At 71.6% G+C, this 41,802-nt stretch carries 35 protein-coding genes and 1 pseudogene (1 of these 36 running past the window's edge); 12 read left to right on the top strand and 24 right to left on the bottom strand.

The window, feature by feature from the left end; genetic code table 11:
- From ACWEEU_RS18465 to uvrC, 12 genes and pseudogenes are all read right to left on the bottom strand, one after another.
- Positions 1-486, bottom strand: a pseudogene (locus ACWEEU_RS18465) (glucose-6-phosphate isomerase); the annotation flags it as partial.
- Between the two features lie 73 nt (positions 487-559).
- Positions 560-1,828, bottom strand: coding sequence for an MFS transporter (locus ACWEEU_RS18460; RefSeq protein ID WP_451733514.1), 1,269 nt, complete (start codon positions 1,826-1,828; stop codon positions 560-562).
- Between the two features lie 138 nt (positions 1,829-1,966).
- A complete protein-coding gene (locus ACWEEU_RS18455; RefSeq protein WP_003957010.1) occupies positions 1,967-2,302 on the bottom strand; it encodes an RNA polymerase-binding protein RbpA in 336 nt (111 codons plus the stop codon).
- 216 nt (positions 2,303-2,518) lie between these two features.
- Positions 2,519-2,755, bottom strand: a complete 237-nt coding sequence (gene secG / locus ACWEEU_RS18450) for a preprotein translocase subunit SecG (protein WP_161178236.1) — start codon at positions 2,753-2,755, stop codon at positions 2,519-2,521.
- Positions 2,756-2,899: 144 nt separating this feature from the next.
- On the bottom strand, positions 2,900-3,676 hold the full coding sequence (gene tpiA / locus ACWEEU_RS18445; RefSeq protein ID WP_385748019.1) for a triose-phosphate isomerase: 777 nt from the start codon (positions 3,674-3,676) through the stop codon (positions 2,900-2,902).
- Between the two features lie 6 nt (positions 3,677-3,682).
- A complete protein-coding gene (locus tag ACWEEU_RS18440; RefSeq protein ID WP_385748017.1) occupies positions 3,683-4,894 on the bottom strand; it encodes a phosphoglycerate kinase in 1,212 nt (403 codons plus the stop codon).
- A gap of 135 nt (positions 4,895-5,029) precedes the next feature.
- Positions 5,030-6,040: a type I glyceraldehyde-3-phosphate dehydrogenase gene (gap, locus tag ACWEEU_RS18435; protein WP_199587434.1), complete on the bottom strand. Its 1,011-nt coding sequence runs from the start codon at positions 6,038-6,040 to the stop codon at positions 5,030-5,032.
- Between the two features lie 321 nt (positions 6,041-6,361).
- Complete coding sequence (locus ACWEEU_RS18430; RefSeq protein ID WP_451733508.1) at positions 6,362-9,322, bottom strand: M14 family zinc carboxypeptidase; 2,961 nt, start codon at positions 9,320-9,322, stop codon at positions 6,362-6,364.
- A gap of 203 nt (positions 9,323-9,525) precedes the next feature.
- Positions 9,526-10,515: a DNA-binding protein WhiA gene (gene whiA / locus ACWEEU_RS18425; protein ID WP_366803938.1), complete on the bottom strand. Its 990-nt coding sequence runs from the start codon at positions 10,513-10,515 to the stop codon at positions 9,526-9,528.
- Positions 10,506-11,597, bottom strand: a complete 1,092-nt coding sequence (locus tag ACWEEU_RS18420; RefSeq protein ID WP_199587432.1) for a gluconeogenesis factor YvcK family protein — start codon at positions 11,595-11,597, stop codon at positions 10,506-10,508. Before ACWEEU_RS18420 ends, whiA begins: the two co-directional genes overlap by 10 nt.
- The gene (gene rapZ / locus ACWEEU_RS18415; RefSeq protein WP_385748013.1) at positions 11,594-12,592 is read right to left on the bottom strand and encodes an RNase adapter RapZ; all 999 of its coding nucleotides are present in this window, start codon (positions 12,590-12,592) and stop codon (positions 11,594-11,596) included. Before rapZ ends, ACWEEU_RS18420 begins: the two co-directional genes overlap by 4 nt.
- Entirely contained in the window at positions 12,589-14,862 is a 2,274-nt protein-coding gene (gene uvrC, locus ACWEEU_RS18410) for an excinuclease ABC subunit UvrC (RefSeq protein WP_451733503.1), read from the bottom strand. Before uvrC ends, rapZ begins: the two co-directional genes overlap by 4 nt.
- A 386-nt stretch (positions 14,863-15,248) precedes the next feature.
- Between uvrC and ACWEEU_RS18405 the strand changes: the two genes are divergently transcribed.
- A complete protein-coding gene (locus ACWEEU_RS18405) occupies positions 15,249-16,247 on the top strand; it encodes a hypothetical protein (RefSeq protein ID WP_451733500.1) in 999 nt (332 codons plus the stop codon).
- A 24-nt stretch (positions 16,248-16,271) separates the two neighbouring features.
- Here the strand turns inward: ACWEEU_RS18405 and ACWEEU_RS18400 are convergent, their stop codons facing one another.
- Entirely contained in the window at positions 16,272-16,694 is a 423-nt protein-coding gene (locus tag ACWEEU_RS18400) for a Rieske (2Fe-2S) protein (protein ID WP_385748007.1), read from the bottom strand.
- A 496-nt stretch (positions 16,695-17,190) separates the two neighbouring features.
- Between ACWEEU_RS18400 and ACWEEU_RS18395 the strand changes: the two genes are divergently transcribed.
- Together ACWEEU_RS18395 and ACWEEU_RS18390 are read left to right on the top strand one after the other, a co-directional pair.
- Positions 17,191-18,420, top strand: coding sequence for a LacI family DNA-binding transcriptional regulator (locus ACWEEU_RS18395; protein ID WP_451733497.1), 1,230 nt, complete (start codon positions 17,191-17,193; stop codon positions 18,418-18,420).
- Positions 18,417-19,328 carry a carbohydrate kinase family protein gene (locus ACWEEU_RS18390; protein WP_451733494.1) on the top strand — a complete coding sequence of 304 codons (912 nt, stop codon included), beginning with the start codon at positions 18,417-18,419 and terminating at the stop codon, positions 19,326-19,328. The genes ACWEEU_RS18395 and ACWEEU_RS18390 overlap by 4 nt, the downstream gene beginning before the upstream one ends.
- Positions 19,329-19,434: 106 nt before the next feature.
- Here ACWEEU_RS18390 and uvrA read toward each other — a convergent pair whose 3' ends face one another.
- Complete coding sequence (gene uvrA / locus ACWEEU_RS18385; protein WP_451733491.1) at positions 19,435-22,482, bottom strand: excinuclease ABC subunit UvrA; 3,048 nt, start codon at positions 22,480-22,482, stop codon at positions 19,435-19,437.
- A 224-nt stretch (positions 22,483-22,706) separates the two neighbouring features.
- On the opposite strand from uvrA, the gene ACWEEU_RS18380 reads away from it, so the two are divergent.
- Both ACWEEU_RS18380 and ACWEEU_RS18375 read left to right on the top strand, forming a co-directional pair.
- Entirely contained in the window at positions 22,707-23,396 is a 690-nt protein-coding gene (locus tag ACWEEU_RS18380; protein WP_385744787.1) for a maleylpyruvate isomerase family mycothiol-dependent enzyme, read from the top strand.
- A gap of 58 nt (positions 23,397-23,454) precedes the next feature.
- Complete coding sequence (locus ACWEEU_RS18375; protein WP_451733488.1) at positions 23,455-24,111, top strand: MBL fold metallo-hydrolase; 657 nt, start codon at positions 23,455-23,457, stop codon at positions 24,109-24,111.
- Between the two features lie 90 nt (positions 24,112-24,201).
- Here the strand turns inward: ACWEEU_RS18375 and aroQ are convergent, their stop codons facing one another.
- The 6 genes from aroQ to ACWEEU_RS18345 all read right to left on the bottom strand — a co-directional run bounded on the left by aroQ (position 24,202) and on the right by ACWEEU_RS18345 (position 31,008).
- Positions 24,202-24,675 (bottom strand): type II 3-dehydroquinate dehydratase, encoded by a 474-nt coding sequence (gene aroQ, locus ACWEEU_RS18370; RefSeq protein ID WP_451733485.1) that lies wholly within the window; start codon positions 24,673-24,675, stop codon positions 24,202-24,204.
- An 86-nt stretch (positions 24,676-24,761) separates the two neighbouring features.
- Positions 24,762-25,862 carry a calcium:proton antiporter gene (locus tag ACWEEU_RS18365; protein ID WP_451733482.1) on the bottom strand — a complete coding sequence of 367 codons (1,101 nt, stop codon included), beginning with the start codon at positions 25,860-25,862 and terminating at the stop codon, positions 24,762-24,764.
- Between the two features lie 76 nt (positions 25,863-25,938).
- Positions 25,939-26,943: a TerC family protein gene (locus tag ACWEEU_RS18360; protein WP_451733479.1), complete on the bottom strand. Its 1,005-nt coding sequence runs from the start codon at positions 26,941-26,943 to the stop codon at positions 25,939-25,941.
- Between the two features lie 251 nt (positions 26,944-27,194).
- Positions 27,195-27,773 (bottom strand): TerD family protein, encoded by a 579-nt coding sequence (locus ACWEEU_RS18355; RefSeq protein WP_385744797.1) that lies wholly within the window; start codon positions 27,771-27,773, stop codon positions 27,195-27,197.
- A 154-nt stretch (positions 27,774-27,927) separates the two neighbouring features.
- Complete coding sequence (gene uvrB, locus ACWEEU_RS18350; RefSeq protein ID WP_385744799.1) at positions 27,928-30,090, bottom strand: excinuclease ABC subunit UvrB; 2,163 nt, start codon at positions 30,088-30,090, stop codon at positions 27,928-27,930.
- A gap of 39 nt (positions 30,091-30,129) precedes the next feature.
- Positions 30,130-31,008, bottom strand: a complete 879-nt coding sequence (locus tag ACWEEU_RS18345; protein WP_385744801.1) for an MHYT domain-containing protein — start codon at positions 31,006-31,008, stop codon at positions 30,130-30,132.
- Positions 31,009-31,289: 281 nt separating this feature from the next.
- On the opposite strand from ACWEEU_RS18345, the gene ACWEEU_RS18340 reads away from it, so the two are divergent.
- From ACWEEU_RS18340 to ACWEEU_RS18325, 4 genes are all read left to right on the top strand, one after another.
- Positions 31,290-32,162, top strand: coding sequence for a glycerophosphodiester phosphodiesterase (locus ACWEEU_RS18340; RefSeq protein WP_451733474.1), 873 nt, complete (start codon positions 31,290-31,292; stop codon positions 32,160-32,162).
- A gap of 95 nt (positions 32,163-32,257) precedes the next feature.
- Positions 32,258-32,812, top strand: coding sequence for a methylated-DNA--[protein]-cysteine S-methyltransferase (locus ACWEEU_RS18335; protein WP_451733471.1), 555 nt, complete (start codon positions 32,258-32,260; stop codon positions 32,810-32,812).
- A gap of 106 nt (positions 32,813-32,918) precedes the next feature.
- Positions 32,919-33,827 (top strand): pseudouridine-5'-phosphate glycosidase, encoded by a 909-nt coding sequence (locus tag ACWEEU_RS18330; RefSeq protein ID WP_385744807.1) that lies wholly within the window; start codon positions 32,919-32,921, stop codon positions 33,825-33,827.
- A complete protein-coding gene (locus tag ACWEEU_RS18325; RefSeq protein ID WP_385744809.1) occupies positions 33,812-34,813 on the top strand; it encodes a carbohydrate kinase family protein in 1,002 nt (333 codons plus the stop codon). The genes ACWEEU_RS18330 and ACWEEU_RS18325 overlap by 16 nt, the downstream gene beginning before the upstream one ends.
- 5 nt (positions 34,814-34,818) lie before the next feature.
- Here the strand turns inward: ACWEEU_RS18325 and ACWEEU_RS18320 are convergent, their stop codons facing one another.
- Positions 34,819-35,613, bottom strand: a complete 795-nt coding sequence (locus ACWEEU_RS18320) for a methyltransferase domain-containing protein (protein WP_451733467.1) — start codon at positions 35,611-35,613, stop codon at positions 34,819-34,821.
- 179 nt (positions 35,614-35,792) lie between these two features.
- On the opposite strand from ACWEEU_RS18320, the gene ACWEEU_RS18315 reads away from it, so the two are divergent.
- Positions 35,793-36,920 carry a magnesium and cobalt transport protein CorA gene (locus ACWEEU_RS18315; RefSeq protein WP_385744813.1) on the top strand — a complete coding sequence of 376 codons (1,128 nt, stop codon included), beginning with the start codon at positions 35,793-35,795 and terminating at the stop codon, positions 36,918-36,920.
- 30 nt (positions 36,921-36,950) lie between these two features.
- Here the strand turns inward: ACWEEU_RS18315 and ACWEEU_RS18310 are convergent, their stop codons facing one another.
- The gene (locus tag ACWEEU_RS18310) at positions 36,951-37,583 is read right to left on the bottom strand and encodes a uridine kinase (protein ID WP_451733464.1); all 633 of its coding nucleotides are present in this window, start codon (positions 37,581-37,583) and stop codon (positions 36,951-36,953) included.
- Positions 37,584-38,219: 636 nt separating this feature from the next.
- Between ACWEEU_RS18310 and ACWEEU_RS18305 the strand changes: the two genes are divergently transcribed.
- A complete protein-coding gene (locus ACWEEU_RS18305) occupies positions 38,220-38,918 on the top strand; it encodes a DUF2293 domain-containing protein (RefSeq protein ID WP_385744871.1) in 699 nt (232 codons plus the stop codon).
- A 228-nt stretch (positions 38,919-39,146) separates the two neighbouring features.
- Entirely contained in the window at positions 39,147-40,634 is a 1,488-nt protein-coding gene (locus tag ACWEEU_RS18300; RefSeq protein ID WP_385744817.1) for a glutamate synthase subunit beta, read from the top strand.
- Between the two features lie 105 nt (positions 40,635-40,739).
- Here the strand turns inward: ACWEEU_RS18300 and ACWEEU_RS18295 are convergent, their stop codons facing one another.
- Both ACWEEU_RS18295 and ACWEEU_RS18290 read right to left on the bottom strand, forming a co-directional pair.
- Positions 40,740-40,994 carry a DUF397 domain-containing protein gene (locus ACWEEU_RS18295; protein ID WP_385744818.1) on the bottom strand — a complete coding sequence of 85 codons (255 nt, stop codon included), beginning with the start codon at positions 40,992-40,994 and terminating at the stop codon, positions 40,740-40,742.
- Positions 40,995-41,802: the 3' portion of a helix-turn-helix domain-containing protein gene (locus ACWEEU_RS18290; protein ID WP_385744820.1), read on the bottom strand. 53 nt of this gene lie beyond the right edge of the window; 808 of the gene's 861 nt are visible here — the last part of the coding sequence; the start codon falls outside the window, past its right edge — the gene reads right to left on this strand; it ends in the stop codon at positions 40,995-40,997.

Raw genomic sequence — 41,802 nt, 5'->3', positions numbered from 1 at the left:
CAGGTCCGAGCCGCCGATGCCGATGTTCACGACATTCCTGATCCGCCTGCCCGTGTGACCGGTCCACTCGCCCGAGCGCACCCGGTCGGCGAAAGCGGCCATCTTGTCCAGCACGGCGTGCACGGCGGGGACGACGTTCTCGCCGTCCACCTCGATCACCGCATCACGCGGCGCCCGCAGCGCGGTGTGCAGGACCGCACGGTCCTCGGTCACGTTGATCCGCTCACCACGGAACATCGCGTCCCGCAGCCCGAACACGTCCGTGGCCGTCGCCAGCTCCTGGAGCAGCGCGAGCGTCTCGTCCGTCACCAGATGCTTGCTGTAGTCGATGTAGAGGTCACCGGCCTGGACGGTGTATCCGGTGCCGCGTCCGGGATCGGCGGCGAACAACTCCCGCAGGCTGGTGCCGGCGACGTCCTCGCGGTGCCGGGCGAGGGCGTTCCACTCGGGCAACTGGTTGAGCCTGGTACGGCCGTCTGCGTTCATCTCCGACTTCAGCCTTCCTTCCTGGGCCTGTCCTGCCGCGTACCTTGCCCGGCGGCGGAACCAACCTAGTTGATCAGCGGGCGGAAGGGACGGTGGCCGCGTCCCCCCGCGTCGTGACCACTGGTACGTCCGCGCGCCGCGCCGGTATCAGCGAGACGACGGCCAGGGCGAAGAGGGCTCCCGCGAGCAGGGCCGGGGCCTGGAGTCCGAGGAGCCGTGCGGCGCCCCCGGCGAGCAGCGCGCCGAGCGGCGCCCCGGCGACGGAGGCGGTACGGAACGCGGCCGAGACCCGGCCGGTCATGGACGCGGGGGCCCGCTGCTGCATCAGCGTCCTCTGGTTCACGTTCCACACCATGCCCATGGCGCCGAGCACGGCCATCGCGGCGAGGAGCGCGGACAGGTGGCGTACCGAGCCCATGACGAGGAGCGCGGCGGTCTGCGCGGTGCCGCCGAGGAGCAGGGCCCGCACGCGCCCGGTGCGGCGGGCGATCCACTGCGCCAGGAAGCCTCCGGCGATGCTTCCGGCGGCGTACACCGACATGGCGGCCGCGTAGCCGGAGTTGCCCGCGTGCAGCCAGCCGGTGACGTGCAGGACGAGGGTGGCGATGAGGCCGCCCATGCCGACGTTGCACAGCAGGGTCGCCACGCAGCAGGCGCGCAGCGCGGGATCGCGCCACAGCGTGCGCAGCCCCTCGGCGGTCTCGGCACGCAGGGTGCTCCCCTGCGGCCGGGGCGCGCGGTCCGGGGGCGCCGTGCGCAGGGAGGCCACGAGCGCGGCGGCGGCCAGGAAGGTGCCCGCGTCGGCCGCGAAGGGCATCGAGGCCCCGGCCGCGAACAGCAGGGGCACGAACGGCCCGGTGAGCAGCCCCCCGGCCAGCTGCTGACCGGTCATCAGCCGGGCGTTGGCGGCGCCCAGCTCGGCCGGCCGGACCAAGGAGGGCAGCAGGGCCGTGGCGGCGTTGTCGAAGAGCGTCTGAAGGGCGGTCAGACAGAAGGCCAGGGCGATCAGCAGCGGGAGCGAGGTGTGCCCCAGGCCGACGGCGAGGGCGAAGGCGGCGACCAGCAGGGCGCGTAAGAGGTCGACCGACCACATGGCCCGGCGCTGGTCGACCCGGTCGGCGATCGCCCCGCCGAGCAGTCCGAAGAGCAGCCAGGGCACATAGCCGCAGGCGCTGACGGCGGCGACCGCGAGCGGATCGTCCGTCAGGCGCACGGCGAGCAGGGGCAGTGCGACCGTGCGCAGCGCGTCACCGACGCGGGAGACGATCGCGGCCGTCCACAGCCGCCCGAACCCCCCGCGCCACGCGGGCGCCCGCTCCTCCGTTGCCGCGGCCCCGGTCATCCGTCCCCCCTCGTGGTCCCCGTCGACGCACGTTCCATCGACGCGTGAACCGTAGCGGGCACCACTGACAACGGGTCCTGACCGCCGGGTGGTACGGCTCCGGCCGGGTGCCCCAGGGCGCCCGGCCGGTGTGAACTGCTAGATCTCGCCCCGCAGTTTGGCGAGCGCCTCGGCGAGGATCGCCTCGCCGTCCGCGTCGCTGCGCCGCTCCCGGACATAGGCCAGGTGCGTCTTGTAGGGCTCGGTGCGCGGCGGGTCCGGCGGGTTGTCCCGGTCCTGACCGGCCGGGAAGCCGCAGCGCGGGCAGTCCCAGGTGTCGGGGACCTGCGCGTCGCTGGCGAAGCTCGGCTGGGTCTCGTGCCCGTTGGAGCACCAGAAGGAGATGCGCAGCCGCGGAGCGGACTCCCCGCGCTCTGCCTCGCCCATCGGCCCCGCCCCGACCCGGCTTCCTCGGATCGCGTTGCCACTTGCCACGGTCGTAACTCCCTGCGTGATGGTGCCGCGAAGCAGGTCGGCCTTTCGCTTCGCCGCGAGCGCCTCAGTCTACGTAAGGCCCAACGCACGTCCAGTGATGGGAGGTACGGTCCCCGCCCAGACGCAAGCCCCATGATAGGCCGCGCCGTGGAGCGCGTACCGAACATGGGGCTTTACGTACGGGATGTATCGAGTTGTACGGCGCGGACGTGCGCGTCAGGCGTTCGACTTCATCAGGATGCCGAGGACGATGATGCACGCGAACCACAGCAGACCGATCACGATGGTGATGCGGTCGAGGTTGCGCTCGGCGACCGAGGAGCCGCCGACGGAGGACTGCATGCCGCCACCGAACATGTCGGAGAGGCCGCCGCCCTTCCCCTTGTGCATCAGCACCAGCAGCATCAGCAGCAGGCTGAAGACGATCAGGGCGATCGAGAACCCCAAAACCACGGCTGGACCAACTTCCTCGGATTCGGATGGACGACGGGGCACGGCACCCTGGCCATGCCCCTCGCAAGGGTACGACGTATCGCCGCTACCGCCTACTCACGGCCTTGATCACGACCGATGATCACGGTCGTCGACCGCGACCGGTCACTGGTCGCGGAAGCGCACGATCCTGACGAACTCGTCCGCGTCCAGCGAGGCGCCGCCGACCAGGGCGCCGTCGATGTCCGGCTTCGCCATGATCTCGGCCACGTTGGCCGCCTTCACGGAGCCGCCGTACTGGATGCGGATCTTGTCGGCGACCTCCTGGGAGTACAGCTCGGCGAGCTTGCCCCGGATCGCGCCGCAGACCTCCTGCGCGTCGTCGGAGCCGCAGACCTTGCCGGTGCCGATGGCCCACACGGGCTCGTAGGCGATCACGACGTTCTCGGCCTGGTCGGCCGGGACGTCCTTCAGGCCGCCCTCGACCTGGCGGAGGGTGTGGGCGACGTGGTCGCCCGCCTCGCGGACGTCCAGCTCCTCGCCGACGCACAGGATCGGGGTGAGACCGTGCCGGAAGGCGGCCTTGACCTTGCCGTTGACGATCTCGTCGGTCTCGTGGTGGTACTGGCGGCGCTCGGAGTGGCCGGCGAGCACGTAGGAGCACTTGAGCTTGGCCAGCATCGAGCCGGAGATCTCGCCGGTGTAGGCACCGGAGTCGTGCTCGGAGACGTCCTGGGCGCCGTACCTGATCTTCAGCTTGTCGCCGTCGACCAGGGTCTGCACCGAGCGCAGGTCGGTGAAGGGCGGCAGCACGGCCACCTCGACCGCGTCGTAGTCCTTGTCGGCCAGGGCGAAGGCGAGCTTCTGGACGTGCGCGATGGCCTCGAGGTGGTTGAGGTTCATCTTCCAGTTGCCCGCCATGATCGGCGTGCGAGTGGTCATGCGGGGTCAGTCCTCCAGTGCGGCGAGGCCGGGGAGCGTCTTGCCCTCGAGGTACTCGAGGGAGGCGCCGCCACCGGTCGAGATGTGGCCGAATGCGTTCTCGTCGAAACCGAGCGTACGCACCGCGGCGGCGGAGTCACCGCCACCGACGACGGTGAAGCCGTCGGAGTCTACGAGGGCCTGGGCGACCGCCTTGGTGCCCTCGGCGTAGTCGGGGTGCTCGAAGACGCCCATCGGACCGTTCCAGAAGACGGTCTCGGCGTCGGCGAGCTTCGAGGCGTACAGCTCGCGGGTCTTCGGGCCGATGTCCAGGCCCTCCTGGTCGGCGGGGATCTTGTCCGCGTCGACCACGGTGTGCCGCGAGGGCGCCTTGGTCTTCAGGTCCGGGAACTCCGGGGAGACCAGGACGTCGACGGGCAGGACCAGCTCGACGCCGTTCTTCTCGGCGCGCTCCATGTACTCCCTGACCGCCGGGATCTGGTCCTCCTGGAGGAGGGAGATGCCGACCTCGTGGCCCTGCGCCTTGAGGAAGGTGTAGGCCATGCCGCCGCCGATGAGCAGCCGGTCGGCCTTGCCGAGGAGCTGGTCGATGACGGCCAGCTTGTCGGAGACCTTGGCGCCGCCGAGCACGACGACGTAGGGGCGCCTGACGTCGTCGGTGAGCTTCTTCAGGACGCCGACCTCGCGGGCGATCAGGTAACCGGCGTAGTGCGGCAGCCGGGCCGGGAGGTCGTAGACGGAGGCGTGCTTGCGGTGCACGGCGCCGAAGCCGTCGCCCACGTACACGTCAGCGAGCGCGGCGAGCCGGTCCGCGAACTCGGCGCGCTCCGCGTCGTCCTTGGAGGTCTCGCCGGGGTTGAAGCGCAGGTTCTCGATGACGGCGACCTGGCCGGGCTCCAGCCCGTCGACGGCGGCGTGGGCGGCGGGGCCGACGGTGTCCTGGGCGAAGGCGACCGGGGCGCCGAGGAGTTCACCGAGACGCTCGGCGGCGGGCAGCAGTGAGAAGGCCGGGTCCGGGGCGCCCTTGGGGCGGCCCAGGTGGGAGGCGACGACCACCTTGGCGCCCGCGTCCGCGAGGGCCTTGACGGTGGGCAGGACGGCGCGGATGCGGCCGTCGTCGGTGATGGTCCCGTCGGCCAGCGGCACGTTGAGGTCGGCGCGGACGAAGACCCGCTTGCCGCTCACGCCGTCGGCGAGAAGTTCGTCGATCGTCTTCATTGAGTGGACTCCTGAGGAGGGCTCGTGATGCCCCCGATCGTAAGAGGGCGTGGTCCATGCGTGAGACAGGGCCCGGTCAGCGCGGCCGTGCGCTGCCCGGGCCCTGCTCTCACTTCAAGGTCCTGCTGGGGTCGTTCAGAGCTGCTCGCCGACGAAGACCGTGAGGTCCACGAGGCGGTTGGAGTAACCCCACTCGTTGTCGTACCAGCCGAGGATCTTCACCGTGTTGCCGTCCTGCACCATGGTCAGGGAGGAGTCGAAGGTGCAGGAGGACGGGTCGCCGACGATGTCGGAGGAGACGATCTCGTCCTCGGTGTAGGACAGGTAGCCCTTGAGGGAGCCGTCCTCGGAGGCCTTCTTGAACGCGGCGTTGACCTCGTCCTTGGTGACCTCGCGCTGCAGCTCCACGACCAGGTCGGTGGCCGAGCCGGTCGGGACCGGGACGCGCATCGCGATGCCGTCGAGCTTGCCCTTGAGCTGCGGCAGGACCAGCGCGGTGGCCTTGGCGGCACCGGTGGTGGTCGGGATGATGTTCTCGGCGGCGGCGCGGGCGCGGCGCAGGTCCTTGTGCGGGAAGTCAAGGATGCGCTGGTCGTTGGTGTACGCGTGCACCGTCGTCATCAGGCCGCTGACGATGCCGAAGTTCTCGTCCAGGACCTTGGCCATCGGCGCCACGCAGTTGGTGGTACACGAGGCGTTGGAGATGACGTGGTCCGTCTCCGGGTTGTACTTGTCCTGGTTGACGCCCATGACGATGGTGATGTCCTCGTCCTTGGCCGGAGCCGAGATGAGGACCTTCTTGGCGCCGCCGGCGAGGTGCTTGGCGGCGTCGTCGCGCTTGGTGAAGATGCCGGTCGACTCGATGACGACGTCGACGCCCAACTCGCCCCACGGGATGTCGGCGGGGTTGCGCTCGGAGAGCACCTTGATGGTGTGGCCGTCGACCGTGATGGTGTCGGCGGTGTGCGTGACCTCGGCCTTGAGGCGGCCCAGGATGGTGTCGTACTTCAGCAGGTGCGCCGTGGTCGCGGTGTCACCCAGGTCGTTGACAGCCACAACCTCGATGTCCGCACCCTGCTCCAGCAGTGCGCGGAAGTAGTTACGCCCGATGCGGCCGAAGCCGTTGATGCCTACGCGGATCGTCACGAACCGATCTCCTCGTTGGTACGCCGGCTTATGCGGTGCCGGCGAGCTGTATTTGGGATGTCCCCGACCACCCCCGACCCTACCTCTCCGCGGCTCCCGGGGTGACATCGAGATGGCGCATACACGGGCAGGTCTTCCTTACCCGTCAGTAGGGTACGGACCAGCCCGGAACGGCGGTCGTTTCACTCCTTTTTGTCAGGGACTGACCGCCGTCGCGAGCGGGTATTTCACTCGTTCGTGAGGGTGTCGGCTCACCTGATGTCGGGTGCTTCCGCGCACCGTTGAGTAGGGGTCTCGCTCACCTGTGAGCGGCGGCCTCCCTCATCTGCCGAGCGCGGCCAGCGCCTTGCGCGTCAGCGCGGTCCGGTCGGCCGCCGAGGACACCTGGTCCAGGCCGAAACCGAGCAGCACCGTGTCGCGGGTGGTGACCGCTCCGTAGGTGCGGAAGAGGGCGCCCGTGCGCGTCCAGTCCTTCAGCACGCCGGGGCTGCCGGGCGGGGGTCCGGCCGCACGCCAGGGACCGAGGGAGGTCTCGAAGCCCTCGGTGTCCCGTGCCGTGCCGCCGACGACGAGCGAGGCGTCGTCCACGAGGACGCCGTGCCCGCCGGTGCCGGGGTCGGTGACGTAGGAGACGGACACCTCGATGTTCCGGCCCGCGTAGGCGCTCAGGTCGAACTGCGTGTGCTGCCAGCCCGCCGAGGCGCCGGTGAGGCTGTGCCAGGCGCCGGTGGTGCCGGTCGCGGCGCAGGTGCCGCCGGAGAGCGTCAGATAGTGCCGCAGCCAGGGGTGCTCGCCGATCAGGAACCCGGCTCCGCACTCCTCGGGCACGGCGGTGCCGGTCGCGCCGCCCGCCTCGGGCAGCGTCGTCCAGTCGTCGGCGCCCACGGTGTGGACCTCGACGATCGCGTGGTCGTAGCCGGGCTCGGTGTCCCACAGCAGCCGGGTGCTCAGCGCGGGCTTGTCGGCGGCGCTGACACCGGTGAGGTCGACGGTGCGGGTGAGGCGCTTGTAGGCGTCGTCGGTGTGGACGGCGGCGGCCATGTACGAGCCCGAGTACGGGCCGTACGGCGTGGGGGCTCCGGCGAAGGCACCCGCGCCCGCGCTCTTGAACTGCGGGTAAGCGGCGACGGGAAGCTCGTCGGAGGTGACCCCGTAGGCACCGGCCGCGTCGAGCGGGTCGCCGGGCACGTCGCCGAGAGCGGCGGAGACCCCGGAGAGGGCGCCGGAGCCGGTGAGGGCGCTGACGCCCTTGACGGAGGTGCGGCTGTAGGCGCCCAGCCAGTACTGGCTGAAGTCGTTCGAGCGGTTGCCGCCGCCGAGGTCGACGCTGCCTCCGGCGGTCTCCCCCGCCTCGATCAGCCGGCCGCCCTCGTTGAGGTAGGCGCGCAACTGGAGCTGGACGGCGTTGCCGGGTCCGCCGGGGCCCGCGTAGTGCACGACCGTGCGGAAGTGGCCGAGGACGCCGAGCGCGTCCGGGGTTCCCCGGCTCGCGGTGTCCCACACCAGGGCCTGGTGTCCGGCCGCCCGCAGCGCGTCCGTGTAGGCGGTGGCCCGCGCGGCCTTCGCGCCCTCCTCGGCGACGACGAGGGTGTCGGCGGCGGGGCGCTTCTCGACGGTGTACGTGAAGGGGGTGCTGGCGGTCTCGGCGCCGCTCTTCCCCTTGCCGCTGAACCACACCTGGACCCGGTCGCCGGGCCTGCCCTCCGGCACCTCGGCGCGGTACTCGTCGAAGTAGAGGTGGTCGGCGCCGCCGTACCGCTCGCCGCCCTTCCAGGCGCGCAGGGTCCGCTGGTGCGTACGGCCGCCGTTGACGCGGTACTCGAGCCGCTTGTCGCGAACCGCCTTGCGCGCGACGACGGAGACCTCCTGGCCGGTGCCGCGCGCGTACGAGGTGGTGAAGGGGGCCGGGGTGAAGTCGGCCGCGCTCAGGCCGACCGACGAGGAGGGGCGGTCGGGGTGCGCGGCGGTCTCGGCGACGGACAGCGCGAAGGGGACGTTCTTCTCGAACTCCCGCTGGATCAGCCGCTCGTCGTCGGGGAAGCTGAACACCGACCGGCAGTCGTCCGGGTTCCACGCGTCGTCCGGGTCGGACTCCGAGGCCGTCTGGCAGGTGGACATCTCGGGAGTGAACATCGCCATGCCGTTGACGTTCGCGGCGTGCCCGTCCGCCTCGCCGTTGGTGGTGTACAGCTCCGAGGAGATCTGCGGGCGGTAGCCGGGAATCGCGGAGTGCTCCGGGGTACCGGCCAGCGCCTTGTAGAGGACGTCGTCGGGGCTGGGCGTGGCCACCTGCCAGCCGATGCCGTAGAGGAGGAGTTCGGCGGCGGAGTGGTAGTTGACGGCGTATCTGAAGCCGATCCGCTTCTCGAACGCGTCGAGCGCCTTCGTCTCGGGCTCGGAGGCGGGGGCGGGGCCCCGGTAGGTCTCGGAGGCGGGGCTGGGGGACGAACCCTCGTCGTCGTAGCCCCACTTGTAGGGGAAGTTGCGGTTGAGGTCGACGCCGTCGCCCGCGCCGATCACGCCGTCGCCGTTGAGGTCGCGCAGGTTCTTGCGCCACAGGCGGGTGTCGTCGCCGCGGAAGGTGTAGTCGTAGCCGTCGGGGTTGGCGGAGAGGACGAACCACAGCTCGGTGGTGTCGACGATCTTTCTGATCCGTTTGTCCGAGCGGTAGTTGTCCAGGTAGTGGTGCATCAGGCGCCGGGTCATCTCAGGGGTGATCCACTCGCGCGCGTGCTGGTTGGACAGGTAGAGCACGGCGGGCCTGGCGCCGTCCTTCGAGCGCCTGGCGTCCTTGGTCAGCTTGAGCGCGAGGATGTCCTTGCCCTGGACGGTGCGGCCGATGGACTCGACCTTGGCGAGGTCCGGGTGCTCGCGCGCCGTGCGCAGCAGCTCCTCCCGGAGGCCGCCGCTGCCGCTGTAGGGGCGGAAGACGCCCTGTGCGGCGGCCGCGATCCGCTTGTCCGCGGCCTTCGGCAGTTCGTGCTCGGTGAGGCGGACGCCCTGGGCGCGCAGTTGCCCGGCCTGGCGGTCGGTGAGGTACACCTCGACGGTGCTGCGGCCCGCTCCGGCCGCCTGTGCCTCGAGTTCACGGCCGTCCTGGCCCGCCGCGACCAGCAGGGGCAACTGGGCCCGGGTCACCTCGGCGCGGAAGACCTTGACCTCGGCGGCGCGGTCCGTCTTCGCGGGGCTCGCGGCGTGGGCCTGGGCCGGTACGGGCCCGAGGGCCGCCGTGCCCGCCAGCAGGGCTCCGGCGGCGAGGATCGATCTCACTGGGTGTCTCATGAACCCCCCTCGTGGTGGTCCGCCACAGCGCGGACCAGGTTGCCAGGCTCATGTCACACCAGGGGGCCGTCAAGGGCGCCTCACGGACACGCGAAAGCCGGTGCCGACCACCCGAACGGGCGCCCGGCACCGGCTCTCACACGGTGGATCTGCCGCGCCTCTCGGCCGGCGAGGCCGTGCGGCCCGGCCGAGAGGCGCGTGACTCAGCCGACGAGGTTGTCCGCCAGGTCCTCCGAGAGGTTGGCCTCCGTGCCCGGGATGCCCAGGTCGGAGGCGCGCTTGTCGGCCATCGCCAGCAGGCGGCGGATACGGCCCGCGACCGCGTCCTTGGTCAGCGGCGGGTCCGCGAGCGCGCCCAGCTCCTCCAGGGACGCCTGCTTGTGCTCCATGCGCAGCCGGCCCGCGGCGGCGAGGTGCTCGGGCACCTCGTCGGCGAGGATCTCCAGCGCGCGCTGCACCCGGGCCCCGGCGGCCACGGCGGCACGGGCCGAGCGGCGCAGGTTGGCGTCGTCGAAGTTGGCGAGCCGGTTGGCGGTGGCCCGCACCTCGCGGCGCATCCGCCGCTCCTCCCAGGCCAGCACCGACTCGTGCGCGCCGAGCCGGGTGAGCAGGGCGCCGATCGCGTCGCCGTCGCGGACGACGACCCGGTCCACCCCGCGCACCTCGCGGGCCTTGGCGGCGATGGACAGTCTGCGGGCGGCGCCGACCAGCGCGAGCGCCGCCTCGGGACCGGGGCAGGTCACCTCCAGCGAGGAGGACCGGCCGGGCTCGGTGAGCGAGCCGTGCGCGAGGAACGCGCCGCGCCAGGCCGCCTCGGCGTCACAGGTCGCGCCGGAGACCACCTGCGGCGGCAGGCCGCGGATCGGGCGGCCCCGGCCGTCCACCAGACCCGTCTGCCGGGCGAGCTGATCGCCGCCGGCGACCACCCGCACCACGTAGCGCGAGCCCCGGCGCAAACCGCCGGGTGCCATCACGATCAGTTCGGAGCTGTGGCCGAAGATCTCCAGAATGTCCCGCTTGAGGCGGCGGGCCGCCATCGCGGTGTCCAGCTCCGCCTCGATCACGATGCGCCCGCTCACCAGGTGGAGGCCGCCGGCGAACCGCAGAAGGGCGGAGACCTCCGCCTTCCTGCAGCAGGTCCGGGTGACGGGGAGCCGGGAGATCTCGTCCTTCACCGCTGCCGTCATCGCCATGGGCCGATCCTTCCATGCATCCGAAAAATACGGTCGTACGCGGCGGCCAACAGCTCCGGATCGTGCCGGGGAGTTCCGTCGGTCCGGGCCACCGGCGCCAGCTCGACCGCGGCTCCCAGCCGCTTGGCGGCCTCGGTGAGCGAATCGCGGTCGGGCACGGCCGCCTCGTCGGCCAGCACCACGTCCAGGGCGAGTTTAGGGGCGTGTCGCCCCAAAACCTCCAAATGACGCTGCGGGGAGAAGCCCTCGGTTTCGCCCGGCTGCGGGGCCAGGTTCAGCGGGAGCACCTTGCGTGCCTTGGTGTCGGTGAGCGCGTCGAGCAGTTCGGGGACCAGGAGGTGCGGGATGACCGAGGAGAACCAGGAGCCGGGACCGAGCACCACCCAGTCCGCGTCCAGCACCGCCTCGACGGCCTCGGGCACCGCGGGCGGGTCCGACGGCACGACGTGCACCGACTGCACCTCGCCCGGGGTGAGGGCGACGGTCGCCTGGCCGCGCACCGTGTCCACGTCCTCGGGCCGCTCCGGGTCGTGCCCCTTGACCAGCGCCTGCAACTCCAGCGGCACCGCCGACATCGGCAGCACGCGCCCGTGCGCGCCGAGCAGCTTGCCGACCAGGTCCAGTGCCTGCACATGGTCGCCGAGCTGCTCCCACAGCGCGACGATCAGCAGATTGCCCACCGCGTGGTCGTGCAGATCGCCCTTGGAGTGGAAGCGGTGCTGGATGACCCGGGCCCAGGTCTGGCCCCAGTCGTCGTCGCCGCACAGGGCGGCCAGTGCCTTGCGCAGGTCGCCGGGGGGCAGCACCCCCAGTTCGTCGCGCAGCCGGCCGCTGGAGCCGCCGTCGTCGGCCACCGTGACCACGGCGGTGAGGTCGCCGGTGATCCGGCGCAGCGCGGCGAGCGAGGCGGACAGGCCCATGCCGCCGCCGAGGGCGACCACCTTGGGCTGCGCCCCCCGCCTGCGCGGGCGGCCGCCGCGCGCTTCGGCGCGGCCCGCGCGGGCCTCCGCCATGGCGCGGCCGGCGCGCCCCTCCGGCACCACCCGGCGCAGGCCGGCGAGCCGCCGTGTACGTCCTGTCATTCCCGTCCCATGTCCCGGTGTACGACCACCGTCTCCACGCCCTCTGCCGCCAGACGCGCGGCGAGCTTCTCCGACATCGCTACCGAGCGGTGCTTTCCGCCGGTACAGCCGATGGCGATGGTCACATACCGCTTGCCCTCGCGCCGATACCCGGCCGCGATCAGGCGCAGCAGCTCGGCGTAGCGGTCGAGGAACTCCTTGGCGCCGGGCTGGTTGAAGACGTAGGAGGCGACCTCCTCGTTGACCCCCGTGAAGGGGCGCAGCTCCGGCACCCAGTGCGGGTTGGGCAGGAAGCGCATGTCGGCGACGAGGTCGGCGTCGACCGGCAGCCCGTACTTGAAGCCGAAGGACATCACCGTGGCCCGCAGCTCCGGCTCCTCCTCACCGGCGAACTGGGCGTCCATCTTGGCGCGCAGTTCGTGCACGTTGAGGCTGGAGGTGTCTATCACCAGGTCGGCGTCGCCGCGCAGCTCGCGCAGCAGCTCACGCTCGGCGGCGATGCCGTCCACGATCCGGCCGTCGCCCTGGAGGGGGTGCGGGCGGCGCACGGACTCGAAGCGGCGGACCAGGGCCTCGTCGGAGGATTCCAGGAAGACGATCCGCCGGGTCACGCCGCGGCCGTCGAGGTCGGCGAGGGACTCGCGGAGGTTGTCGAAGAAGCGGCGGCCGCGCACGTCGACGACGACCGCGATCCGGGCCACGTTGCCCTGCGAGCGGGCGCCCAGCTCCACCATGGTGGGGATCAGCGCGGGCGGGAGGTTGTCCACGACGAACCAGCCGAGGTCCTCCAGGCACTTGGCCGCGGTGGACCGGCCCGCCCCGGACATCCCGGAGATGATCACCAGCTCGGGGATGGCCGCATCCGGGGCCCCGTTCGCCATGCCGTCCGTACTCACCTGTGCTCCGTTCTCGCCGGCCGCTTCCCCTGGCCGTACCTCGCCCGCCTTCCCCTGCGCGCGTTCGCTCCGCTCGGGTCCCGTGTCGTGCTCGGTCATCTCTCCTGCCCCCGTCGGTCGTCCGGGAGAACCGCGCTCACGGGCTCTCCGGGGGAATCCGGCGTCGTGCCGGGTTCCTCGTCATCGATGATCTCTCCGGTCGCCGTGTTCACGGCGGGTCCGGCCGGGACGGCGCGGGCGAGTGCCGCGGCGATGGTCTCGGCCGTCTTCCGGCCTATGCCGGGTACTTCCTGGATCTGCTCGATCGTGGCGGCGCGCAGCCGCTTGACCGAACCGAAGTGCTTGAGGAGGGCCTGCTTGCGGGTGTCGCCGAGGCCGGGCACGTCGTCCAGCGGGCCGGAGCGCAGGCGCTTGGCCCGCTTGGTCCGCTGGTAGGTGATGGCGAACCGGTGGGCCTCGTCGCGCACGCGCTGGAGCAGATAGAGCCCCTCGCTGGTGCGCGGCAGCACGACCGGGTCGTCCTCGCCGGGCACCCAGACCTCCTCCAGGCGCTTGGCGAGGCCGCACACGGCGATGTCGTCGATCCCCAGCTCGTCCAGCGCCCGCTGGGCCGCCGCGACCTGCGGCTGACCGCCGTCGACCACGACGAGCTGCGGCGGATAGGCGAACTTCCGGGGACGGCCGTCGTCGTCCTTGAGCGGATCGGTGAACAGGTCGCCGTCCTGACCGGGACCGGGCAGGGGTGCGGCGGCCTGGGCAGGGGCGGGGAGCGGGGCGCCCTCGGCACCGGTGGGAAGGGGGTGCGGGGTGCCTTCGGTGCCGGCGGGGAGGGTGCCGTCGCCGAGGGACGCGCCCTCGGTGAGGGTGTCGTCGGCGCCGGACGGGCCGTCGGAGACGGGCGCGCCGTCCGTGAGCGGGACCCCGCCGTCCGCCGGGGTCTCCTCCTGCGCCGTCCACTCCCCGGACCGCTCCTTCTCCGCGAGGTAGCGCCGGAAGCGGCGGGTGATGACCTCGTGCATGGAGCGGACGTCGTCCTGTCCCGCGAAGCCCTTGATCTGGAAGCGGCGGTACTCGTTCTTGCGCTGGAGGCCGTCCTCGAAGACAACCATGGAGGCGACCACGTCGTCGCCCTGGAGGTGGGAGACGTCGTAGCACTCGATGCGCAGCGGGGCACTGTCCAGGCCGAGGGCGTCGGCGATCTCCTCCAGGGCGCGCGAGCGCGTGGTCAGGTCGGAGGCGCGCCTGGTCTTGTGCAGGGCGAGGGCTTGCTGGGCGTTGCGCTGCACGGTCTCCATGAGCGCCTTCTTGTCGCCGCGCTGCGGGATGCGCAGCGAGACGTTCGCCCCACGCCTGCCGGTCAGCCACTCCTGGACCGGCTCCACCGGGTCGGGCAGTGCCGGGACCAGCACCTCCTTGGGCACCGAGTCCCCGCTCTCCTCGCCGTAGAGCTGCTGGAGGGCGTGTTCGACGAGGGCGCCGGTGGTGATCTCCTCGACCTTGTCGGTGACCCAGCCGCGCTGACCGCGCACCCGGCCGCCGCGCACGTGGAAGATCTGGACGGCCGCCTCCAGCTCGTCCTCAGCGACGGCGATCAGGTCGGCGTCGGTCGCGTCGGCGAGCACGACCGCGTTCTTCTCCATCGCCTTCTTCAGGGCGCCGATGTCGTCGCGCAGGCGGGCGGCCCGCTCGTACTCCATCTCGTCGGCCGCCTCCGCCATCTGCTTCTCCAGACGGCGCAGATAGGTGCCGGTGCGGCCCGCCATGAAGTCGCAGAACTCCTCGGCCAGCTCGTAGTGCTCCTCCGGCGAGATCCGGCCGACGCAGGGAGCCGAGCACTTGCCGATGTACCCGAGGAGACAGGGGCGGTCGGTACGGGCGGCGTTCTTGAAGACGCCGGCGGAGCAGGTACGCACCGGGAAGACGCGCAGCAGCAGGTCGACGGTGTCGCGGATGGCCCACGCGTGGGCGTACGGCCCGAAGTACCGCACGCCCTTCTTCTTGTGACCGCGCATCACCTGGACGCGAGGGAACTTCTCGTTCATGGTCACCGCGAGGTACGGGTAGCTCTTGTCGTCGCGGTACTTGACGTTGAACCGGGGGTCGTACTCCTTGATCCAGGAGTACTCGAGCTGGAGCGCCTCGACCTCCGTGGACACCACCGTCCACTCCACGGACGCGGCGGTGGTGACCATCGACCGGGTGCGGGGGTGGAGGTTCGCCAGGTCCTGGAAGTAGTTGGCCAGGCGCTGGCGCAGGCTTTTGGCCTTTCCGACGTAGATCACCCGGCGGTGCTCGTCGCGGAATCGGTACACCCCCGGGGAGTCCGGGATGTCTCCCGGCCTGGGGCGGTAGCTGGAGGGGTCGGCCATGTCTCACACCCTACTGGCGAGGACGGACACCGCGTCGGGCCTGTGGACAACGCCGGCACCCGTACGGCGCACCGGGGCGGCCGAAGGGTGGGCACGGGGTGACGGCGGGGTGTCGGGAGCGTTACGGAAGGCCGCTCCCGGCGGCCGCCGCGGGCCCCGCGCGGGGCGTCGTACAGGGGTGGCGTGTGGGCCACCGCACTGTCCGAGGTGTTGTCGGGTCCAAGTCAACACGCTTCAATGCGGGGGAACTCGGGGCAGCGCCCGCACGGCGCACGCGCACGGCGTGCCGCGTGCCGACGCGCCCCGGTGCCCCACGGGGTGGCAAGCAGAACCCCGCGCCTCGGTCTGACCAGCCGAGGTGACACCTCACAGAAAGGCTTCTGTGCATGTGGCATGTCACAGAGCACACGGACGCCGCCGCTCCCCCGGACGTGCCCGAGCTGGACACGGTCCTGCGGGGCGGCCCCTTCCACGTGGCGCTGCGCGCCGCCATCGCCGCGCGCGGGCTGCCGCTCCAGCGTGTGCAGCACCATCTGACCCGCCACGGGGTCAAGGTGGGCCTGACCAGCCTGAGTTACTGGCAGCAGGGGGCGCGCCGACCGCAGCGCCCCGAGTCGCTGCGGGCCGTACGCGCGCTGGAGGAGATACTGCGGCTGCCGGAGGAGTCGCTGATCCGTCTGCTCGCCGAGTCCGGTGACCGATCCGTGCACGGACGCCCGGCGACCCGCTCCTACCGCTCCCTGCTGGAGACCTCGGGGGTGCTGCGCCGCCTCCAGGCCGAGCTGGGCTGGATCTCCGACGGCGGCCTGCACGTCCTCGGCCACCACGAACGCGTCCGGATCGGCACCCGGCGCGAGCTGGCCGCCCGCGAGTCCGAGCACATCGTGCGCGCCCACCGCGACGGCGTGGACCGCTTCGTCGCCGTCCACCAGGGCGACCCCGGCTGCGACCCGCGCGGCATGGCCGTCCGCGCCCTGGAGAACTGCCGCACCGGGCGCGTCCTGTTCGACCGGGACACGGGGGTCCTGGCGGCGGAGCTGCTCTTCGGCACCCGGCTGCGCCGGGGCGACACCTTCCTGTTCCGCTACGGCGTCGCCGACGGCACGGCCGGGGTCTCGCACGAGTACGTGCACCGGTTCGGCGCGCTGGGCGGCCAGTACGCGCTCCAGGTCCGCTTCGACAGCCCCGCGCTGCCGGTGCGCTGCCACCGCTTCAGCCAGGTCTCCCCGGCGGCGCCGCGCGGCGGCCGCGTCGAGCTGCCGGTGACGCACCCGTACCGCAGCGTCCACGTGGTCGAGCCCCGGGTGCGGCCGGGCATGGTGGGGATCGCCTGGGAGTGGGAGGGCCCGGTGGAGGCGTTGCCGGAGGGAGCGGCGGAGGCTTAGCGGGTCCGGTCCCGGCTGACGGGGTCAGCCCTTGGGGCCCGCGACGATCCTGCCCTTCGACACCTTCACCGGCAGTTCGTTCAGCGGCTCGGTGGCCGGGGCGGCGAGCACCTTGCCGGTCGCCGCGTCGAACTCGCTGCCGTGGCAGGGGCAGGTCAGGGTCGTGCCCTGGAGCTTGTTGATCGCGCAGCCCGCGTGCGTGCAGATCGTGCTGTACGCCTTCAGGGTGCCGTCCGCGCCCTTGCTGACGACCACGTTGTGGTCCCGGTAGAGCCTGGTCCCGCCCTTGGCGACCTCGCTCTCCGCGCCGAGGTCGACGGGCGCGGTCGGGGTCGGCGCGGAGGAGCCGCCCGGCGCCGCGCAGGCGGCCAGGCCGAGCCCGGCGACCGGGGCGACGGCGGCCCCTCGAAGGACGGTACGGCGGCTCGCGGACGACTGGGCCGGCATCAGGCTCTCCACAGGTCAGACGGTGTGCAGCCCGACGATACCCGGGCAGAGCGGACGGCTCGGGGGCGGGTGCGCGGGTGGTCCCCGGGGGCGGGAGGACGGAGAGTTCCGGCACGGGGCGCGCAGGCGGGGCACCCGAGCGGCACCGGGGCCGGGAACGGTGCCGGGAGCACGGGCGGCTCCGGGGCGGAACATGCGGGTGACTCCGCGTCCGGTGGGACGAGCGGCACCGGGGCGGGTCGTGCGGGCACTTCCCAGCGGGGCGTGCCGCGGAACGGGGGCGTCGCGCCTCCCACGCGCCGGGCCGCCACGCCCTCCGGTCGCAAGCGCTTGCGCAAGCGTTTACGGCCGGGTGGTGGATGGGATACCTTCCCGCCCGGAGAACTCTCGGCGCGACAGGCCGGGGGTTCGCCACGGGTACGGGCCACCGACGGTCCGTCCTCAGCCAGGAGGGCTCACCCGTGCCCCCGGCGGACACCCCGGGGAGGGAACCGCGATGCCCACCATGGCCGACGTCGCCCGGCGCGCCGGAGTCTCCGTGGCGACCGTGTCCCATGTGCTCAACGACACGCGTCCGGTCCTGCCCCACACCCGCCAGGCCGTCCTGGACGCGGTGGACGCCCTCGGCTACACCCCGAACACCCTCGCCCGCTCCCTGGTCACCTCGCGTACCCGCTCGATCGGGCTCGCGGTGTCCGCGATCAGCAATCCGTACTTCACCGAGATCCTCCAGGGCGTCGAGACCGCCGCCCTCGCCGAGGGCTACAGCCTCCTCATCGCCGACCCGCACGACGACCCCGAGCACGAGCTGAAGGTCGTCCAGTTGCTGCGCGAGCGCCGGGTGGACGGCATGATCGTCGCCCCCTCGGCCCGGCCGCAGGAGCTGGTGGCCTATCTCCGCCGCCAGGCCGTGCCGACGGTGTTCCTGGACCGGGTGATCACGCGGGACGACGAGGGCGGGGAGGGGGATGGCAGCTGCGAGGCGACCGGAGACGGCGGAGCGGCCGGGAGTGTCGGACTCCATCCCGGTGATCAGTTCGCGTCACAGGCAGGCGGTTTCGATCAGGTCTGTGCCGAGAACAGCGAGCCGATGGCCCGTCTCGTCACCCATCTCGCCGACCTGGGGCACCGTCGCATCGGCCTGATCGCAGGACTGCCCGGCCTCAGCACCACCAGCGAGCGGATCACCGGCTACCGCCGGGGCCTGGACGGCGCCGGGCTCCCCTACGACGCCCACCTGGTCGTCTCCGGCAGCTCCGAGTCGGCCGCCGCCGAGCACGCGACGGCCGACCTGCTCTCCAGACCCGGCGCGCCCACGGCTCTTGTCACCGCCAACAACGCGATGACCATCGGCGCCCTGCGCGCCCTGCGCGAGCGCGGGCTGAGCGTGCCGGACGACATCGCCCTGTGCTCCTTCGACGACTTCGCCTGGGCCGACCTCTTCTCGCCCCGGCTCACCGCCATCGCGCAGCCGAGCCGCGAGATGGGCGCCCGGGCCGTACGGGTGCTGCTCGACCGGCTGGCCGCGCCGGACCGGCCGACCACGACCGTCCGGCTGCCCTGCGCCTTCGTCCACCGCACCTCCTGCGGATGCCCGGAGGAGGTGCGCGGAGTGCGCGGCGGGGCCGAGGGCGCCGACGCGGGCCCCGCCGGGGAGCCCGACGCGCGCCCCGCCGGAGAGAACACGGAACCATCCGCGCAGTCCGAGAAGGGAACCACCTCGTGATCGTCGTCGCCGGTGAGGCACTGATCGACCTGGTACCGCAGGGCCCTGGCGCCCTGGCCGGCCTCAAGCCCGCGCTCGGCGGCGGCCCGTACAACACGGCCGTGGCCCTCGGCCGCCTCGGCTCCGCCACCGCCTTCGCCTCCCGCGCCTCGTTCGACGCCTTCGGGGAGGCCCTGCTCGACGGGCTGCGGCAGGCGGGCGTGGACGTGTCCGGGGTGCAGCGCGGCCCGGAACCCACCACCCTCGCGGTGGCCACGATCGACTCCGTCGGCTCGGCCGCCTACTCCTTCTACGTGGAGGGCACCGCCGACCGCCTCTTCACCGCACCCTCCGCACTCCCCGCCGGTACCCGCGCGGTGTCCTTCGGCACCTGCTCGCTCGTCCTGGAGCCGGGGGCGAGCGCCTACACGGAGCTGATGCGGACGGCCGCCGGTCAGGGCCTGTTCACCGCGCTCGACCCCAACATCCGCACCGGGCTGATCCCGGACGCGGACGCCTACCGGGCCCGCTTCCGCGGCTGGCTGCCCTCGGTGACGCTGCTGAAGCTGTCCGAGGAGGACGCTGCGTGGCTCGGTGGCAGCCCGGCCGAGTGGCTGGCCGCCGGTCCGTCGGCCGTCGTGCTCACCCGGGGCGGCGACGGCCTCACCGCCTTCACGCGGGACGGCGCGGAGTACTCCGTGCCCGGCGAGAAGGTCGATGTCGTGGACACCATCGGAGCGGGTGACACGGTGAACGCCGCCCTGCTGCACGGACTTTCCGCCCAGGACGCGCTGTCCGCGCAGGCGGTGGCCGGTCTCGGCGCCGACGGCTGGCACCGGTTGCTGCGCTTCGCCGCCCGGGCCGCGGCGCTCACCTGCTCGCGGGCGGGCGCGGAGCCGCCGTACGCGGCGGAGCTGGGCGAGTGGTGATCCTGTCCGGGCCGTGCGGCCCGGGCGCCTGACGGTGGTACGAGCGGCGCCCCCGGGGAAGTTCCCGGGGGCGCCGCTCGGTGACGAGCCGTCAGTCTGAGGGCGGTCAGGCCTTGGGGGCCCGCGTCGTCGTCTTCTTCGCTGCCGCCGTCTTCTTCGTCGCCGTGGTCTTCTTGGCCGCGGCGGCCTTCTTGGTGGCGGTGCTGTTGACCTTGGCGGTCGCCGTCTTGGCGGTCGTGGCCTTCTTCGCCGCCACCGTCTTGGCCGTCTTGCGGGTGGCGCGCGCCTTGACCGGCTCCGCGTCGCTGATCCGGTCGGCACCCAGGACCTCGCGCAGGAACTTGCCGGTGTGGCTGGCCGGAACCGCGGCGACCTCCTCGGGCGTGCCCTCGGCGACCACGATGCCGCCTCCGGCGCCGCCCTCCGGACCCATGTCGATGAGCCAGTCGGCGGTCTTGATCACGTCAAGGTTGTGCTCGATGACGATGACCGAGTTGCCCTTGTCCACCAGGCCGGAGAGCACCTTCAGCAGCTTGCTGATGTCCTCGAAATGCAGACCGGTGGTCGGCTCGTCCAGGACGTAGACCGTGCGGCCGGTGGAGCGCTTCTGCAGTTCGCTGGCGAGCTTGACGCGCTGCGCCTCGCCGCCGGACAGGGTGGTGGCGGACTGACCCAGCCGGACGTAGCCGAGGCCGACGTCCTTGAGCGTGCGCAGATGCCGGGAGATCGCGGGGACGGCCTCGAAGAACTCGGTCGCCTCCTCGATCGGCATGTTCAGCACGTCGGCGATGGACTTGCCCTTGTAGTGGACCTCCAGGGTCTCCCGGTTGTACCGGGCGCCGTGGCAGACCTCGCACGGGACGTAGACGTCCGGGAGGAAGTTCATCTCGATCTTGATCGTGCCGTCGCCCGCGCAGTTCTCGCAGCGGCCGCCCTTGACGTTGAAGGAGAAGCGGCCCGGCATGTAGCCCCGGACCTTCGCCTCGGTGGTCTCCGCGAAGAGCCTGCGGACGTGGTCGAAGACGCCGGTGTAGGTCGCCGGGTTGGACCGCGGGGTGCGGCCGATGGGCGACTGGTCGACGTGCACGACCTTGTCCACCAGGTCGTCGCCGTCCACGCGCGTGTGCCGTCCGGGGACGTTGCGCGCGCCGTTCAGCTCGCGGGCCAGGTGGGTGTAGAGGATGTCGTTGACCAGCGTGGACTTGCCGGAGCCGGACACGCCGGTGACGGCCGTGAACACGCCCAGTGGGAAGGCCACGTCGATGTCCCGCAGGTTGTTCTCGCGGGCACCGCGCACGACGAGCTGCCGGTCCGGGTCGAGCGGGCGGCGCACGTCCGGGACCGGGATGGCCTTGCGGCCCGAGAGGTACTGACCGGTCTGCGACTCGGTGTTGGCCAGCAGCTCCTTGAGGTCACCGCTGTGCACGACCTTGCCGCCGTGCTCACCGGCGCCGGGGCCGATGTCCACGATCCAGTCGGCGACCTTGATGGTGTCCTCGTCGTGCTCGACCACGATGAGCGTGTTGCCCATGTCGCGCAGCCGGACCAGGGTCTCGATCAGCCGGTGGTTGTCCCGCTGGTGCAGACCGATGGACGGCTCGTCCAGGACGTAGAGCACGCCGACCAGGCCGGAGCCGATCTGGGTGGCCAGACGGATGCGCTGGGCCTCGCCGCCGGAGAGGGTGCCCGCCGCGCGGTTGAGCGAGAGGTAGTCCAGGCCGACGTCGACCAGGAACCGCAGCCGCTCGTTGACCTCCTTCAGCACGCGCTCCGCGATCTTCTTGTCGCGGGCGTTCAGCTTCAGCTCGCCCAGGAACTCCGCGCAGTCGCTGATCGACATGCCGGAGACCTCGGCGATCGACTTCCCCATGATGGTGACCGCGAGGACGATCGGCTTCAGCCGCGTGCCCTGGCAGGAGGGGCAGGGCACCTCGCGCATGTAGCCCTCGAAGCGCTCACGGCTGGAGTCGCTCTCGGCCTCGCTGTGCCGCCGCTTGACGAAGGGCACCGCGCCCTCGAAGGGCGTGGTGTAGCGGCGCTCGCGGCCGTACCGGTTGCGGTAGCGCACCTCGATCTGGGTCTTGTGGCCGTACAGCAGGGCCTTCTTCGCCCGCTGCGGCAGCCCGGCGAACGGGATGTCGGTGCGGAAGCCCAGCGCGTCCGCGAGGGCGCCGACCAGGCGGCCGAAGTAGTCCTTGGTGTGGCCGTGCGACCAGGGGTGGATGGCGCCCTCGTCGAGGGACTTCTCCTCGTCCGGGACGATCAGCTCCGGGTCGACCTCCATGCGGGTGCCGATGCCGGTGCACTCGGGGCAGGCGCCGAACGGAGAGTTGAAGGAGAAGGAGCGGGGCTCCAGCTCCTCGAAGGAGAGGTCGTCGTACGCGCAGTACAGATGCTCCGAGTACATGCGCTCGCGCTCGGGGTCGTCCTCGGGGAGGTCGACGAAGTCGAGCACGACCATGCCGCCGGACAGACCGAGGGCGGTCTCCACGGAGTCGGTGAGGCGGCGCTTGGCGGAGTCCTTCACCGTGAGGCGGTCGACGACCACCTCGATGGTGTGCTTCTCCTGCTTCTTCAGCGTCGGCGGCTCGGAGAGCTGGATGGTCTCGCCGTCGACCCGGGCGCGCGAGTAGCCCTTGGTCTGGAGCTCGGCGAAGAGGTCCACGAACTCGCCCTTGCGCTCGCGCACCAGCGGGGAGAGGACCTGGAAGCGGCTGCCCTCGGGCAGCTCCAGGACCTTGTCCACGATGGCCTGCGGCGACTGGCGCGCGATCGGGCGCCCGCACTCGGGGCAGTGCGGCTTGCCCACGCGTGCGAAGAGCAGGCGCAGGTAGTCGTAGACCTCGGTGATGGTGCCGACCGTGGAGCGGGGGTTGCGGGAGGTCGACTTCTGGTCGATGGAGACGGCCGGGGAGAGGCCCTCGATGAAGTCGACGTCGGGCTTGTCCATCTGGCCGAGGAACTGCCGGGCGTACGAGGAGAGCGACTCCACGTAGCGACGCTGGCCCTCGGCGAAGATCGTGTCGAAGGCCAGGGAGGACTTGCCCGACCCGGACAGGCCCGTGAAGACGATGAGCGCGTCACGCGGCAGGTCGAGCGAGACATTCTTGAGGTTGTGCTCGCGCGCGCCACGGACGATGAGACGGTCGGCCACGCCGGTCCGCACCTTTCTTGAGAGAAGTGACAGGGGCGGGGCCCCCGTGCTCTTCCAGGCTAGGGGGAGCCACTGACAACGTCGGTCGGGATTCCCGGTTGCATAACAACCTCGGGGCCCTGAACATGCCCGGCGCTACTCACGACGATATAGCACGCGCTTTCGATTACCGGGTCTGGTTCGCCACCTTCACCCGAAGGAGTGGCGGGACTAGGGTTCGACGCATGATCGACGATGCGCATGACCTGGCATGTGTACACGCGGCGACGGAACGGCTCCTGAGCGCTGCCGCCGGACTGGACAACGCCTCATTGGCCGAGCCGTCACGGCTTCCGGGCTGGAGCCGGGGACACGTCCTCGCCCACCTCGCCCGCAACGCCGACGCTCTCGTGAACGTCCTCGAAGCCCGTCCCATGTACGCCGACGCCGAGACCCGCGACGCCGACATCGAGCGTGACGCCCCGCGCCCGCTCGCCACCCAGCTCGACGACCTGCGCGCGAGCGCGGACCGGTTCCGGCGCACCGCCGAGGCCCCGGCGGACCGGAACCGCACCGTCGAGCTGCGCAACGGCGTCACCGACACCGCGGCCATGGTGCCGTTCCGGCGCTGGGCCGAGGTCGCGCTGCACCACGTGGACCTCGGCACGGGGTACGAGCTGGAGGACCTCCCGGCGGAGTTCACCGAGCGGGAGACCGACTTCCTCACGGAGCGGTTCGCGAAGCACCCGGACGTCCCCCCGACGGTTCTGGTCTCCGAGACGGGACGGACCTGGACGACCGGCGGGGGCGCCCCGGGCGGTACGGTCACCGTCGAGGGACCGGCCGCAGAACTGCTCGGCTGGCTCGCCGGCCGCCGCGACGGCTCCGCGCTGACGGTACGGGGCGGCGCCCTGCCCGCCCTGCCCCCGCTCTGACTGCCGGGCTCGTACATCGGCGGCCCGCCGGACGCTCCCCCGCTATAGGCTGATCACCATGACGTACAGCGGCGAGGTCAAGGTCGGCGGACCGGCCGACGTGCACGAGCTCAAAGACCTGATGATCACCAAGATCGCGGTCGGCCCGATGAACAACAACGCCTATGTGCTGCGCTGCCGGGCCACCGACGAGCAACTGCTGATCGACGCGGCCAACGACGCGCACGCACTCCTCGGCACGATCGGCGAGGACGGCGTCGCGTCCGTCGTCACCACGCATCGGCACGGCGATCACTGGCAGGCGCTCGCCGAGGTCGTCGCCGCCACGGGCGCGCGCACCTACGCGGGGCGCGAGGACGCCCCCGGCATCCCGGTCGCCACGGACGTGCTCGTGGACGACGGCGACGTCATCCGCGTCGGCCAGGTGGAACTCACCGCCCGCCACCTCGTCGGCCACACCCCGGGCTCCATCGCCCTGGTCTACGACGACCCGCACGGCCACCCGCACGTCTTCACCGGCGACTGTCTCTTCCCCGGCGGCGTCGGCAACACGCACAAGGACCCCGAGGCGTTCGCGAGCCTCATCCAGGACGTGGAGACGAAGATCTTCGACGTGCTGCCCGACGAGACCTGGGTCTACCCCGGCCACGGCGACGACACCACCCTGGGCGCCGAGCGCCCGCACCTGCCGGAGTGGCACGCGCGCGGCTGGTGAGCAGGCGGGGCGGGCGCGACCGGGCGCCGGTAGGGGCGTCGGGCGGGAGCGCGCTGCCGGGCGCCCGCCTGCACGGGCCGGGAGCGGCCGTTACGCGTCCGCCTGCGCCGCCCCGGCCAGTGTGGCCACCCGCTCGACCGCGAAGACGTACCCCTGCACCCCGCAGCCCGCGATCACACCGTCGGCGCGGAGCGAGACGTACGAGTGGTGCCGGAACGACTCGCGCTGGTGGATGTTGGAGATGTGCACCTCGACGACGGGCATCCCGTCGCAGGTGTTGAGCGCGTCGAGGATCGCGACCGAGGTGTGGGAGTAGGCGCCGGGGTTGATGACGATCCCGGCGTGGCCGAGCCGTGCCTCGTGGATCCAGTCCACCAGTTCGCCCTCGTGGTTGGACTGCCGGAAGTCCACCGTGCCGCCGTACCCGGCCGCCGCAGCGACACACATCGCCTCCACGTCGGCGAGCGTGTCCTTGCCGTAGATCTCGGGCTGCCGCTGGCCTAGGAGGTTCAGATTGGGCCCGTTGAGAATCATGATCGGGGCGCTGGCCAGGGTGCGGGGCACGGTTCCTCCGGTCCGTCAGGGGTGCGGTACTCCACGACCGCTCGTCGGACCGGTCTATCACGGCGGCTTCGGGCGGTGCCGGACGGCTACGGGTTGATCGCCAGCTCCAGGTAAGCCGCGAACACCACCAGGTGGACGCCGCCCTGGAGCGGGGTGGCCCGGCCCGGTACGACCGTCAAAGTGCCGACGATCACGGTCAGCGCGAGCAGCAGCATGTGCGTGGAGCCGAGGCCCAGTACGAGCGGTCCCGGCAGCCAGAGGGAGGCGAGGGCGACGGCGGGGATGGTCAGGCCGATGCTGGCCATGGCGGAGCCGAGCGCGAGGTTGAGGCTGGTCTGGACGCGGTCTCGGCGGGCCGCGCGCAGGGCGGCGATCGTCTCGGGCAGCAGCACGAGCAGGGCGATGATCACGCCGACCACCGCCTGGTGCAGCCCCGCCCGCTCCACCGCCGACTCGATGGTGGGCGACACCCCCTTGGCCAGCCCGACCACGCCCACGAGCGCGAGGCCGAGCAGCCCGAGGCTGATCCACGCCCGGCGGGCGGTGGGGGGCTCGGGGTGCCGGCCGGCGGTGACGATCTGGCCCTCGCGGGTGACCGACAGGAAGTAGTCGCGGTGCCGCACGGTCTGGGTGGCCACGAACAGGCCGTAGAGGATGAGCGAGGATAGCGCGGCGAAGGACAGTTGCACGCTGGAGAACTCGGGGCCGGGCTTGCTGCTGGTGAACGTCGGCAGCACGAGGCTGAGCGTCGCCAGGGTCGCCACCGTCGCGAGGGCGGCTCCGCTGCCCTCGGGGTTGAACACCGCCGTGCCGTGGTGCAGCGAGGCGACCAGGAGACAGAGCCCGAGGATACCGTTGCAGGTGATCATCACGGCGGCGAAGACGGTGTCCCGGGCGAGGGTGGCACCCTTCTGCCCCCCGTCGATCATCAGGGTGACGATCAGCGCCACCTCGATGATCGTCACCGCGACGGCCAGCACCAGGGAGCCGAAGGGTTCGCCCACCCGGTGGGCGACGACCTCCGCGTGGTGCACGGCCGCCAGGACGGACCCGGCGAGCACCAGGGTGATCAGTCCGACGAATCCCACCGGCAGCTTGCGCCCCCAGGTGAGGGCCAGCAGGACGACCGCGAGCACCGGCACGAGGAGCGTCCACCGTGCGGCGAGCGACCTGAGCCGAGTGATCATGCAGCGATGGTGGCAGAGACGGACACGCTTCGCATTCCGTCCCTGCCGGGCACCGCTTCGGGGGTCGCCGCGGACGTCAGGCGTCCACGTCGGTCTTCACCTGGTCCTTGCCGCTCCTGCCCTCGGCCGCTTCCAGGGCCGCTTGCTTCCGGGTCGCCAGCAGGCTGGTGACCGTGGTGACGATCAGGACGCCGCAGATCACGCCGAGCGAGACCGGGATGCTGATCTCGGGGACGTGTACCCCGGACTCGTGGAGGGCGTGCAGCACCAGCTTGACGCCGATGAAGCCGAGGATGATCGACAGCCCGTAGGACAGGTGCACCAGCTTGCTCAGCAGGCCGCCTATGAGGAAGTAGAGCTGCCGCAGACCCATCAGGGCGAAGGCGTTGGCGGTGAAGACGATATACGGGTCCTGGGTCAGGCCGAAGATCGCGGGGATCGAGTCCAGCGCGAAGAGCACGTCGGTGGTGCCGATGGCCAGCATCACGACCAGCATCGGGGTCATGACCCGCTTGCCGTTCTGCTGGATCCACAGCTTGGTGCCGTGGTACCGGTCGGCCACGCCGAACCTGCGCTCGGCCGCCTTCAGGAGCTTGTTCTCCTCGTACTCCTCGTCCTCATGGTCGGACCGGGCGTCCTGGACGAGTTTCCAGGCGGTCCAGATCAGGAAGGCACCGAAGAGGAAGAACACCCAGGAGAAGCTGGCGATGATCGCGGCTCCGGCGGCGATGAAGACCGCCCGCAGGACCAGGGCTATGAGCACGCCGACGAGCAGCACGCGCTGCTGGTACCGCGCGGGGACGGCGAACTTCGCCATGATCAGGACGAAGACGAAGAGGTTGTCGACGCTCAGCGACTTCTCGGTGATGAAGCCGGCGAAGAACTCTCCGGCCGGGCGTCCGCCCCCGAAGACGAACAGTCCGAGGCCGAAGAGTCCGGCCAGGGCGATCCAGACGGCTGTCCAGACGCCCGCTTCCTTGATGGAGACCTCGTGCGGCTTACGGCCGATGAAGAAATCGACGGCGATCAGCGCGGCGAGACCCGCGACGGTGAGGACCCAAAGGGTCACGGAGACTTCCACGGCACCTCCGGCATGGGATAACGGCAAACACATCAGCTTGTCGCTGCTGCCGGAGGTCTCTTCCACCCGGGAAACGGGCCGACGCCCCGGGACCGTTCAGGTCCGTACTGACGGGCGCGCCGCGATGAGGAGTACTCCCCTCCGTACGGACGACAGTACCCCAATAACCAAGGAAGAGTAAAGGGAAGAGTAAAATAAAGACCAAGTTCGCAGGTCAGAGCATCTTTACCATTGCTTGATCATGCCTCCCGCTACAGGTGCGGCAGGATCGCCGGCATCAGGTCCTGGAAGGTGCGGCCCCGGGCCGGCTCACCGAGGGCCGTCAGCTTCCAGCCCTGGCCCGCGCGGTGGACCTTGGCCATGATCTGGGCGGTGTACTCGCCGCCGCCCGCCAGCGTGTAGCGGGCCAGCTCCTGAGCGTTGGTCTCGTCGACCAGGCGACAGAAGGCGTTCTCCACTTCCTGGAACGTCTGGCCCGAGAACGAGTTCACGGTGAACACGATCTGGTCGACGTGGGCCGGGACGCGCTGGAGATCCACGAGGATGGCCTCGTCGTCCCCGCCGTGACCGACGCCGCCGACCAGGTTGTCCCCGGTGTGCCGGACGGAACCGTCGTCGCTCACCAGATGGCGGAAGAAGACGACGTCGACCGGCTGCTTCTCGGCGAAGAGCACCGCCGAGGCGTCCAGGTCGATCTCGCGGGTGCGCGAGCCGAACAGCCCGCGCCGCTTCGCCGCCTGCCAGCCGAGCCCCATGCGGACCGCGGTCAGGCTGGCCCCGTCCTGCTTCTCCAAACTGATGGCCTGTCCCTTGGACAAGTTGACGGTCACGGCTGCTTCCCCTCTCGGTGCTTCCCCTGTTGCCGCGTGTCACGCGGTTGTCAGGAACCCTACGCAGGGCCACCGAGCGTGCCGAACCCCGCCCCGTGCTTTGTGTCGGTGTTGCAACACACCGCGCGGGCGGGGTCCTGGCATGTCCAGCGGGTCAGGCGAGGCCCGCCTCCCGCATCTGGCGCAGCTCCTTCTTCATCTCGGAGACCTCGTCGCGCAGCCGGGCGGCGATCTCGAACTTCAGCTCCGCGGCCGCGGCGCGCATCCGCTCGGTCATCTCCTCGATCTGCTCCGCCAGCTCGGCGGCCGGACGGTCGGTCGGCGCCGCGGCCTTGCCCCGCGCGGACTTCGTGGACTTCGCCGTCTTGGAGTCGGCCTTCGCGTTCTTCGCCGCCTTGTCGCCGAGCGACGGCACGGGTGCCTTGGCCGCCTTGCCGTCCTTCTGCTTGCGGTAGCCCGAGCCCAGCAACTGCTCGGTGTCCACCTCTTCGCGGGCGATCTGCGCGACGATGTCGTTGATCTTCTTGCGCAGTGGCTGCGGATCGATGCCCTTGGCCTTGTTGTAGGCGATCTGCTTCTCGCGGCGCCGGTTGGTCTCGTCGATGGCCTTCGCCATCGCCGGGGTGATCTTGTCGGCGTACATGTGGACCTGGCCGGAGACGTTGCGCGCCGCGCGGCCGATGGTCTGGATCAGCGAGGTCCCCGAGCGCAGGAAGCCCTCCTTGTCGGCGTCGAGGATGGCCACCAGGGACACCTCCGGCAGGTCCAGGCCCTCGCGCAGGAGGTTGATGCCGACCAGGACGTCGAACTCGCCGGAACGCAGCTCGCGCAGCAGCTCCACGCGGCGCAGGGTGTCCACGTCGCTGTGCAGGTAGCGCACCTGGATGCCCAGCTCCAGGAAGTAGTCCGTGAGGTCCTCGGCCATCTTCTTGGTGAGGGTGGTGACCAGGACGCGCTCGTCCTTCTCGGTGCGCTCGCGGATCTCGTGCACCAGGTCGTCGATCTGGCCCTCGGTGGGCTTCACGACGACCTCGGGGTCGACCAGGCCGGTCGGGCGGATGATCTGCTCCACGAAACCGTCGCCGCGCGAGAGCTCGTAGGCGCCCGGGGTGGCGGACAGGTAGACGGTCTGGCCGACGCGCTTCTGGAACTCCTCCCACTTCAGCGGGCGGTTGTCCAGCGCGGAGGGCAGCCGGAAGCCGTGGTCGACCAGGGTGCGCTTGCGGGAGGCGTCGCCCTCGTACATGGCGCCGATCTGCGGGACCGTGACGTGGGACTCGTCGATGACGAGCAGGAAGTCGTCCGGGAAGTAGTCCAGCAGGGTGTTGGGCGCGGAACCGGGGAGGCGGCCGTCGAAGTGCATCGAGTAGTTCTCCACGCCGGAGCAGCTGCCGATCTGGCGGAGCATCTCGATGTCGTAGGTGGTGCGCATCCGCAGCCGCTGGGCCTCCAGGAGCTTGCCCTGCTTCTCCAGCTCGGTCAGCCGCTCGCCCAGCTCCTTCTCGATGTCGTTGACCGCCCGCTCCAGGCGCTCCGGGCCGGCGATGTAGTGCGAGGCCGGGAAGACGTAGAGCTGCTGGTCGTCGGTGATGATCTCGCCGGTGACCGGGTGGAGCGTGGAGAGCGCCTCGATCTCGTCGCCGAACATCTCGATGCGGACGGCCAGCTCCTCGTAGACCGGGAAGATCTCGATGGTGTCGCCGCGCACGCGGAAGGTGCCGCGGGTGAAGGCCATGTCGTTGCGCGTGTACTGGATGTCGACGAAGCGGCGCAGCAGCTCGTCCCGGTCGATCTCGTCGCCCACGCGGAGCGGGACCATGCGGTCCACGTACTCCTGCGGGGTGCCGAGGCCGTAGATGCAGGAGACGGAGGCGACCACGACCACGTCGCGGCGGGTGAGCAGGGAGTTCGTCGCCGAGTGACGCAGGCGCTCGACCTCCTCGTTGATCGAGGAGTCCTTCTCGATGTAGGTGTCCGACTGGGGGACGTACGCCTCGGGCTGGTAGTAGTCGTAGTACGAGACGAAGTATTCGACCGCGTTGTTCGGCAGCAGCTCACGGAACTCGTTGGCCAGCTGGGCGGCCAGCGTCTTGTTCGGCGCCATCACCAGGGTGGGGCGCTGGAGCTTCTCGATCATCCACGCCGTGGTGGCGGACTTGCCGGTGCCGGTCGCGCCGAGCAGGACGACGTCCTTCTCCCCGGACTCGATGCGCTTGGCCAGGTCGGCGATGGCCGCCGGCTGGTCGCCGCTGGGCTGATAGGGGCTGACGACCTCGAAGGGCGCCACCGTGCGTTCGATCTGGGAAACGGGCCGCATGTCATCTACGGTACGACCCGCCGCTGACAACGGGCCGGGTCAGTGGCCGTGCGGGGCCCGGGAGCCCTGCGCCCCGGCGTGGCCGACGGGCTGGCGGCCGGGCCGGTACGGCGGGCGAAGGTGCTGGTGGGAGGGGATGGTGGCGGCCGGGACGCCCGGTTTGGACTCGGCGGCCGGGCGCGGTCGGCCGCCCTTGACCATGAGCGGGTCGAACACGACGACGACCCCGGCGAGGAGCAGCAGGGCGAGCGGTCCGACGAGGATCGGCACCAGGTCCTCGGCGGGCGCGCCGGGCGGGACGGTGTGCGCGGTGTGGTGCAGGTGCACGCCGAGGGCGGCCATGCCGGTGTAGTGCATACCGGTGACGGCGAGGCCCAGGACGAGGCTGGCGCCGACGCTGCCCGCGAGGCCCCGGACGCGTCCGGCGGCCCACAGGGCGGTGGTCGCGGCCGCGACGGCGATCACGACGGAGGCGGCCACGGTGAGCGTGTTGTAGGTGAAGTGGCCACCGAACCGGACCGCCGCCATGCCGAGGTAGTGCATTGAGGCGACACCCAGACCGGTGATCGTGCCGCCGGTGACGAGCGAGGTGCGGTCGGTGCCCCGGTAGCCGACGATGAAGATCCCGACGCCGACCATGACGACGGCGAGTCCGAGGCTCGCCCAGGTCATGGGGCCGTCGAAGCGGAGCGGCGTTCCGTCGACGGAGAAGCCCATCATGGCGATGAAGTGCATGGTCCAGATGCCGGAGCCGATCGCGACCGACCCGAGCGCCAGCCACGCCGCCCGCCGCACGCGTGTGACCAGCAGGGACCGTGCCACGCAGCGCAGCCCGAGGGCGCCGCCGAGACATGCCATCACGTAGCCCACAAGAGGGGTCGCCACCCCGTAGTCGAAGCCGTCGACCGTGCCCTGCATCCGCGGCTGCCCTTCCGCCCAAACGTGTAACCGGAACCCCCGGAACACTCCCCTGGCCCAGGACCGCGGCTGGCGGTCGGGGTTGACGCAGAGAGTATGACCGCCACCGGAATGGTCGAATGATTATCCGGCAAAGAATCACGGCCTCACCCCACTTGTGCGGCAGAGGTGTGCGCGGTTGGCCCACAGCGTTCATCCTGTGGCCCTCCTGCGCCCGCGTGCCGTTGACGCTCTGCTGTCACTCTGGTGCTGTCGGTATTCGCTGGACGTGAGGAGTACCCATGCACGCGCACGCAGTCGCCGCAGTGGCCACCGCGGCCCTGGGAACGGCTGTCCTGCTGGCCCCCGCCTCCGACGCGCGGCCGGCCCGGGCCGTGACCCAGCCCACGGTGATCGCCCACCGGGGCGCCTCCGCGTACGCCCCGGAGAACACGCTGGCCTCCATCGACAAGGCCGCGAGGCTGGGCTTCACCTGGGTCGAGAACGACGTGCAGCGCACCAAGGACGGCCGCCTGGTCGTCATCCACGACGACAACCTGGCACGCACCACCAATGTCGAGAAGGTCTTCCCGCACCGCGCGCCCTGGAAGGTGAAGGACTTCACCGCCGCCGAGATCGCCCGCCTGGACGCGGGCAGCTGGTACTCCCCCAAGTACGCGGGCACGCGCGTGCCGACGCTGGAGCAGTACATGCGCCGTGTCGAGCACAACCACGAGAGCCTGCTCATGGAGGTCAAGAACCCCGAGCTGTACCCCGGCATCGAGCAGCAGATCCTGAAGTCCCTGGGCAACGAGGGCTGGCTGGACAAGGCACATCTCAAGCGGCTGATCGTGCAGAGTTTCAGCGGCGGCAGCGTGCGCAAGGTGCACCAGCTCAAGCCCGCCGTCACCACCGCCCTGCTGGGCCGCCCGGCCGTGACCAGGCTGAACGTGTACGCGCGTTACGTCGACCTGATCAACCCCTCCCACGACACCATCTCCACCAGCTACGTCTCCACCGTGCACGCCTTCACCGGAGCGCACGGCAGGCCGCTGCGGGTCTTCGCCTGGACGGTCAACGACGCGGCCACGGCCCGCAAGGTCCGGGGCTACGGCGTGAACGGGGTCATCACGAACAAGCCGGACATGGTGCGGGCGGCACTGAGCGCGAGCTGAAGCGCGAGGGCGTTGGCGTCAGTCAGTGCCCGAGTCACGACCGCCGGAACCCGAGTATCAGCATCAATGTCAGTGCCGGGTCGTACGGTGGGCCCATGGACAGCCATGGGCAGGACGAGCAGCGGGTCGTGTGGACCGTCGTGGACACCGGCATCGGCCCGCTGATGCTGGCGGCGACCCGCCAGGGACTGGTCAACGTCGTCTTCCACGCCACGGACGCGATCCGCGAGCGCGTCCTTGAGCGGCTGACGGCCAGGCTGGGCGCCGAGCCCGTCGAGGACCCGGACGCCCCGCTGCTCGTGGAGGCGATACGGCAGGTCGAGGCGTATCTCGCCGGTGAGCGTCGCGCCTTCGACCTGCCCCTGGACTGGTCCCTGATCTCCGGCTTCAACCGGGAGGTGCTACGCGAGCTGGCCTCAGGCGTCCCCTACGGCACGGTGGTGGGTTACGGCGACCTCGCGGGCCGGGTCGGTCAGCCCGGCGGGGCGCAGGCGGTGGGCGCGGCGATGGGCGCGAACCCGCTGCCCGTGGTCGTGCCGTGTCACCGGGTGGTGGAGAGCGACGGCGGGATCGGCGGTTTCGGGGGCGGTCTGGAGACCAAGCGCCGGCTGCTCGCGCTGGAAGGCGTGCTGCCGGAACCGCTGTTCTGACGGCCCGGCGCTCGGGTCTCCGCCCGGTCAGGCGCTCCCGGTCCGTTTAGCCGGGCTCCCCGCCCGCCAGAAAGGGAGTGGGGACCGACTGACAGGAGGCGGGCACATGGTGCTGGTGATGTCGGAGGAAGTCCGGGAGGCGATGTCCGCCGGACGGCCGGTGGTGGCCCTGGAATCGACGATCATCGCGCACGGACTGCCCCGCCCGGACAATCTGCGGGTCGGCCTGGAGCTTGAGGACGCGGTACGCCGGGAGGGCGCCGTGCCCGCGACCGTCGCCGTGCTGGACGGACGTCCCCGCGTCGGCCTCACCAAGGACGAGTTGGAGCGGGTCGCCGGCGACGACGCGATCAGGAAGCTCAGTCACCGCGATCTGCCCCTGGCGGTCGCCGCCGGGGCGAGCGGAGCCACTACGGTCTCGGCGACGGCCCGGCTCGCGGCCCTGGCGGGCATCCGGGTGTTCGCCACGGGAGGGCTCGGCGGGGTGCACCGGCAGTGGACGCTCACCCAGGACGAGTCGGCGGACCTGGGCCTGCTGGCCCGCACCCGGATCACCGTGGTGTGCGCGGGCGTCAAGTCGATCCTGGACGTACCGGCGACCCTGGAGCGCCTGGAGACCCTGGGCGTGAGCGTCGCCGGTTACCGCACGGACCGGTTCCCCGGCTTCTATCTGTCGGACTCCGGCCATCCGGTGGACTGGACGCTCGACGGCCCGCAGCAGGTGGCCGAGGTGATGCGGGCACAGGACGCGCTCGGCGCACAGGAGTCGGCGCTGATCGTCGCCAACCCCGTCCCGCCGGAACAGCAGCTCGATCCCGTTCTGCACGCGCGCGTGCTCGCCGAGGCACTGGACGCCTGCGAGCACGAGGGCGTCACCGGCCAGGCGGTCACCCCGTTCCTGCTGGGCCACCTGGTCCGGCACACGGACGGTGCGTCGCTGCGGGCCAACCTGGCGGCGGTGCGCGGCAACGTACGGCTTGCGGCGCGGATCGCCCTGGCTTGGGCCGGGGCGTGACCGGCCCGGCGAACGGTCTGCTGGTCGTCGGTGACGTGATCACCGACGTCGTGGCCCGGCACCCGGGACCGCTCGCGACCGGGACCGACACCGCCGCCGTGATCCACACGCTGCCGGGCGGCGCGGGCGCCAACGTGGCCTGCTGGGCGGCCCACACGGGCTGTGCCGACGTACGGCTGCTGGCGCGGGTCGGCGCGGACACGGCGCGGTGGCACGAGCGGGGGCTGCGCGCGGCCGGGGTGCGGCCCCGTCTGGTGGTCGATCCGGTGGCGCCGACCGGCACCGTGATCTGCCTGGTCGACGCCGGGGCGGCGGCCGAGCGCACGTTCCTCACCTGCAGCGGCGCCTCGCTGCGACTCGAACCCGCCGACTGGTCGGACGCGTTGCTCGACGGCGTCGGCCGGCTGCACCTGTCGGGTTATCTGCTGTTCGCGGAGTCGAGCCGGGAGCTGGCGCGGGTGGCGCTCGCCGCGGCTCGCGCGCGTGGCGTGCCGGTCAGCCTCGACCCGGCGTCGGCGGGCTTCCTCGCGGAACTCGGCGTGGACCCCTTCCTCGCGTTCGCGCGGGGACTGGAGGTGCTGCTGCCCAGCCGGGACGAGGCGTGTCTGCTGACCGGGCGGACCGAGTGGGCGGACGCGGCGGCCGAGCTGAGCGAACTGGTGCCGGTCGTGGTGGCCAAGTCGGGCGCCGACGGGGCGCTGGTGGCCCGGTCCGGCTCGGTCCGGGCGCGGATCCCGGCCGTACCGGCCGTCCCCCGGGACACCACGGGCGCCGGGGACGCGTTCACCGGCGCGTTCCTCGCCGCCCTGGTCGCGGGCGCGTCCGTCGAGGAGGCGGCGGAGCGCGGCTGCCGGGCCGGGGCGCGGGCGGTGGAGCGGGTGGGAGGTCGGCCGCCGAACCCGCCGCCGAGTACGGGAGACACGACCGCCCCCGGGCAGTACGAGGCGCATCGGCCGGACCCCGCGGCGCCCGCACCCGGCCCGTGAGGGCGTCAGGCCTTGCGGCCCCACGCCGAGATCATCGGGGCCGTGGCGAGGTCCATGCCGCCCGCCTCCACATGGGCCAGATGCCGGTCGATCTCCTCGTCGGTGGCGATCCCCGCCGCGACGAGCCGGCCCCGGATCTGCCGGACGGTGGCCGACTCCAGGGCGGTGCAGGCGGGTGAGGTGACGGGGAAGTACGCGTCGGCCTCGACCTCGCGCAGCCCGGCGTCACGGAGCAGGCGCGGGAGCTTGCGGCCGTAGGAGAGGTCGGCGCCACGCTCGGCGAGCAGAGCGCGGAAGCCCTGCCGCAGCCGGTTCGCCAGTTCCTGCTCGGGGCCGTGCTCGTCGGGGCAGAGGAGGGGCTGCAGGGCGGGGTCGGCGTCCTCGACGAGCAGATGGCCGCCCGGCTTCAGCGCGTCGATCATCGAGCGCAACGCCCGTTCCCGGTCGGGAACATGGACGAGGACCAACCGGGCGTGCACCAGGTCGAAGCGCTGCCCGGGCGGCTCTTCGGTACCCACGTCGTGGGCCAGGACCCGGACCGGGGGCCGGTCTGCCGCGGCGAGCCGGGTGGTGTCGATGTCGGTCGCGACGACCTCGCCGGCGGGGCCGACCTTCCGGGCCAGCCAGGACACGACGGAGGTGCCTCCGGCGCCGACCTCCCAGCAGCGCCGGCCGGGGCCGACGCCGAGGCGTCCGAGGTGGCGGAAGGTCGTGGGATCGAAGAGCGAGGCGAAGGCGTCGAAGCGTTCCTGCGCCTCTGTCTGGCGGTTGTCCAGAAGGTATCCGTCGGGTCGCGTCATGTCGTGATCATTCCAGCAAACGCCTGCTCCACGCCCCTCGGCGTCCCGTTGTCCACAGGTGGGAGCAAAGCGGAACTCCCTGTTCCCACAGGCTTTTCCGCGCTGGTCGCAGGACTGGCACACTGGCCGGGCACGGCGCGAAAGCGTCACGTGAGGAGATCCAGGGCAAGGAGATCCAGATGACCATGGCGGGCAATCTGCGGAGGGTCACGGGGCTGAGCGGGGTCGGCGGCCTGCGCAAGGTGGCGCGGCTGGCCAGACGGCGTCCCCGGGTCGACCTGAGCCACCCGGCCAGGTCACCCCTGGGTTCCTCGGTGGTCAACTGCGTGACGTATCAGGAGGGTGTCCGGGTGTCCGGCGCCACCGATCTGGTGGACGCCGTGCGGACGGTCCGCAAGAGCGGGGAGGGCTTCGTCTGGCTGGGACTGCACGAGCCGACGGCCCAGGAGTTCGCCGGGATCGCCGAGCTGTTCGACCTGCACCCGCTGGCGGTGGAGGACGCGGTGGAAGCCCACCAGCGCCCGAAGCTGGAGCGGTACGGAGAGACGTTGTTCGCGGTCTTCAAAACGGTCTGTTACGTGGAGCACGAGCAGTTGACGGCGACCAGCGAGGTCGTGGACACCGGCGAGATCATGGTGTTCCTCGGCGAGGACTTCGTCGTCACCGTGCGGCACGGACGACACGGTTCGCTGGGCCCCCTGCGAGAGGAACTGGAGGCACGGCCGGAACAGCTCGCGAAGGGCCCGGCTGCGGTGCTGTACGCCATCGCGGACCATGTCGTGGACGAGTACCTGAACGTCACGGACGCGGTGCAGGCGGACATCGACCTGGTCGAGACGGACGTGTTCGCGGAGAACGGCGCGCGGACGGACCCCGGCCGCATCTATCAGATGAAGCGCGAACTGCTGGAGCTGAAGCGGGCGGTGGTGCCGCTCGGACGGCCGCTGGAGGATCTGGCGACCCGGCCGATACGCGTGGTGGACCCGGAGATCCAGGCGTACTTCCGGGACGTGCTGGACCACCTGATACGGGCCAGGGACCAGATCGCCGCCTTCGACGAACTCCTCAACTCGATCCTCCAGGCGCATCTGGCGCAGGTGACGGTCGCGCAGAACGAGGACATGCGGAAGATCACGGCCTGGGCGGCGGTGATCGCCGTGCCGACGATGGTGTGCGGTGTGTACGGCATGAACTTCAAGCACATGCCGGAGCTTGACTGGCGGTTCGGCTATCCGCTCGTCATGTCGGTGACCGCGTTGTTCTGTGCGGTGGTCTACCGGGGCTTCCGGCGCAACGGCTGGCTCTGACACCCGGCGGGGCGGTGGGCTTGTGGTGGGTCAGCCGTTCCAGGCGGGGTGCCGCGGGTCGTCGGCGCGCACCAGGACGTCGGCCGTGCCGGCGGGGTCGGTCTCCGTCTCGTAGCGGGCGAAGGCGGGGAGCGTCCAGTGGTCGGCCTCGGGGGTGCGGCGGCGCAGGGCGCCCGGAGACAGAAAGAGGTGCACGGTCAGATCGAAGGGGAACCAGTGACGCAGAAGGAGGGGACCGTGCGCCAACAGCACCGCGCCGGGCGGTAGTCGGACGTACGGACTGCGGGTGGCACGGTCGGTGGCCGCGTCCCACAGGTCCGGTAGCACCCGCCCGTCGCCACCGGGGTCCAGCGGCCCGAAGACCTCGCGCCACAGCGCTCCCGTGTCGAACCAGCCGCTGTAGTACGACTCCTCGTCGCGCCGTCCGTGTTCGAGGCGCAGCGAGGCCGGGCGCAGGAAGCCCTCGGTACCGACGACGAGCGAAGGGCGTCCGCGGACCCGCAGCGCCTCCGCCACCCGCTCGGCGAGGTCTCCCGGCCGTGCGGCCGGCGCCCCGTCGAGGCCCACCCGTGTCCAGGCACTCCGGTCCGCGGGCTCCAGACCGCTGATCCGGTCGGCGAGCCGCTCCGCGAGCCGGTCCCAGGTGATCGCTTCGAGTCGCACGGGCCCATGATGCACGGTCCTGCCGGAGGGGGGCGGGGTCGGGGAGCGGGGGCTCCGGGCGGGGAACGGTGGTCGCCCGGCGCGGCGGCGGGGACCGGCGGGGACCGGCGGGGACCGGCGGGGACCGTACAGGTGCCAGGCGGGTACGGCCGAATTCCGGGTGGCCCGGCGCGGGACGGTGGTGCTGCCACGGGGAATGAACCGCGTATGGCAGGCCCCGCCACTCCCCCGCCCTCCGGTTCACCCGAGGAAGCCGTCCCCGGTGACCCCGCCGGACGCGCCTCGCACGAGAGGCTCGGCGCTCCCGAGGAACTCAGCGTTCCCGAGAGGCTCGAAGCTCCCAAGAGGCTCAGCGCTCCCGACAGGCCCGGCACCCCGCACCCGCAGGGCGCACCGAACGGACCCGGCACCCCCATCCATCCGGGCGTCCCGAACGGCCAGGCGCCCCGGAACGGCCACGCGCCTGGCGACGGCCGGGCCCCCCGGGACGGCCTCGCGCCTCCGGACGGGCTCGCCTCCCCCTGCGCACTCGCCGTCCCCGACCCGACCGCGGCCTCCGACGCGCTCGGCTCCCCCTCCGCGAACGCGTCCCCCGACGCTCTCGCGGCCCCGGGCGGGCTCGTCGTTGTCCAGCCCGTGCGGCGCAAGCGGTGCGCGGGATGTCGGGGTGGGCCGTTGTCGCTGGTCGTGATGGAGGAGGGGGTGCCGCGTTGCCTGGACTGCGCGGACCTGGGGCACCTGGTGTTCCTGCCGCGGGGCGATGCCGCGCTGACCCGGAGGTCGCGGGAGGAGAGCGCGCTGTGGGCGGTGGTGGTGCGGTTCAACCGGCGCAGGAGCCGGTACGAGCGGCAGGGGGTGTTGGTGGAGGAGGCCGCACTGGCCCGTGCCGAGGCCCGCTGTCTGGCCGACGCCGAGGCCAGGCGGCGGAGAAGGGCGCGGGACGCGGGGCGCAGGGCGGTGGAGGACGAGCGGTTCGTGGCGGAGTTCGCGGCTGAGGTGCGGCGGCTGTTCCCGGGGTGTCCCGCCGAGCGGGCCCTGGCCATCGCGGCGCACGCGGGGGCGCGGGGCAGTGGGCGGGTCGGGCGGAGCGCGGCCGGGCGGGCGTTGTCCGAGGAGGCGGTGACCTCGGCGGTGGTGGCCTCGGTGCGGCACGTGGACACGCCGTACGACCGGTTGATCATGAGCGGCGTGCCGAGGAGGGAGGCCAGGGAGCGGATAGCGGAGGACGTGCGGGAGGTGGTGCGGGCATGGGGCGGTCGGCCGCTGCGCATCCCGGCCGCCGGGCACCACGTGAGAGACGCGGGGCCGACGAACAGGACGCGACAGGAGAGGTGATCGGATGAACCGCCGCAGCGCCGTGCGGGTCGGTGAAAGGCGAGGTCCGCCGCTCTGCGTGGGCGTCGGGCGCGACGTATCGTGGCCGGAAGAGTCCCGCGAGAGCGCTCCGGGGCAGTGTCGCAGCAGCGCCGGGCGACCGCCGAGTGACCCCAGTCCGATGACGCACGGCCCGTCGTACCCCAGGTACCCCCAGCACCCCGGTATCCGTATACGAGGAATACGCCGATGGCCGATCCCAAGGGGTTCATGACCACCCAGCGCGAGGAGTGGCCGCGGCGGTCCGTCGAGGAGCGGGCGCGGGACTGGGGCGAGGTGTACGTCCCGGGGGCGCTGCTGCCGATCATCAGCGCGCAGGCGGACCGCTGTATGGACTGCGGGGTGCCGTTCTGCCACGAGGCATGTCCGTTGGGGAACCTGATCCCCGAGTGGAACGACCTGGTGGCGCGGTCGGACTGGCGGGTGGCGAGCGACCGGCTGCACGCGACGAACAACTTCCCGGAGTTCACGGGGCGGTTGTGCCCCGCGCCGTGCGAGGCGGGATGCGTGCTGGCGATCAACCAGCCGGCGGTGACCATCAAGAACGTCGAGTGCGCGATCGCGGACCGGGCCTGGGAGGAGGGCTTCGTGCCGCCCCGGCCGCCGGAGCGGCTGTCGGGGAAGACCGTGGCGGTGATCGGTTCGGGCCCTGCCGGACTGGCGGCGGCGCAGCAGTTGACGCGGGCCGGGCACACGGTCGCGGTGTACGAGAAGGACGACCGGATCGGCGGGCTGATGCGGTACGGCATCCCCGAGTTCAAGATGGAGAAGCGGCAACTGGAGCGGCGGCTGGAGCAGATGGAGGCGGAGGGCACCCGGTTCCGTACGTCGGTGACGGTCGGACAGGACGTGCCGGCGACGGAGTTGCGGGCACGGTACGACGCGGTGGTGATCGCGACAGGTGCCACGGCGTGGCGGGAACTGGTGGTGCCGGGGCGGGAGCTGGCCGGGATTCACCAGGCGATGGAGTATCTGCCGCTGGCCAACAAGGTGCGCGAGGGCGACCTGGCGGTCTCGCCGCTGTCGGCGCGGGGCAGGCACGTGGTGATCGTGGGCGGCGGGGACACCGGGGCGGACTGCCTGGGGACGGCGGTGCGCGAGGGTGCCGCGTCGGTGACCCAGCTCGACATCTACGCCCAGCCGCCCGAGGCGCGTGACGAGGACGCCGAGCCGTGGCCGACGTATCCGAAGCTCTACCGGCTGTCGGCGGCGCACGAGGAGGCGCGGGAGTTGCGGACGGCACCGGCTGCGGACGCGGACGCGCGGCTGTTCGCGGCGTCCACGCTCCGCTTCACCGGGGACGCAGAAGGGCATGTGCGGGCGCTGCACGTGGTCGAGGTGGACGAGCGGCGGGTCCCCTTGCCGGGTACCGGGCGGACACTCCCCGCCGATCTGGTGCTGCTGGCGCTCGGCTTCTCCGGGCCGGACCGGGAGGACGGACTGATCGACCAGTTGGGGCTGCGGACGGAGCCGCGCGGAACGCTCGCCCGGGACGACGGTTTCGGGACCGGTGTCCCCGGCGTGTTCGCCGCCGGGGACGCGGCTCGTGGTCAGTCGCTGATCGTGTGGGCGATAGCGGAGGGGCGGTCGGTGGCGGCGGCCGTGGACCGCTACCTGACGGGCGAGTCCTGGCTGCCGGCACCGATATCGCCGTACGACAGGCCGATGGCCGTGTAGTCGTCGATCAGTGAGGGGAGGGAAGGGGTGGAAAAGAACTGACGGGTGGTCGGGTTCGTGGCGGGCCGGGGAAGGTGGTCATGAGTCAAAAAACAGTGAGCGGGATCAGGAGAGCAGGAAGTCCGCCTCCCCCGCCTTGGCGCCCTCGATGAAGGCGGTCATCTCGTCGGTGGTGTATATGAGCGCGGGGCCGTCCGGGTCGGTGGACTGGCGGACGGCGATGCGGCCGTCGGCGAGCTTCATCGCCTCCAGGCAGTTGCCCCCGTTGCCCCCGCTCCACGGCTTGTGCCAGCCGACGCTGCCCAGCTCCCGTGCGGGCATACCGTTGTAGACACGACCGCGCGGATTGATGCGATCCATTCACAGCTCCTTGCGGAGATCCCGCAGGATCTCCTTCGTGCGTTGTGCCGTAGCGGCCTGGGCCGCCATGCGGTCCATGACCTCGAGGTGGCTCGCCACCTCGGAGCGCGCGTCCAGGTAGACGGCGCCGGTCAGGTACTCGCTGTAGACCATGTCCGGCAGTTCTGACATGGCGAATCGGAACAGCACGAAGGGCCCGTACGTGCCCGGGTGCGGCCCGTCGGCGAACGGGGCCACCTGGAGCGTCACGTTGGGCAGCTTCGTGGCCTCGAGCAACTTGTCGATCTGCCGGCGCATCACCTCCGGGCCGCCGACCGGGCGGCGCAGGGCGGTCTCGTCCATGACGGCCCAGACACGGGGCGCGTCCGGCCGGGTGAGCAGGTCCTGACGGCGCATCCGCAGGGCGACGTGCCGCTCGATGTCGTCGGGGCTGGTCTGGCCGATGGCGCCCGACTCGAGCACTCCGCGCGCGTAGTCCTCGGTCTGGAGCAGGCCGGGTACGAAGTGCGGTTCGTAGGAGCGGATGAGGGAGGCAGCCTCCTCCAGGCTGACGTACATCGAGAACCAGCCGGGCAGGATGTCATGGAACCGCTGCCACCAGCCGGGTCTGTTGGCGTCCTCGGCGAGGCGGACGAAGAGTTCGGCCTCGTCGTCGGGCACGCCGTAGGCCCTCAGCAGCAGTTGCAGGTACGGGATCTTGAGGGAGACCTCCGCCATCTCCATCCGGCGCACGGTGGCGGGGGCGACGTGGAGGATGTGTGCGGCCTCCTCGCGCTTCAGCCCGGCGCGTTCCCGCAGCTCCAGCAGG

Source organism: Streptomyces sp. NPDC005004 (genome assembly GCF_053600675.1).
Note: the sequence above shows the minus strand (reverse complement) of the source record. Positions and strands in the feature narration are given on the sequence as shown.

What these genes read in the sequence shown, in the direction of transcription:
- ACWEEU_RS18460 (WP_451733514.1), bottom strand. Translation starts at nt 1,828, where the DNA reads ATGACCGGGGCCGCGGCAACGGAGGAGCGGGCGCCCGCGTGGCGCGGG.
- tpiA (WP_385748019.1), bottom strand. Translation starts at nt 3,676, where the DNA reads ATGACCACTCGCACGCCGATCATGGCGGGCAACTGGAAGATGAACCTC.
- ACWEEU_RS18440 (WP_385748017.1), bottom strand. Translation starts at nt 4,894, where the DNA reads ATGAAGACGATCGACGAACTTCTCGCCGACGGCGTGAGCGGCAAGCGG.
- ACWEEU_RS18430 (WP_451733508.1), bottom strand. Translation starts at nt 9,322, where the DNA reads ATGAGACACCCAGTGAGATCGATCCTCGCCGCCGGAGCCCTGCTGGCG.
- whiA (WP_366803938.1), bottom strand. Translation starts at nt 10,515, where the DNA reads ATGGCGATGACGGCAGCGGTGAAGGACGAGATCTCCCGGCTCCCCGTC.
- ACWEEU_RS18420 (WP_199587432.1), bottom strand. Translation starts at nt 11,597, where the DNA reads ATGACAGGACGTACACGGCGGCTCGCCGGCCTGCGCCGGGTGGTGCCG.
- rapZ (WP_385748013.1), bottom strand. Translation starts at nt 12,592, where the DNA reads ATGACCGAGCACGACACGGGACCCGAGCGGAGCGAACGCGCGCAGGGG.
- uvrC (WP_451733503.1), bottom strand. Translation starts at nt 14,862, where the DNA reads ATGGCCGACCCCTCCAGCTACCGCCCCAGGCCGGGAGACATCCCGGAC.
- ACWEEU_RS18405 (WP_451733500.1), top strand. Translation starts at nt 15,249, where the DNA reads ATGTGGCATGTCACAGAGCACACGGACGCCGCCGCTCCCCCGGACGTG.
- ACWEEU_RS18400 (WP_385748007.1), bottom strand. Translation starts at nt 16,694, where the DNA reads ATGCCGGCCCAGTCGTCCGCGAGCCGCCGTACCGTCCTTCGAGGGGCC.
- ACWEEU_RS18395 (WP_451733497.1), top strand. Translation starts at nt 17,191, where the DNA reads ATGCCCACCATGGCCGACGTCGCCCGGCGCGCCGGAGTCTCCGTGGCG.
- ACWEEU_RS18380 (WP_385744787.1), top strand. Translation starts at nt 22,707, where the DNA reads ATGATCGACGATGCGCATGACCTGGCATGTGTACACGCGGCGACGGAA.
- ACWEEU_RS18375 (WP_451733488.1), top strand. Translation starts at nt 23,455, where the DNA reads ATGACGTACAGCGGCGAGGTCAAGGTCGGCGGACCGGCCGACGTGCAC.
- ACWEEU_RS18365 (WP_451733482.1), bottom strand. Translation starts at nt 25,862, where the DNA reads ATGATCACTCGGCTCAGGTCGCTCGCCGCACGGTGGACGCTCCTCGTG.
- uvrB (WP_385744799.1), bottom strand. Translation starts at nt 30,090, where the DNA reads ATGCGGCCCGTTTCCCAGATCGAACGCACGGTGGCGCCCTTCGAGGTC.
- ACWEEU_RS18345 (WP_385744801.1), bottom strand. Translation starts at nt 31,008, where the DNA reads ATGCAGGGCACGGTCGACGGCTTCGACTACGGGGTGGCGACCCCTCTT.
- ACWEEU_RS18340 (WP_451733474.1), top strand. Translation starts at nt 31,290, where the DNA reads ATGCACGCGCACGCAGTCGCCGCAGTGGCCACCGCGGCCCTGGGAACG.
- ACWEEU_RS18335 (WP_451733471.1), top strand. Translation starts at nt 32,258, where the DNA reads ATGGACAGCCATGGGCAGGACGAGCAGCGGGTCGTGTGGACCGTCGTG.
- ACWEEU_RS18330 (WP_385744807.1), top strand. Translation starts at nt 32,919, where the DNA reads ATGGTGCTGGTGATGTCGGAGGAAGTCCGGGAGGCGATGTCCGCCGGA.
- ACWEEU_RS18320 (WP_451733467.1), bottom strand. Translation starts at nt 35,613, where the DNA reads ATGACGCGACCCGACGGATACCTTCTGGACAACCGCCAGACAGAGGCG.
- ACWEEU_RS18315 (WP_385744813.1), top strand. Translation starts at nt 35,793, where the DNA reads ATGACCATGGCGGGCAATCTGCGGAGGGTCACGGGGCTGAGCGGGGTC.
- ACWEEU_RS18300 (WP_385744817.1), top strand. Translation starts at nt 39,147, where the DNA reads ATGGCCGATCCCAAGGGGTTCATGACCACCCAGCGCGAGGAGTGGCCG.
- ACWEEU_RS18295 (WP_385744818.1), bottom strand. Translation starts at nt 40,994, where the DNA reads ATGGATCGCATCAATCCGCGCGGTCGTGTCTACAACGGTATGCCCGCA.